The sequence below is a fragment of the Arenibacterium halophilum genome, assembly GCF_005938225.1.
Classification (GTDB): domain Bacteria; phylum Pseudomonadota; class Alphaproteobacteria; order Rhodobacterales; family Rhodobacteraceae; genus Arenibacterium; species Arenibacterium halophilum.
The window spans coordinates 278,826-335,463 of record NZ_VCPC01000004.1 but is presented as its reverse complement, the minus strand read 5'-3'; the positions used below and the strand labels follow the sequence as shown (position 1 = coordinate 335,463).

Genomic DNA, 56,638 nt, shown 5'->3' with positions numbered 1-56,638 from the left:
GCGCGCCGCAAACGAAAACCGCCACCCCGGTCTCCCGAAGCGGCGGCAAAATGCTGTGGGGTGGGCATCACGCGCCCGCCATGGCTCAATACCGGTAATGTTCCGGCTTGAACGGGCCTTCGGGTTTCACGCCGATATAGGCAGCCTGTTCCGGGTTCAGTTCGGTCAGTTTCACGCCGATGCGGTCCAGATGCAGGCGTGCGACTTTTTCATCCAGGTGCTTGGGCAGGATGTAGACCTGGTTTTTATACTCGTCGCCTTTGGTCCACAGTTCGATCTGGGCCAGCACCTGATTGGTAAACGACGCCGACATCACAAAGCTGGGGTGCCCGGTGGCGTTGCCAAGGTTCAGCAAACGACCTTCGCTGAGGAGGATGATCTTGTTGCCGCTGGGCAATTCGATCATGTCCACCTGTTCCTTGATGTTCGTCCACTTGTGGTTCTTCAGCGCGGCAACCTGAATTTCGTTGTCGAAGTGGCCGATGTTGCCGACGATGGCCATGTTCTTCATCTCGCGCATATGCTCGATGCGGATCACGTCCTTGTTGCCGGTGGTGGTGATGAAGATGTCGGCGGTGTCGACCACATCTTCCAGGCGCACAACCTCGAACCCGTCCATCGCGGCCTGAAGCGCGCAGATCGGGTCGACCTCGGTCACTTTGACGCGGGCACCGGCGCCGCGCAGCGACGCGGCCGAACCTTTGCCCACATCGCCATAACCCATCACAACGGCGACCTTGCCGGCCATCATCGTGTCGGTGGCGCGGCGGATGCCATCAACCAGCGATTCCTTGCAGCCGTATTTGTTGTCGAACTTCGACTTGGTGACGCTGTCGTTGACGTTGATCGCGGGGAAGGGCAGCTGGCCGTCGCGGACCAGTTGGTACAGGCGGTTCACGCCGGTTGTGGTTTCCTCGGACACGCCCTTGATCTGGTCGCGCACCTTGGTGAACCAGCCCGGGCTGGCTTCCATGCGCTTCTTGATCTGCGCCTTGATCACCTCTTCCTCTTCCGAGGTGGGGACGGGAATGATGTCTTCGCCCGCTTCGGCGCGCGCGCCCAGCAGAACATACAGCGTGGCATCACCGCCATCGTCCAGGATCATGTTCGGGCCGTCGGCGAACAGGAACGACTTGTCGAGGTAATCCCAGTGTTCCGTCAGCGTCTGGCCCTTGATCGCGAACACCGGTGTGCCCCCTGCGGCAATCGCGGCGGCGGCGTGATCCTGGGTCGAAAAGATGTTGCAAGAGGCCCAGCGCACATCGGCGCCCAGCGCCACCAGCGTTTCGATCAGAACCGCCGTCTGAATCGTCATGTGCAGCGATCCGACAATGCGCGCGCCGCTCAGCGGTTTGCTTTCGCCGTATTCCTCGCGCAGAGCCATCAGCCCCGGCATTTCGGTTTCGGCGATGTCCAGTTCCTTGCGGCCGTAATCGGCCAGGGCGATGTCCTTGACGATATAGTCCTGTGTCACGCGCGTCTCTCCAAATTGGGTTGACGCGCGTCTAGCACCCTGCAGGAGATGGCGCAATGCACAGGCCCCCGCTTGGTGAACGGGCGCAATGCAAGATCAAAGACTACCCCGTCAGCTTTTGGAAGAGGCCGGAGCAGAGCCGATTTGACGGCTGAAGAATTCGGTGCCCGCCGCAACGATGCAACTGGTGCCGTCGGGGTTTGTCAGCAGCACGGTAAAGGTGCCGGTTTCTTCCGAGGCCCAGATCTCGAACACGGTTTCAAACGGTTCGGTGTTCTGCAGGCCGCCCATTGCCAGCTGTTCGGAAAAATCGGATTCAAGGCTGGCAACCACCGTCGCCCTGTCGGCGCAGGCATCCGCCAGGGCAGATGTTGCCATCATCATCGTGGCGCCCAACAGGGCGAAAAACCTAGTCATCAGTTCTGCCTCTTCGTCGTTCGGTTTTTGGTCGTTCGTTCCGTGAAGACACGCCCCGCATAGGTCCTGTCGCGCATCCCCGCACGTGTCGGGGCCAATAGCCGCCAACCCGAACCGAATTTTGCGATGGTTTGACGATCGCGCTGGCAGCCCTTTCCAAATGACCCGCGATTGGGGGGAATTTGTGGCATAAGCGCGACACCTTGCGATGCGGTTACCGGCTGGACGCGGCTGTTGAACTTCGGCATCACCAAGGCCACCCGCCCACAGAAGGACACTCCATGTCGCACCCTCCCCGCGCCTGGCAACGCATGCTATCGGGCCGCCGGCTTGATCTGCTGGACCCGACACCGATGGATATAGAGGTGGAGGACATCGCCCACGGCCTTGCCTTCGTGGCGCGCTGGAACGGGCAGACGCGGGGCGATTTCGCCTATTCCGTCGCTGAACATTCGCTTCTGGTCGAGACTCTGTTCCGCAGGATAGTGCCGAAAGCACCGGTGAAATGGCAGCTGGCCGCGCTGCTGCACGATGCACCCGAATACGTGATCGGAGACATGATTTCGCCGGTCAAGGCCGCCGTTGGCCCGGGCTATGGCACGCTGGACGACCGGTTGACCGCGGCGATCCACATCCGCTTCGGCCTGCCCGCCGCGATCCCGAAAACCGTCAAACAGCAGATCAAGCGCGCCGATCGGTTGAGTGCCTGGATGGAGGCAACTCAGATCGCCGGGTTTTCCGAGGCCGAGGCGAACAAGTTCTTTGGCCGCCCCGATCCGGCGCTGATCGACGGGCTGTCGATCCTGCTGCGCCCGCCGGTGCAGGTGCGCGCCGATTTCGTGGCGCGCCATGCCGAATTGCTGGCCGCCCTGCGCTAACGGGGCGAGCGTTTCGCCAGGATACGCTGCAACGTGCGGCGGTGCATGTTCAGCCGCCGCGCAGTTTCGCTGACATTGCGGTCGCACAGCTCGTACACCCGCTGGATATGTTCCCAGCGCACACGGTCCGCGCTCATCGGGTTTTCCGGCGGGGGCGGCATTTCGTCACCCGTCGCCAGAAGAGCATGGGTGATGTCGGTCGCATCCGCGGGTTTCGACAAGTAGTCCGTCGCCCCGATCTTGACGGCCGCCACAGCGGTGGCAATCGCACCATAACCGGTCAGCACGACGATCCGGCTGTCAGGCCGTTTTTCGCGCAGCACCTCGACCACGTCCAAACCGTTGCCATCTTCCAGCCGCAGGTCGACGACCGCATAGGCAGGTGGCCGCGCTGTTGCGATGGCCCGACCCGCCGCCACGGATCCGGCGGTTTCAATCTCGAAACCGCGTTTTTCCATGGCCTTGGCCAGCCGTTTCAGAAACGGTTCATCGTCATCTACCAGAAGCAGCGATTTGTCTGGCCCAATGTCTGGCTTGTCCGGCATCAGCGCTCTCCGGCGAGTTTGGAATGGTTAAAAAACTATGACCATAGCCACGAGAAAGGTCAAATGCCCTTCGCCTCGGGCGCATTGTCGATAAAGCAGGAAACCGAGTTTGCGATCTGCTCGGGTGTCTGGTCACGACGATAGAAATCGGCAAAGCCGCTGCCCGGAAGCATCAGGTAGGTAAAAGTCGAATGATCGACGAGGTAGTATTCGTCGTCTTCGTCGTCATGCACGCGGTAATAGGTCTTGTAAGCCTTGCTCGCCGCCTTGACCTGCTCTTCCGACCCAGTCAGCCCGATCATGTTCTCATGCAGGTTGGCCGCGAAATCGCCCACAACCTCGGGCGTGTCGCGCTTGGGATCGACCGAGATGAACACCGGCGTCACGTCGTATCCGCGCTCGGTCAGAATATCGACAGCTTCGGCATTGCGCGACGTGTCGACGGGGCAGACATCTGGGCAGAAGGTATAACCGAAATAGACAAGCGATGGCTTGGCCAGAACATCTGCCTCGGTCACCGTTTCGCCCGCACTGTTCACCAGCTCGAACGGGCCGCCGATCTGTGCCGATCCGCCTGCGACCTGACTGGCGCCACACTGGCCCATTGCTTCGGGGCGCAGGTACATCGTGGCCAGCCAAACACCCCCGACAGCAGCCACCAGAACCGCCCCAGCCATGATCGCATATATCCTCAGCATGCCTTGCACCTTTTATTGCATGGTTGATCGACATCGCTGCCGGACCTATCAAGTTTACCAACCGGTGCAATGCAGATAGCCACCCCCATGTCGGAAACCAACACCATCCTTCTGCACGGACGCGGGCGCAGCAACTGGATAAGGCTGCGCACGCTTATCCTGCTACGATGGGTCGCAATCTTGGGCCAGTTGGCCGCGATCACCTTTGCCCAGCGCATGTACAATCTGCAGCTGGAATTCGGGCTGTGCTACCTGGCGATTGGCGTTTCGGTCATCGGCAACCTGATCGCGATCTTCGTGTTCCCCGAGAACAAGCGCCTCACGGAATCCGAAAATTTCCTGATGGTGCTGTTTGACCTGCTGCAGCTGTCGTTCCTCCTGTATCTGACGGGCGGGCTGCACAACCCGTTCGCAATCCTGCTGCTGGCGCCGGTGACGATTTCGGCCAGCGTTCTTGGGTTGCGGTCCACGCTGATCATCGGCGGCGGGGCGATCATGCTGGTGACGCTGCTGGCAACGTTCCACATTCCGCTGCGTACGGGCGAAGGGTTTGTGCTGCGGGTGCCCGACATTTTTATCTTCGGCAACTGGGCTGCGATCACCATCGCGACGCTGTTCATCGGGGCCTATTCCCGCCGAGTGAGCCAGGAGATCCATTCGATGGCCGATGCCGTGGCCGCAACCCAGATGGCCCTGTCACGCGAACAGAAGCTGACCGATCTGGGCGGGGTTGTCGCCGCCGCCGCGCATGAACTGGGCACGCCGCTGGCCACGATCAAACTGGCCAGTTCCGAGCTGATCGAAGAGTTGGAAGATCGCCCCGATCTGGTGGAAGATGCCCGGCTGATCCGCGAACAGGCCGACCGCTGCCGCGATATACTGCGTGGGATGGGCCGGGCCGGAAAAGATGATCTGCATCTGCGGCAGGCACCGCTGAGCGCCGTGGTGGCCGAAGCGGCCGAACCGCATATGGACCGGGGGAAACGAATCCTGACGGAGTCGCTGACCGAGGATGCCACCAGCCAACCCATGATCTTGCGCAAACCCGAAATCATCCACGGCCTGCGCAACCTGGTACAGAACGCGGTGGATTTCGCGCATTCAACCGTCTGGATTGAAACGCAATGGTCCGAAGATCAGGTGATTGTGCGCATTCAGGACGACGGTCAGGGCTATGCCCCCGCGATGATCGGACGCATCGGAGACCCCTTCGTACGGCGCCGGCGGGTCGAACGCCGCGCGCGCCCCGAATACGAAGGCATGGGGTTGGGACTGTTCATCGCCAAGACTCTGCTGGAGCGCACGGGGGCCGAACTGAAGTTCGCGAATGGACCCGACCGACCCAGCGGCGATTCTGCGAATCCCACGCGCAGCGGCGCGTTGGTGCACGTTGTCTGGCCGCGCCTGCGGATCGCAGCGCATATTTCCGGCGATGGAGCGGCTTTGGGCCAAAATCAGCCAATAACCATTTAACGTTCTGTTCGCTTAGACAAATTCCGGTTTGTCTTGCACCTGCGGTACCGGCGCAAGTTTGCGAGACTGCAAAGAAACAGTCTGGACGCGGTAATCTTAACAGTCTGTTAATGTATTACGGCAAACATGCCACCAGCAGATATTCGGCGGATTTCCGACATGCTTGACCTCGACTGGACAGAATGGGCAATGCTTGTGCCCATCTGTATCGCAAGCGCAATTGGCGCCGTGGCGTTTCTCGCGCCAGGGATGCTGGCGTCTCGCCGAGACGGGCGCATCCGCTCTCAGCTAGGTTCCGACGAAGCCGCGTGGATCTATGATGGCAGCCTTATTTCGGATTGGGTGTGCGGCCCAGACAGCGGGATTGATCGCGATAATATCCCAACCGACTGGAACGATCTGACAGATCTGCTTGGGACCCGGTTTCCCGGGTTCCCCTCCAACCCTGCCATGATTAAGGACGCGGGCAAGCTGGTTCTGCGCCCGCCGTCGCCCGCGGATTACGCAACACTCACGATCGAATCTCTGGGCCAGCACGTCCGTATCACGCTTGAAAACGGGGGGTATCAGTCCAACCGGCTGGCGCCTCTGGGCGAAAGCTACGAGAATTACAAGGAAGCAATCGATCACGCCCCAACTCCGATCTGGCGGCTATCGTCCGAAGGGCGCGTGACATGGTCGAACGCATCGTATGACGCATTGCGCAAACGTGTTCCCAAACTGGAGGACCCGGGCGATCCGGTGTTTCCCGTGCTGAACGCCGACCTGAACCGCGAACGCACCCGCCGCCTGCCTGTCGTGACCGAGAATTCCGGCATTAAGAACTGGTATGATGTCTCTCTGGTGCCGCGGCCCGATGGGCCTCTGTGCTATGCGATCGACGTGGCCGCCGTGGTCGAGGCAGAGTCTGCCCAGCGCAATTTTGTCCAGACACTCGCCAAGACATTCGCACAACTGTCAATCGGGTTGGCGATCTTCGACCGCAATCGCCAGCTTGCGCTGTTCAATCCCGCGCTGATCGACCTCACGTCGCTGCCTGCCGATTTCCTGAGCGGGCGCCCGAATTTGCTTACCTTCTTTGACCGCCTGCGCGATCAGCGCATCATGCCCGAGCCCAAGAACTACAACAGTTGGCGACATCAGATGGCCGATCTGGTCGCTGCGGCTTCGGATGGGCGCTATCAGGAAACATGGACGCTGGCATCGGGATCGGTTTATTCGGTCAACGGCCGCCCGCATCCCGATGGCGCGATCGCCTTCCTGTTCGAAGACATCACCGCCGAAATCTCGCTGACGCGGCGGTTTCGAACCGATCTGGAAATGGGCCAGACTGTGCTCGACAATCTTGATCAGGCCATTGCCGTCTTTTCCTCGGACGGCAGCCTGACCATGTCAAACGCAGCCTACTGCAAATTGTGGTCCGTTGATCCCGACAAAAGCTTTGCGCAGGTTTCCATCGTCGATGCCACGCGCAACTGGCAGGACAAGTGCAAGGCGACCCCGGTCTGGGGCGAAATTCGCGATTTCGTCGCTCAGCGCGACGACCGCGGCGAATGGACGTCCGAGGTTCTTTTGCGCGACAATGGCGCCATCAGCTGTCGGGTGCTGCCAATCCACTCCGGCGCCACGATGATCGTGTTTGAACACGCCCGCCCACCGTCCAGCCTGTCGGTAATCTCCGGGCGTAAGGTCTCCTCCAAACCCTGATCCGGCTTGCGGGCGGCGCGCGCCAACGCCATTGTGGCGCTATGACTGCCAGCCCGTTTACCTGCCTCTCGCACAGCGCCGAAGAAACGGCGGAATTCGCCCGCCGCATTGGCGCGCGACTAGAGTCGGGCGACACCATCCTGCTGACCGGCCCGGTTGGCGCAGGAAAATCCCATTTCTGCCGCAGCCTGATCCAATCGCGCCTGTCCGAACCCGAAGATGTGCCCTCGCCGACCTTCACCCTGGTTCAGATGTACGACACGACCAAGGATCAAATCTGGCACGCCGATCTGTATCGGCTGACGGGCACCGATGAGATTGAAGAACTTGGCCTGTTCGATGCGTTCGAGCAGGCCATCTGCCTTGTCGAATGGCCAGACAGGCTGGGCGGTACCGCGCCGCCAGATGCTTTGGCTCTGACGCTAAGCGCGTCGCCCGAGGATGAAAATCACCGCACCCTTGAATTTACGTGGTCCGCACCGAAATGGGCCGCCAAACTTGACGGAGTCGCCCATGGCTGACCGGAACGCCCTGATTGCGGATTTCATTGCGGGCTCGCCTTGGGCCGGGGCCATCCGCGCGGTGCTGGCGGGCGATGCCTCGAACCGGCGCTATGACCGTCTGACAGACCCTGAAACGGGCAAAACCGCCATTCTGATGGATGCCCCGCCAGAGAAAGGCGAAGATGTGCGCCCCTTCGTGCGGATTGCCAAACATCTTTGCGCCGCTGGGCTAAGCGCGCCGCAGATCATCGCTCAGGATGCCGAAAATGGGCTTCTTATCCTCGAAGATCTGGGTGACGACCTGTTTTCGCGCGTATTGCGCGCCCGTCCAGACAACGAACCATTGCTCTATGAAACCGCCACCGATGTTCTGGTGGCACTGCACCAGGTGCCCGCCCCCACGCTGGAAACCTACGATCCTCCGCTGATGACGGACCTGGCCTGCCTCGCCTTCGACAAATACGCCGCCCTTGTGACGGGCGATCCGGCGACCAAGGCGCGCAGCCGGTTCGCCGACCGGTTCCAGGACATTCTGCAGCAAACGACGACAGGCGCCCCCCCTGTTCTGATTCAGCGCGACTATCACGCCGATAACCTGCTGTGGTTGCCCGACCGGGATGGCGTTGCGCGCGTGGGTCTGCTGGATTTCCAGGATGCGATGCTGGGCCACCCGGCCTATGACCTCGTGTCGCTGTTGCAGGACGTGCGCCGTGATGTCTCTCCGGCCGTCGAGACCCGGAACATCACGCATTACATAGAACAAACCGGCTGCGACGATCACGCGTTCCGAACTGCCTATGCGGTGCTTGGCGCCCAGCGCAACCTACGCATTCTGGGTGTGTTCGGGCGGCTGGGGCACGACTATGGCAAGCCGCAGTATGTCGACATGATCCCCAAGGTCTGGGATCTGTTGATGGCCGATCTGGAACATCCCGTGCTGGCCCCGGTGGCCGATCTGCTGCGCGACGCCCTGCCCACCCCGACCCCGGACGCGTTGACCGGGTTGCGCGCGGCATGAGCGACGCGCCCCAATCGGCGATGATCTTTGCCGCAGGGTTCGGCACCCGCATGGGCGAGCTGACCCGCACGCAGCCCAAGCCGCTGATTCCAGTGGCTGGGCGCGCGCTGATCGATCACACGCTCGATCTGATCCGCGACCACGGCGTGCCGCGCGTGGTGGCAAACACGCATTACCTTTCTGACCAGTTAGAGACACATCTTACGCCCCTCGGCGTGACGGTTTCGGCCGAGACGCCCGATATTCTTGATACTGGTGGCGGGCTGAAACAGGCGCTTCCGCTGCTGGGGAACCGGCCGCTGTTCACCACGAATTCCGACGCGATCTGGCAGGGTCCGAACCCGCTGGCCCTGCTGGCCGATGCGTGGGATCCGGCACGTATGGAAGCGCTGTTGATCTGCGTGCCGCTGTCGGGTTGCCTTGGCCGCAAGTCCGCAGGAGATTTCAGGTTGGATATAGAGGGTCGAATTTCCCGTGGTGGCGATTTCGTTTACGGAGGCGTGCAAATCCTGAACCCGGCCCGGGTGGCGGCGCGCCCCGACCGCGTGTTTTCGCTGAACGTCATCTGGGATGACATCGCCCGCGACGGGCGGCTGTTCGGGCTACGCTACCCCGGAAGATGGTGCGACGTCGGGCACCCTGATGGAATCGCATTGGCCGAAACCCTGATAACAGAGCCGCATGTTTGAACCCACCGACACCCCCCGCCTGTTTGCCCTGCCGCCTGGAGTCGATTTCCCGGCCGAGCTGATCCGCGGCCTGACCGATCGCATGGCCGGGCAGTCTCCACTGGCGATGGCGCAGGTGGACCTCGTCGTAAACACCCGACGCATGGCGCGCCGATTGCGCGATCTGTTCGACACTGGCCCGGCGCGCCTGCTGCCACGTATCTCGCTCGTGACGGATGTGGTGGAAACCTGGCTACCGGGCGCCCTGCCCCCTTCAGCTCCGCCTTTGCGGCGGCGGCTGGAACTTGCACAGCTGGTCGCCCAGCTGATCAAGGCACAACCTGACCTGGCCGCGCGCCACTCGGTGTATGACCTGGCCGACAGCCTTGCCGGCCTGCTGGACGAAATGCAGGGCGAAGGTGTGTCTGCCGAGACGATCCGCACGCTGGACGTGACCGATATGTCAGGCCACTGGGCCCGCGCGCAAAGCTTTATCGGCATTGTAGAAACATATCTGGATGAACAATCCGGCCAGCTTGACCCACAGGCACGGCAACGCCGGGCAGTCCAAACGCTGATCGAGCAGTGGGCGACCACACCGCCTGAACATCCCGTGATTTTAGCCGGGTCCACCGGGTCGCGTGGGACAACGCACATGCTGATCGACGCGGTCGCGCGGTTGCCGCAGGGCGCGATCGTGCTGCCCGGGTTCGATTTCGATCAACCGGGTGGCATTTGGGCTGATATGTCCGATGCGCGAGTGTCCGAAGACCACCCGCAGTTTCGGTTTTCCCCGATCCTTCAGGGGCTTGACCTGCAACCGGGCGACGTGCGGCGCTGGACGAACTCGCCGCCCGCGTCCGAACCGCGCAACCGGCTGGTCTCGCTCGCCCTGCGGCCCGCACCGTTCACCGACGCCTGGCTGGCGGAAGGCCCCGCGCTAACCGATCTGGATGCCGCCACGCAGGACATGACGCTGGTCGAAGCCGCCGACCCAAGGGCCGAGGCGATCTGTATCGCGCTGCGTCTGCGGCAGGCGGCCGAGGATGGCGAAACCGCCGCGTTGATCACGCCCGATCGGATGCTCACGCGCCGGGTGGCCGCTGCGCTGGACCGATGGGGCATCGTACCCGACGACAGCGCCGGCCTGCCGCTGCACCTGTCGCCACCGGGGCGGTTCCTGCGCCATGTCGCGCAACTGGCCACCGAACGATTGACGGCGGAACGGCTGGTGACGCTGCTGAAACACCCGCTGACTCACACCGGCGCCGATCGCGGGCCCCACAACCTCTATACCCGCGACACGGAATTGCGCCTGCGCCGACACGGCCCGCCCTTCCCCGACCGTGCGTCGCTGTCGGGTTGGATCGCCGACGACAAGGTCAAGATACCGCCCAGCTGGATTGACTGGGTTTGCGATCATATCTGCGCGCAGCCTGCTTCGGGCACCCGCCCGCTGGCCGAATGGGTCGATTGGCTGCGCCACGCCGCCGAGGCCATCGCGCGTGGCACCGCGCCCGACGGCAGCGGCACCCTGTGGGAGCGCAACGCCGGTCAATCCGCGCTTCAGGTGGTGGAAACCCTCGCCGAACAGGCCGCCCACGGCGGTGACATGACGGCAAGCGAATTCCATGATCTGCTGGAGGCTCTGCTGCGCGGAGAAGAGGTGCGCGACCGCGACGCACCGCATCCGAACATCCTGATCTGGGGCACGCTCGAGGCGCGGGTGCAGGGCGCGGGGCTGCTGATCCTTGGCGGGCTGAACGAAGGCACATGGCCGGAATCGCCCTCGCCCGACCCGTGGTTGAACCGGCGGATGCGCCATGCCGCCGGGTTGCTGCTGCCCGAACGCCAGATCGGCCTGTCGGCGCATGATTTTCAGCAGGCGATTGCCGCGCCGCAGGTCTGGCTGACACGCCCGAAACGGTCGGACGATGCCGAAACCGTGCCTTCGCGCTGGCTGAATCGGCTGAAAAACCTGCTGGGCGGAATACCCGGCGCCGGTCGCGATGCGCTGGCCGCCATGCAGGCACGCGGCGATCACTGGCTGGCGCTGGCCGACGCATCCGAGGCCGTGACCCCGGTGGCCCCCGCCCCGCGCCCTGCCCCGCGCCCGCCGGTGAATGCCCGACCCCGGAAACTTTCGGTGACGGAAATCAAGCGGCTGATCCGCGATCCGTTTGCGATTTACGCAAAGCACGTTCTGGGGCTGAAACCGCTGGATCCGCTGATCCGCGAACCTGACGCCCTGTTGCGTGGCATCGTCATTCACGAGGCATTGGAAGATTTCATCAGGGCCTCGGTTTTGCAGCCCGAAATCCTCACGCGCGAGACATTTCTGAACACCTGCCGCGAGGTGCTGGACACCCATGTGCCCTGGCCGGTGGCGCGGCAGTTGTGGCTGGCCCGATTGGCGCAGGTGGCCGATGATTTCCTGCGCGCCGAACAGGTCCGTCAGCGCCGCGCCCGGCCCGCCCAATTCGAACCCAAGGGCGAACTGGCGCTGACCCCGCTGGATTTCACGATCAACGGCAAGGCCGACCGGATCGACATTGATGAGGTCGGGCAACTGCACATCTTTGACTACAAGACCGGGCGCGCACCTACGGTGAAGCAACAGGCCCTGTTCGACAAACAATTGCTGATCGAAGCCGCCATGGCTGAACAAGGCGGTTTTGCCGCTTTGGGCCACGCCCGGGTTGCCCGCGCAACCTTTCTCGGGCTGGGTGGCCAATATCACGAAGTCGATGCCCCGCTGGAAGACACACCCGCCGCCACCGTTCTGGATGAATTGCGCGGTCTGATCGGTGCGTATCTGACCGCCGAACAGGGGTTCACCGCGCGGCTGATGCTGCAAAGCATTCAAGACATTGGCGATTACGACCATCTGGCCCGTTATGGCGAATGGGATCTGTCGGACCCTGCCGTACCGGAGGATCTGACATGAGCACGCGCGACGACGCCACCGAACGCCAGGTGCAGGCGGCGCGGCCCGATGCCTCGACATGGCTGTCCGCCAACGCGGGGTCGGGAAAAACCCGCGTGCTGACCGACCGGGTGGCGCGGCTTCTGTTGGCCGGGGTCGATCCGCAGAACATCCTGTGCCTGACCTACACCAAGGCGGCAGCCAGCGAGATGCAGAACCGCCTGTTCCGGCGGCTGGGCGAATGGGCCATGCTGGAAGATGGCGCGCTGCACGGCCAGCTTGACCTGCTGGGCGTCGAAGGTGCGATCACGCCTGAAAGGATGCGCCATGCCCGCACCCTGTTCGCCCGCGCGATCGAGGCACCGGGCGGGCTGAAAATTCAGACGATCCACAGCTTTTGTGCGTCTCTGTTGCGGCGTTTTCCGCTCGAGGCCGGGGTCAGCCCCCAGTTTTCCGAGATGGAAACCCGAGCCGCGCGGCTGCTCTGCGCCGAGATTGTCGAACAGATGGCCGAAGGCGAAGATGCGCCACTGATCGAAGGGCTCGCCCGCCATGCCTCGGGCGCAGGGCTGGACGATGTGCTGGCCTCGGTCCTGCAATACCGCGCCGCGCTGACCCCGCCGATGACATTTGACGGGTTGCTGGGCGCTTTCGGCTTGCCGTCCGGTTTCGACGACGCCGCGCTGCTGGCGCAGGTGTTTCTTGGGGGCGAAGCCGAACTGCTGCGTGATCTGCACGCCGCGCTGATGGCCGGCTCGAAAACCGACGTCAAAGCGGGGGAGGCGCTGGCCGCAGTCATCGACAAGCCCGCGCCCGAAGCCGAAACACTGGCCGTTCTGGAACAGATCATGCTGACAGGCGCCAGTGCGAGAGAGCCGTTTACAGCCAAATTAGGGTCTTTCCCGACGAAAAAGACGCAAGAGGCCTGCGCCGCGATCCTGCCTCGCCTCAATGACCTGATGACGCGGGTCGAATCTGCGCGGCCGGCCCGGCTTGGGCTATTGGCTGCGCGGAAATCGGCCGCGCTGCACCGTTTTGCCACGCGATTCCTTCCCGAATATGAACGCCGCAAGCAGCTGCGCGGCTGGCTGGATTTCGATGACCAGATTCAGAAAGCGCGGCAATTGCTGAACAACCCCGCCGTGGCAGCCTGGGTGCTGTACCGGCTGGATGGGGGGATCGACCATATCCTGGTGGATGAAGCGCAAGACACCAGCCCCGAACAATGGGACGTGATCGAAAAGCTGGCGCAGGAATTCACCAGCGGCGCGGGGGCGCGCGAAGGGGTTGAGCGCACGATTTTCGTGGTTGGGGACAAGAAACAGTCGATCTATTCCTTTCAGGGCGCCGACCCGCAAGCGTTCGACAGGATGCAGGCCGAATTTGGCGACCGTCTGCGCGCAAGCGGCGGGAACCTCGAAGATCTTACGCTGGAATTTTCCTTTCGCTCGGCGCAGTCGATCCTTCGGCTGGTCGATCTGGTGTTCGACGGCAAGGCCGCCGCCGGCTTCCACAAGGACAGCCAGCACCGCGCGTTCCAGCGCGATCTGCCCGGCCGGATCGATCTGTGGCCCGTGGTCGACAAAACCTCGGAAGATGATGACCGGCACTGGACTGATCCGGTCGACCGGCCAAGCCCGCGCCGACATACGGTGGAACTGGCCGAGCGGATCGCCGGAGAAATCCGCCGCTTGATCGACGCGGGCGAAACCATTCCGGCGCAGGGGCAGGGCGGGTTGATCCGCCGCCCGGTGCGGGCTGGCGATTTCCTTGTGCTGGTGCAACGTCGATCCGATTTGTTTGCCGAGATCATACGCGCCTGCAAGGCTGCGAACCTGCCGATTGCCGGGGCCGACCGTCTGAAGGTGGGCGCCGAACTGGCGGTAAAGGACTTGGCCGCGTTGCTGCGGTTCCTGGCCACGCCCGAGGACGACCTGTCGCTGGCAATTGCCCTGAAATCGCCGCTGTTCGGCTGGACCGAGCAGGAGTTGTTCAGCCTCGCCCATGATCGCGGACGCACGTATCTGTGGCAAACCCTGCGCGATCAGGGCGCGCGGCATTCCGAAACGGTCGCCACGCTGACCGACCTGATGGCCCAAAGCGATTTCCTGCGCCCTTACGACCTGATCGAACGGGTGTTGACCCGCCATCACGGCCGCAACCGCCTGCTTGCGCGGCTTGGGGTTGAGGCGGAAGACGGCATCAACGCGCTGCTGTCGCAGGCGCTGGCCTACGAGCGCACCGATGTGCCCAGCCTGACCGGTTTCCTGACGTGGATGGAGGCCGATGCCCTTGAGATCAAACGCGAATTGGGCAGCGCGGGCGATATGATACGGGTGATGACGGTGCATGGCGCAAAAGGGCTGGAATCGCCCATCGTGATCCTGCCCGACACCGCGAAACGCGCCTACCAGAACCGTGGCGACATCCTTGCGCTGGACGGCGTTCCAATGTGGCGCCCCGCAGCGGCCCAGATGCCCCCCGCGCTGACCGAGGCCGCGCAGGCGATCCGCGACAAGGACATGAACGAACGCCAACGGCTGCTCTATGTGGCTCTGACACGGGCAGAAAAGTGGCTGATCGTGGCGGCGGCCGGCGATTTGGATAAAGAGGGCGACAGCTGGTATCAGCAGGTCGAAGCAGCGATGCGCGACTCTGGTGCCGTAGATCGCGACCTGCCCGGGGGTATCGGGCTCTCGGTTCAGGGTGACGGATGGGACGACTTGCCAGTGCAGGTGCCCGAAGAGGTTGAAAAGAAAACGGTTGATCTGCCGGATGTCTTCAACCTGCCCGCGCCGATACCTGTACCGCCGCTGGAAACGCTCAGCCCGTCGGATTTGGGTGGCGCCAAGGCCCTGCCCGGTGACATGGGAGAGGAAGAAGACGCCGCCAAGTTGCGCGGCACGCGCATCCACCGCCTGATCGAAGTTCTTGCAGGATCGGACCCCAGTACGCGCGAAAATGTCACCGAACGCCTGCTGCCCGGCACCGATAGTGCAACCCGCGCCGCCTTGCTGGCCGAGGCAAGCGCCGTGATCGACGCACCCGAGCTTGCGCATCTGTTCGGCCCCGACACCCTGGCCGAGGTGCCGGTGACCGCGCAGATCGGCGCGCGCCGCGTGCACGGGGTGATCGACCGTCTGATCGTGACACCAACCACGGTTCTGGCAGTGGATTTCAAGACGAATGCGACGGTGCCCCCAACGCCCGAGGCCACACCCGAAGGACTGCTGCGACAGATGTTCGCCTATGCCCATGCGTTGAAACAAATCTTTCCTGACCACCAGATCGACACCGCGATCCTGTGGACGCGGACCGCCACATTCATGTCACTCCCTCAGGATATTGTGATGAGCGCCGGGAGCCGCACCCCACATCTTGACCTTCCGGATGGGCCTGCCTAGATTCCGGTGCCTGACGCCGCCAAAACCCCAAGCCTTACCCCTGTAGGAGAAACCCCATGGCCACCGTTGCCGTAACCGATGCAACCTTCGACGCCGAAGTCAAGAATTCCGATATCCCCGTCGTGGTGGATTTCTGGGCCGAATGGTGCGGCCCTTGCAAACAGATCGGCCCCGCCTTGGAAGAGCTTGCCGCCGAATACGAAGGCAAGATCAAGGTCGCCAAGGTTGACGTTGACAGCAATCCGAACGCTGCCGCCGCAATGGGCGTACGTGGCATTCCCGCGCTGTTCATCTTCAAGGACGGGCAGGTGGTGTCGAACCGCGCCGGCGCGGCGCCCAAGGCCGCTCTGCAAAGCTGGATCAACGAATCGATCTGATCGCTCGATCTGCGACATGATCCCAAAGGCGCCCCCGCGGGCGCCTTTTTCATTGGTGCGGTGGCCTTGTCTGCCCTGACTCAAGCCGCCATATAGGCGGCCAGCAACCCGGAGGACCCATGAGCAGCACCGACTTTCCCGGCTGGCACGGAACAACGATCATTGGCGTCAAGAAAGGCGGCGAAGTAGTGATCGCGGGCGATGGCCAGGTGTCTCTTGGCCAAACCGTGATCAAAGGCACCGCCCGGAAGGTGCGCCGCCTGTCGCCTGGCGGATACGATATTGTCGCTGGTTTTGCTGGATCGACTGCCGATGCCTTTGCGCTGCTGGAGAGGCTGGAGGCCAAGCTGGAATCTACCCCCGGACAGCTGGCCCGCGCCAGTGTGGAACTGGCCAAGGACTGGCGGACAGACAAGTACCTGCAAAAGCTGGAGGCGATGCTGATCGTGTCGGATGGTGCGGATATCTTCGTGATCACCGGCGCGGGCGACGTGTTGGAGCCCGAGCACGATGTGACGGCGATCGGATCGGGCGGAAATTATGCCTTGGCTGCCGCGCGCGGCATGATGGACAGCGACCGTTCCGCAGAACAGGTCGCCCGCGACGCGATGGCGATTGCCGCGGATATCTGTGTCTACACAAATGGAAACCTGACGGTGGAAACGATCCGCAAGTGAAAATTTCCTGGAAATTTTCGACAAGACTTTCAAAGAAAGTCTTGGGCCACGCCACCGGTACGAAAGACAGAACATGACCGATCTGACCCCCCGCGAAATCGTCAGCGAGTTGGACCGCTACATCATTGGCCAGAAGGATGCCAAACGCGCCGTCGCCGTGGCGCTGCGCAACCGTTGGCGGCGCAAGCAACTGTCCGACGATCTGCGCGACGAGGTGTACCCGAAGAACATTCTGATGATCGGGCCGACCGGCGTTGGCAAAACGGAAATCAGCCGTCGCTTGGCAAAGCTGGCGCGAGCGCCGTTTATCAAGGTCGAAGCGACGAAGTTCACCGAGGTTGGCTATGTTGGCCGCGACGTCGAACAGATCGTCCGCGATCTGGTCGACAGTGCCATTGCCCTGACGCGCGAGTACATGCGCGAGGATGTGAAGGCTCGCGCCCACAGTGCCGCCGAAGAACGCGTTATTTCCGCCATTGCGGGGGAAGACGCGCGCGAAGCCACGCGCGAGATGTTCCGCAGGAAGCTGAAGAATGGCGAGCTGGACGATACGGTGATCGAGCTGGATTTGGCCGACACCTCGAACCCGATGTCGATGTTCGACATTCCGGGCCAGCCCGGTGCCAATATGGGCATGATGAACCTTGGCGACCTGTTCGGAAAGGCCATGGGCGGGCGCACACAACGGCGCAAGCTGACGGTGGCTGACAGCTATGAGATCCTGATCGGGGAAGAGGCTGACAAGCTGCTGGACGACGAAACCGTCACCCGGACCGCGCTTGAAGCGGTGGAACAGAACGGCATCGTGTTCCTGGATGAAATCGACAAGGTTTGCGCCCGATCCGATGCGCGCGGCGGCGATGTCAGCCGCGAAGGCGTGCAGCGCGATCTCTTGCCGCTGATCGAGGGCACGACCGTGTCGACCAAGCATGGCCCGGTCAAGACGGACCACATTCTGTTCATCGCCTCGGGCGCGTTCCACATCGCCAAACCGTCGGACCTGCTGCCCGAACTTCAGGGTCGGCTGCCGATCCGGGTCGAGCTGCGCGCGCTGACCGAGGCGGATTTCGTCCGCATCCTGACCGAAACCGACAACGCATTGACGCGCCAGTATACCGCCTTGATGGGCACTGAGGATGTGACCGTCACCTTCACCGACGACGGCATCGCCGCGCTGGCCAAGATCGCGGCCGAGGTGAACCAGTCGGTCGAGAATATCGGAGCGCGGCGGCTTTATACGGTGATGGAGCGTGTGTTCGAAGAACTGTCCTTCACCGCGCCCGACAAAGGCGGCGAAGCAATCACTGTTGATGCTGATTTCGTGGAAACCAATGTCGGCGAGCTGGCCCGATCGACCGATGTCAGCCGCTATGTGCTGTAGACCCGTTTAACGAAGGCGCCTGAGGTAGACGTAAAAGGCGCCTTCGCCTCCGTGGCGGATATGCGCGGGCGTGTAATCCAGCACCGCCTGCGCAAGTGGTGGTGTGGCCAGCCAATGCGGCACCTGGCGCCGCAGAATGCCCCGAACACGGGGAATAGGGCCCGAATCCTCGCTCTGTTTGCCTTTGCCGGTGATCACAAGGACCAGTCGTTTGCCTCTGTCGTGCGACGACAGGATGAACCGTACCAAGGCCGGGTGGGCCTGATCCAGCGTCATGCCGTGGAGGTCGATCCGGGCCTCGGGCTTCATCTTGCCGCGCGTCATGCGGGCATGGGATTTTGCATCCATCACCGGGCCGCGCGGCGCGGGCATCGTGGTGCGCACGGGTGCGGGCGGGGCCACGCGCGGCCTCGCCTTACGCTCCGGCGTGGGGTTTGCGGGCGGCTTTGGTGGCGTGGGAACAGGCCCGGGGTGCATCCGCTGGGCGCTGGCCGCAACACGGTTCCACAGGTCCAGCTCGTCCGGGGTAGGGCGGCGGCGTTTCATCAGAGTCCGTCCGGCACCATCGCATAGGCGCGCTGAATCGGCATCAGCATCACCATGCGCCCGGGATCGCGCAGCTTGCCCGCGGCCTGACCGGCTGCATCACCCGTGCCAAAGAAGATATCAGCCCGCTGCGCGCCCTTGATCGCCGACCCCGTATCCTGTGCCACCATCAAGCGGCGCAGCGGATCGGCACCGTCTTTTTCCACCCAGACCGGCACGCCCAGCGGGGTGAAGTCAGGGTCCACCGCGACCGAGCGCATCGCCGTGACCGACCGGTTCATCGCGCCAAGCGGGCCATCCTGCGCCGGGATGCTGCGGATTCGGCGGAAAAACACATAAGACGGGTTGTGATACAGCAAAGCTTCGCCAGCCTCGGGATTGCGGCGCACCCAGTTCTTGATCACCTGCGCGCTGACCTGATGCGCGCCATAAATCCCTCGCCGCACCAGTTCAACGCCAATCGAGCGGTAGGGATGTCCGTTGGCCCCGCCGTACCCAACGCGCAGCATTTTGCCATTGGTCAGGCGGATCCGGCCAGAGCCTTGGATTTGCAGGAAAAACAGCTCGACCGGGTCATCAACCCAAGCAATTTCCAGACCGCGCCCTTGCATCACCTCGCTGGTCAGAATCTCTTCGCGGGTCAACCAGGGGTTATTATCGCGCGCCTCGGGCGGCATTTTGTACAGCGGATATCTGAAGCGGTCGGTGCGGGACAGCGATCCATCCAGCTCGGGCTCGAAATATCCGGTGAACAGCGCCGGTTCGCCATTTCCCACCAGCACAGGGCGGAAGAACAGCTCGAAAAAGCCACGTGCCTTGCCCGGTGCGATGGTATCCGCGACGGCGCAAAGTGACAGCCAGTCAGGATCGTTGAAATCCGCGCAGGTGTTGCGAAACGCGGCCAGGGCCGCGTCATGATCGTCATCCGCCCAGCCGTCGAGATCGGAAAACTCAAGAATGTCGTGCGTGACCTCGGCCCGCCCGTCGCCGGCCATCAGGACCGAACCGGCCAGCGCAAGGGCACGCAGCGCGCCAATCATGCGTCCGTGGCGACAAGGATCCAGTTGGGATCGTCGGACCCCATGGTCCGCGCGAAGGTCCAGCTGTCTTTCTGGCGCTTGGCGGTGGTGGCGCTGCCTTCGATGATGTCGCCGCCACGGTCCCGCACAACCGAGGTCAGTTCGCCTACGAAGCGCATCGTGATTTCCGCGCGGTTCGTATCTTTGTCGAACCGAACGTCCTGAACGCGGGTTTCGCGCACACCGATGAATTCCGCCTCGATCTTCAGGCCCTGTTCTTCGCGATGGGCAACCACGTCGGAAAACGCATCGTATACGTCATCGGCCAGGAACGGGCGGATGTCGACGATATCCCCGCGCTCAAAGCTCATCACAATCATTTCATAGGCACCGCGCGCGCCCTGAATGAATTCCGTCACGGAAAAGGCAGGTTCGATCCGCTTCATCGCGGCCAGTTCGCGCGCATCGTCGCTATCGGGCTCGACATTGTCGTCGATGTCCAGGTCGGGACCGCCTTCGATCACTTCGAAATCGCGGCGTCCGGATTTCGACTGCGGCGTCGGCAGGGGTGGTTTTTCGAAACCTTCCCGAGTTCCAAGCACGCTTTTCAGCCGCAGGATCAGGAAAATGGCGATTCCAGCCAGAACAATAAGCTGAATCAGGGGTGAATTCATTGGGGTCGTAACCTCGTTTTCTGGCATCGGCTTTGTAAGCGCGGCGTCGAAGACTTATGTAGGTGACCGATGGGACCGAGTCCACCACTGCACACCGAACAAGAGGTTTTGCCGCATGTATCTGTTTCTGGCCTTTCTGATGGTTCCGATCGTCGAAATCGCGCTGTTCATTCAGGTTGGCGGCGCCATCGGGCTGGTTCCCACCTTGGCCATCGTGATCCTGACGGCAATTGCGGGCACATGGCTGGTGAAAACCCAGGGCCGCATGGCGATTGCGCAACTGGGGCAAAGTTTCAACGAGTTGCGCGACCCGACCGAGCCGTTGGCTCATGGGGCGATGATTTTGGTCGCTGGTGTTCTGTTGCTGACGCCGGGGTTTTTCACCGACGCTGTCGGCTTTGCGCTGTTGATCCCAACGGTGCGCCACGCTGCGTTCCGGTTCCTTGCAAAACGGGTCAAGGTACAGCGGTTCAGCATGGGCCCGGGTCCGCAACCGGGGCCGCAGCACCGGCGCGGGCCGCAGGGCGGTCAAGTGATTGATGGCGAATACGAGGACGTCAGCCCCGAGCCGCGCGTGAACCGCGGGCCTTCGGGGTGGACATCGGACCCGGACCAGCCGTCAAACCGCCATTGAGAAGCGCGGGACAAGCTGGTAATCAGCCGCCCAACAGGTTTGCTTGAGGAGCTTTTACATGTCGGAAAACGGCGCAACACCCGCAGAGGGCCAACAACAGCCACAGGTTCAGATGAACATTCTGGGCCAATTCGTTCGCGATCTTTCATTCGAAAACGTGATGGCGCAGCGCGGCGGCACCGGAGAGGTGAACCCAGACATTTCGGTTCAGGTGAACCTTGACGCGAAAAAGCGCGAAGCCGACCACCAGTTCGAAGTGATGATCAAGCTGAACATCGAATCCAAGGCCAAGGAAAGTGGCGACAAGCTGTTTCTGATGGAAATCGAATATGTCGGCGTGTTCCGCATTCAGGGCGTGCCCGAAGAACAGATGCACCCCTTCCTGCTGATCGAATGCCCGCGGATGCTGTTCCCGTTCCTGCGCCGGATCGTCAGCGACGTGACCCGCGACGGTGGTTATCCGCCGCTGAACCTGGAAAACATTGATTTCGTGCAAATTTATCGCGCCGAAATCGCGCGCCGTCAGGCAGCCCAGACCGGCGCGACCGGCACGGCCTAAGCCACGCAGGCGCGCCCGGTCATCCGGTCAGGCGCGCCGCCACAGGGCTTCGGCCCCCAGTTTCTCCACGAAAGCGTCATGCGCGGCCTTCTCAGCCTGTGAAATCCGCGACGGCAGCGGGGCAGGGCGTGGTTGCGGGCGCCATGTCTCTGTCGCAGCGCTTTGCGTGTCCGTGGTGTCCTGCGACAGCGCAAAATCGGGCTGCCGCCCACCAATCAGCTCCAGATACACATCGGCGAGAATTTCCGAGTCGAGCAACGCGCCGTGCAACGTGCGCGACGAATTGTCGATTCCGAACCGGCGGCACAGCGCATCCAGCGAGGCGGGCGACCCCGGGAAGCGTTTGCGCGCAATCGCCAGCGTGTCCAACGCCTGTTCCCACGGCAGTTGCGGTAGGCCCATCCACTTCAGCTCGGCGTTCAGGAATTTCATGTCAAACGCGGCATTGTGGATCACCAGCTTGGCGTCGCCCACGAAATCAAGGAATTCCTGCCCGATCTTCGCGAACACCGGCTTGTCCTTCAGAAAGTCGATGGACAGCCCGTGCACCTCGAACGCCTCTTGCGGCATGTCGCGTTCGGGGTTGATGTACTGATGATAGGTGCGCCCCGTGGCGACGTGGTTCAGCAGCTCGACTCCGCCGATTTCCACGATCCGATCGCCTTGTTCAGGGTCGAATCCCGTCGTTTCCGTATCAAGTACGATTTCACGCATTGCGCAGCCCCGCCCGGATGGTTGAGACGATGTTTTGCACCTGCGCGCGCGCATGTTCAAGCGTATCGGTCACGATGACATAGTCCGCGCGGGCGCGTTTTTCGGCATCGGGCATCTGTTTTTCACGGATCATCTGAAATTGCTCGGCCGTCATGGTGCCCCGCGCCAGAACGCGGGCTTCCTGCGTCTGTGCATCGACGGAAACGCAGGCCACGGCGTCCATCCCCGCATTTCCGCCGGTCTCGAACAACAGCGGAATATCGTAGACCAATATGTCCGCCGTCGCATTGGCAAGAAAATCCGCGCGGTCCTGTTTCAGCAGTGGGTGCACAATGGTTTCGATGGTTTTCAGCGCGGTCGGGTCGGCGGCGATGATCGTTTTCAAAGCGCCGCGATCGACTGCGCCATCGACAATCGCCTGCGGAAAGGCCGCGCGCATGGGGCCCACCGCGCTGCCGCCGGCGGCATAAACGCGATGCACGGCGGCATCGGCATCCCACACCTCGCACCCTTCGTCCCGGAACATCTGCGCGGTGGTGCTTTTGCCCATGCCGATGGATCCGGTCAGGCCCAGTTTGAACGTCATCCCAGGATCGCCTTGCGCGTGCTGTCGTCAACCTCGGGGCGGTGGCCGAACCAGCGTTCGAAGGCCGGAACCGCCTGATGAATCAGCATTCCCAACCCGTCAACCACGGTGCAGCCTGCAGCCTCTGCCGTTTGCAGAAGCGGGGTTTTCAAAGGCGTATAGACCAGGTCGGTCACCACCTTGTCGGGAGTCAGCCCATCCAGCGGTACGCGCAACTCGGGTTTGCCAACCATGCCAAGCGAGGTGGTGTTCACGATCAACGCGGCCTCGTCGATCACATTGCCGGCCTGCACCCAATCGACAACACGCACCCGCTGGCCAAAATCCTGTTTCAGCTTTTCCGCGCGGACCCGCGTGCGGTTCGACAGGATAATATCCGGCACACCCGCATCCGACAGCGACGCGACAACCGCCCGCGCGGCCCCACCGGCGCCCAGCACCACGGCGGGCCCGGATTTTGCCGTCCAGTTCGGGGCACCGCTGCGCAGATTCTCGATAAACCCGTACCCGTCGGTATTATCCGCGTGAATCTTGCCATCCTTGCGGAAGATCAGCGTATTCGCCGCGCCAATCAACGTGGCCCGGTCGGTGATCAGATCGGCAATCGCCATTACCGCCTCTTTATGCGGGATCGTGACGTTGACGCCGACGAACCCCATGCGGGGAAGGGTGCGAATGACCTGCTCCAGGTCGCCGTGAGCCACATCCATCGGCACGTAAAAGCCCTTGATACCGAAATTGCGCAGCCAATGCTGATGCAACTGCGGCGAACGGGAATGGGCAACCGGCGACCCGATCAAGCCGGCCAGGGGTATCCGTTTTTCCGTCATGTCTCGATATCCCCCCGCAACGCCAGAAAATTCAGTACCTGCAACAGGGGCATACCCAAAACTGTAAAGTAATCGCCGTCAATGGCCGTAAACAGGCGGATCCCTTCGCGTTCCAGTTGATAGGCCCCGACGCTGTGGCGAATATCCTCCCAGTTGCGCGCGACATAGGCCGACAGATAGGCGTCACTGACATCCCGCATCTGCAGCCGGACCTGCCCGACATGACGCCAGATCGGCGCGCCGTCCTGCACGATCACTGCGGCAGAATAGAGGCTGTGGCGTTGGCCCCGCAGTGCGGACAGCTGCTCGATCGCGTGATCCGGGCCGTCTGGTTTCGATAAAAGCTGCCCCTGAAAATCCAGCACCTGATCGGATCCGATTACCATTGCGCCGGGGTGGCGGGCCGAAACCTTACGTGCCTTCATTTCGGCCAGGGCATCGGCAATGTCCCGCGGGCGCGCCTGTTCGGCCAAAAGCCCGGCCTTGGCGGCCTCTTCATCCACGCGCGGACGTTCTATATCAAAGACGAGCCCCGCGTTACGCAGCATTGAGGCGCGCGTTTCGGAACCTGAGGCAAGGACGATGTGGGCAGCCATGTGGATGAACCTCGGGATTTGTCGTTAAGACTTGGGTAAGTTTTTCGGAGAATTTGGCTTTCTGTGCAACCAATCCCGGGGTTCGTGCGTTCACCCACTCGCCCTCCCGGTTTTTACTTCGGTGGATTGGGAAAACCTGAGGCATGTGGATAGGGGATTGGCGATAGGTTTTTCCCGATTTATCCACAAGATGCTACCCTTTATCAAACCCACAACCTTTTGTTATTTAAAAGAAAAGTGTAAATACTTGTGCTGACAACACGTTTTTGTTCACGTCAGCAAATCATGTATAAATCGCGGGACAACCCAGTTATCCACCGGATCCGGGGATCTCTACAAAACCATAATCCTTCTTTCTTTCTTTATATATTATTTGATACGCCGGGCTGAACCACGAGGCCCGACATGACCGATTTCCTCATCTCGCTCTATCCCTGGACGAAGGCACTTCACATCATCTCGGTCATCGCCTGGATGGCAGGGCTGTTCTATTTGCCACGGCTGTTCGTCTATCACGTTGAACAGGCCGACAAGGATCAGTTGCCTTCGATCTTCGAGGTGATGGAACGTCGCCTGCTGAGGGCGATCATGAATCCTGCGATGATTGCAACCTGGGTGTTCGGCCTCTTTCTCGTGTTCACGCCCGGGCTGGTGAATTGGAGCAGCATCTGGCCCTGGACCAAAGCCGCCGGCGTTCTTGGCATGACATGGTTTCATCACTGGCTTGGCCGGCGTCGCAAAGACCTGATGAATGGAACCAACACGGTTTCTGCTCGTCGCTACCGCATGATGAACGAGCTGCCGACGCTTCTGATGGTCGTGATCGTGTTTTCGGTGGTCATACGGTTCTAGGTGTTGTCGGCAGGGGTTTGACTTGGACCCGGCAAATCACTACATAGCGATTTCAGCGTGCCCGTCCGGGTGGCGTTTCTTCCGCAGACCATATTGCCAGCGCCGCATGGCCCGTTACGTGGGTGTTTCCCTATGACCATCGAAAAACTGAACTTGTCCGATCTGAAGGCACAAAGCCCGAAAGACCTTTTGGCAATGGCCGAAGAGCTTGAGATCGAGAACGCCTCGACGATGCGCAAGGGTGAGATGATGTTCCAGATTCTGCGGGAGCGCGCAGACGAGGGCTGGGAAGTTTCGGGCGATGGTGTGCTTGAAGTGCTGCAGGACGGTTTTGGTTTTCTGCGCTCGCCCGAGGCGAACTATCTGCCGGGCCCGGACGATATTTACGTCAGCCCCGACATGATCCGCCAATATTCGCTGCGCACCGGCGATTCGATTGACGGGGTCATCAAGGCGCCTGACGACAACGAACGTTATTTCGCGCTGACCAACGTCACGCAGATCAACTTTGAAGACCCCGAGCGCGCCAAGCACAAGATTGCCTTTGATAACCTGACGCCGCTGTATCCCGACGAGCGCCTGAAGATGGAGATCGAGGATCCCACGATCAAGGACCGTACCGCACGTATCATCGACCTGGTTGCGCCGATCGGGAAGGGCCAGCGGTCGCTGATCGTGGCGCCGCCGCGGACGGGTAAAACCGTGATCCTGCAAAACATCGCCGCCTCGATCGAAAAGAACCACCCCGAGTGCTATCTGATCGTTTTGTTGATCGACGAGCGCCCCGAGGAAGTTACCGACATGCAGCGCAGCGTTAAGGGTGAGGTGGTGTCGTCAACGTTTGATGAACCTGCCACGCGTCACGTTGCCGTCAGCGAAATGGTGATTGAAAAGGCCAAGCGATTGGTCGAGCATAAGCGAGATGTTGTGATTCTCCTCGACTCGATCACAAGACTTGGTAGAGCATTTAACACGGTCGTCCCGTCTTCGGGCAAGGTTCTGACCGGCGGTGTGGATGCGAACGCCCTTCAACGGCCGAAGCGGTTCTTTGGTGCGGCGCGGAACATCGAGGAAGGCGGAAGCCTGACCATCATCGCGACCGCACTGATCGACACTGGCAGTCGGATGGACGAGGTGATCTTTGAAGAGTTCAAAGGCACCGGTAACTCGGAACTGGTTCTGGATCGCAAGATCGCCGACAAACGCGTGTTCCCGGCCATCGACATTCTCAAATCCGGCACCCGGAAAGAGGACCTGCTGGTCGACAAGGTCGATCTTCAGAAAACCTTTGTCTTGCGGCGAATCCTGAACCCAATGGGGACGACAGATGGCATCGAGTTCCTGCTGTCCAAGCTGAAACAAACCAAGTCGAACGCCGAATTCTTCGATTCAATGAACACCTGACCCACCCGGAACAGCGAGGCCGGTGATGAACACGATTTTCGCCCTGGCCAGCGCACCGGGTAAGGCGGGCGTTTCCGTGATCCGGCTGTCGGGTCCCGAGGCCTTTGCCGTAGCAGAGCATTTGTCGGGTTCTGGTTTGCCTTCGGCGGGCCGGTCGCTTCGTGTGTTGCGTGACGCAGAGGGAACAAGACTGGATCAGGTGCTGGTCCTTACGTTTTCTGGTCCTGCAAGTTTCACGGGCGAAGATGTTGTGGAATTCCATGCGCACGGAAGCCCGGCGGGCACGGAAGCAATTTTGCGGTCCATCGGCGAAAGCGGCTTGGCGCGTATCGCAGAGCCGGGTGAATTCACAAGGCGGGCCTTGGAGAACGGCAAACTGGATCTTGCGCAGGTCGAAGGCCTCGCCGATCTGATTGACGCCGAGACCGAAGCGCAAAGGCGTCAGGCTATGCGAGTTTTCTCTGGCGATCTGGGAAAACTGGCCGAGACGTGGCGGGTCAAGCTGATCCGCGCAGCAGCATTGATCGAGGCGACGATCGATTTTGCAGACGAAGACGTGCCCGAGGATGTGACTCCTGAAGTTCTTCAGCTGTTGCACGAGGTGTCGACTGGCCTTTCCCGGCATGGGGACGGGGCAGTGATCGCAGAGCGGATTCGATCCGGGTTCGAAGTGGCGATTATCGGCGCGCCGAACGTGGGAAAATCCACGTTGCTGAATGCACTTGCTGGTCGGCAGGCGGCGATCACCTCGGACGTGGCGGGAACAACGCGCGACGTGATCGAAGTTCGGATGGACCTCGGTGGTATACCCGTAACGCTTTTGGATACGGCCGGCATACGGGAAACAGCGGATTCAGTTGAGCAGATCGGTGTTCATCTTGCCCGGCAGCGTGCAGAAGCTGCGGACTTGAGGGTATTTCTTACCTTGGATGATGTGAGTTTCGACGTCGAGGTGAGGCCCGATGATATTGTCCTCTTGGCGAAGGCGGATGGTGCGGATTGGTCTTTGGGGCACAAGGGCATATCGGGTTTGACCGGCGCCGGCGTGGATTCGCTTGTTTCCTATATTTCCAATGTCTTGTCATCGCGGTCTGCGTCTGCCGGCCTAGCCATTCGTCAACGGCATCGTGATGCAATCAGACAGGCTAGCGCGTCGTTAGAAAAGGCGTCAGCCCTGCTTTTGCTGGGCGCCGGTTCGTATGATATAGCGGCTTACGAGTTGCGGCACGCCGTGCTTGCCCTCGAATCGCTTGTTGGGCGCATTGATGTTGAATCGCTGCTGGACGAAATCTTTGCCAGCTTTTGTCTTGGTAAGTAGGAGTGTTTCACGTGAAACATATGTCCTTTGATGTTGTGGTGATTGGCGGCGGCCACGCCGGGACCGAAGCCGCAAGCGCTGCCGCGCGAGCGGGGAGCAGCACGGCTTTGGTTACGTTGAAACAGGACGGGATTGGTGTAATGTCCTGCAACCCGGCTATCGGCGGCTTGGGTAAAGGTCATTTGGTACGTGAGATCGACGCAATGGATGGCGTCATGGGCCGTGTCGCTGACCGGGCCGGTATTCAGTTCCGACTTTTGAACCGTCGCAAGGGGCCCGCTGTGCAAGGTCCGCGGGCCCAGGCAGACAGAACGATCTATCGCGAAGCTATGCTGCACGAGATGCTCTCTCAAGAAAATCTCGAGATCATCGAGGGCGAAGCTGTTGATTTCATAATGAACGGTGCCAATGTCGCTGGCGTTGAATTGGCGGATGGTAGGCAGCTGGCAGCCAAGGCGGTCGTGTTGACCACCGGCACATTCCTCAGGGGTGTCATTCACATTGGCGATGTGTCTCGTCCGGGTGGGCGAATGGGCGATAAGCCGTCTGTTCGGCTGGCGGAAAGATTGGATTCTTTTGCGCTGCCGCTGGGACGATTGAAAACAGGTACTCCGCCCCGATTGGATGGGCGAAGCATTGATTGGTCTCGACTGGAGATGCAGCCAGGCGATGATGAACCCACGCTGTTTTCCTTCATGTCCAAAGCGCCGAGCGCGCGGCAGGTATCGTGTGGGATCACCCATACCAATGAAGCAACGCACGACATCATAAGGAAAAATCTTGATCGATCAGCTATGTACGGCGGGCACATCAGCGGAGTAGGGCCCCGCTATTGTCCATCCATCGAAGATAAGATCGTTCGGTTTGCGGATAAGTCGTCCCATCAGGTTTTTCTTGAGCCCGAAGGGATGGACGACCACACAATCTATCCAAATGGTATTTCTACGTCATTACCTGAAGACGTTCAGTTGTCTTACGTGCGGTCGATCGCTGGCTTGGAAGCCGTGGAAATTCTTCAGCCGGGATATGCCATCGAATACGATTACGTGGACCCGCGGGCTCTTACACCGACGCTTCAGGTCAAGTCGGCTCTTGGGTTGTATCTTGCGGGGCAGATCAACGGAACGACGGGTTATGAAGAGGCTGCAGCTCAGGGTTTGGTGGCTGGGTTGAATGCGGCACTGGCCGCGCAGGGGCGCGCACCCGTTCAGTTTGGTCGAGCTTCCAGCTACATCGGCGTTATGATCGACGATCTTGTGACTCGGGGTGTTAGCGAACCCTACCGGATGTTCACATCTCGTGCTGAATTCCGGTTGTCTTTGCGGGCGGATAACGCGGATCAAAGGCTGACGCCGTTGGCTTTGGAGCTTGGGATCGTTTCGGAAATCCGTCGCGAAAGTTTCGAGGGAAAGGCTGACAAGATACGGCGCGCGAAATCTGTGATGGAAGCGAAAGAATTTACGCCGAAAGAAATTTCAGCAACAGGGATCCGTATCAATCAGGATGGAACACGCCGGAATGGTATGGCCTTGCTTGCTTTTCCGGATGTTACCTTTGAAGATGTTGCGGTTCTACTGCCTGAGTTGTCACAAGTTGATCCGGAAATTCGCGCGCAAGTTGGCCGCGATGCGATGTACGCTCACTACATCAAGCGGCAGGAACGTGACATTTCGCTGATGAAGCGCGATGAAGCGCAGGAAATTCCCAGTGATTTTGACTACTCTGTTCTGCAAGGCCTATCGAATGAACTGCGGACGAAACTTTCATCTGCCAAGCCGTCGAATATTGCCCAGGCTGGGAAGATTGATGGTATGACTCCGTCGGCGCTGGCTTTGATTTTGTTCCACTTGCGGCGTGGGGCTGATCGTCGTGAAGCGTGAAGGGATTGAGGTTGGACGTCTTGTTGTTTCACGTGAAACATTCGATCGTCTGAAAACCTTTGAATCTTCGATCGTCAAATGGAATCCGAAGATCAATCTGGTATCGAAATCCAGCCTTGCCGATGTCTGGACGCGACACATCGTGGATTCTGTTCAGGTTTGGGATGCGGCACGCGTCGGCACAAATTGGTTTGACCTTGGTAGCGGTGGAGGTTTCCCGGGGCTTGTCATCGCTGCGCTTATGGCAGAGCACTCACCCGGCGGAAAAGTAACGTTGGTGGAAAGCGACAAGCGAAAATCTGCATTCCTTCGTTCGGCGGCCCGAGAGATGTCATTAGACGTTACTGTAATCTCGGAACGCATTGAAAGTATACCGCCAGCGCAAGCAGATGTGCTTTCAGCGCGGGCTTTGGCGGACCTGTCGAAACTGCTCGCGTTTGTAGAACTTCACTTGGCCCCAAGTGGTGTGGCGGTTTTTCCCAAGGGCGAATCCTGGAAAAATGAGGTGGATAGAGCGCGTCAAGAATGGCGTTTCGACCTTGAATCCAGTACAAGCTGGACTGAACCGCGTGCGGCGGTTTTGCGCATTACAGGAGTATCGCGTGTCTGATCCCTCTCGCCCTGACGGACCAAAAATCATTGCAGTCGCAAACCAGAAGGGCGGGGTGGGTAAAACCACGACCGCCATCAATCTTGCCGCCGCGTTGGTCGAAAACGGATTGAAAGTGCTGGTTGTCGATCTTGACCCACAGGGCAACGCATCGACGGGATTCGGGATTGAACGCGAGGATCGCGACTACACGACTTACGATCTGCTGCTTGATGATGCGCCTTTGAACGAAGTGATTCATCCAACCACGATTTCCGGGCTTGGAATTGTCCCGGCGACTGTCGATCTGAGTTCCGCGGACATTGAGCTGATTTCCAATGAAAAACGGAGTTTCCTGCTTCATGACGCTTTGCGGCAGGTCGCGATGGACAGTTATGGATGGGATTTCATTCTGATCGATTGCCCACCATCACTCAACATATTGACGGTCAATGCAATGGTCGCGGCACATTCTGTGCTCGTACCTTTGCAAAGTGAATTCTTTGCGTTGGAAGGGCTATCGCAACTGATGCTGACCCTGCGCGAAGTGCGACAGTCGGCGAACCCAGAGCTTCGGATCGAAGGGATTGTGCTGACGATGTACGACCAGCGCAATAACCTGTCCCAGCAGGTAGAGCAGGACGCGCGCGATAATTTGGGTGACCTGGTGTTTGACACCGTGATTCCCCGAAATGTTCGCATCAGCGAGGCGCCATCCTTTGCAATGCCGGTGCTGGCCTACGATCCCCGGTCAAAAGGGGCCGAGGCCTATCGCGCATTGGCGCAGGAACTTGTGATGAAAAACAATCGGGTTGCAGCCTGAGGCAGAGGGAGAGCAGAACATGGACAAGAAGCAGAAACCGCGCGGTTTGGGGCGTGGGCTTTCGGCGCTGATGGCAGATGTGGGGCCAACTGTTTCGACCGCTCCGGGAGGCCCAAGCCCAGCACCGGCGCGACCGGACATGACCGTTCCAATCGAACAGATCATTGCAAACCCGGATCAGCCGCGCCGTCGGTTCAGCCAAGATGCGTTGGACGATCTGAGTAACTCGATCCGCGAAAAGGGAATCATCCAGCCGCTGATCGTGCGGCGGTTGGACAGTGGTCAGTATGAAATCGTGGCCGGGGAACGGCGCTGGCGTGCGGCGCAGCAAGCACAGTTGCATGATATTCCCGTTCTGGTCCGCGACTTCGACGATACCGAGGTTCTGGAAGTCGCGATTATTGAAAACATCCAGCGGGCCGATCTGAACGCGGTGGAAGAGGCGGCAGGCTATCGGCAGCTGATGGACCGTTTCGGTCACACGCAGGAAAAGATGGCCGAGGCGCTTGGCAAAAGCCGCAGCCATATTGCGAACCTGCTTCGTTTGCTTGCTCTGCCGGAAGAGGTGCAAGACATGCTGCGTGAAGGTACGATCAGCGCTGGCCATGCGCGTGCCTTGATTACCGCAGAAAATCCGGTGGAGCTGGCGCGGATCGTGGTTCGCGACGGGCTTTCGGTACGGGCCACAGAGGCGCTGGTCAAGAAATCCCAGCAGCCCGAGGACGGGCCAAAACCCGCGAAGGTACGCAAATCGGCCGAGAAAGATGCGGATACGCGCGCGCTGGAAGGGGATCTGGGCGCGAATATCGGGATGAAGGTGTCGATCAACCACGAACCCGGCTCTGAGCGGGGGACGATGGTTCTGCAGTATGAATCGCTGGATCAGCTTGACCAGCTTTGTAACCTGCTGAGCGGAAACTGAGCGAACCTAGTCCAGTAGTTTTGCGATGACTTGATTCAATAACGGAAAGCCCTGGTCCGTGACCCTGATCCGGCGGTCAGACTGCCGGATCAGGCCAAGGTCTTCCAGCTGCGCAAGGCCCGAAGCGCTTAGTGGTTTTCCGCAGATTTGGATAAACCGATCGGCAGGAATACCCTCGGCAATCCGCAAACCCATCAGAAGCATTTCCTCGGCCTGTTCTTCCACAGTCAGCTGCGACAACGTTTCCCGCGTATCTGGTTCCTTCAACCACATGTTGGGGTTACTTACGGATTCTGTCGCATATCTTTGGCCGTTTAGCGTCAGGCGCCCGTGGGCACCGGGCCCGACACCGGCGTAATCGCCATAGCGCCAGTAAATCAGATTGTGCCGCGACTCCGATCCGGGGCGGGCGTGGTTTGACACCTCGTAACGCGGCATCCCGGCGGCTTCGCAAATCTCTTGCGTAAGGTCATACATATCGGCCGAGGTATCCTCGGTCGGCAGATCGCGCAGTTTGCCGGCACGGTACCTGTCACCGAATGCGGTGCCGTCTTCGATTGTCAGTTGATACAGTGAGAGATGGTCTATCGACATCGAGAGCGCCTCGGTCAGCTCGGCCTTCCAGTCAGCCAATGTTTGACCTTGACGGGCATAGATTAAATCAAAGCTGACCCGATCAAAACAGTGTCGGGCGATGTCAAACGCGGCGCGGGCCTCGTCAACGGAATGGATCCGGCCCAAGGCACGCAGATCGCGATCATTCAGAGCCTGAATGCCCATGGAGACCCTGTTTACACCCGCATCACGGTAGGCCGCGAACCGGCCTGCTTCGACGGATCCAGGGTTCGCTTCTAGCGTAATTTCGATGTCATTGGCAAAATGCCAGCCGTCGCGGGCGGCGTCGATCACTGCAGCGACGGTTTCGGGTTGCATAAGGCTGGGTGTACCGCCGCCGAAAAAGATTGAATTCAGGACGCGGGGACCGGTGAGCGCGGAGACCCGATTGATCTCATCCCGATAGGAATTCAACCATTGGTTGTGGTCAATTGTTCGCGCGACATGACTGTTGAAATCGCAATAGGGGCATTTCGCGGCACAGAACGGCCAGTGGACATACAGGCCAAAACCGTTCTGGCGCCAATCATCATGCAAGGCAGGCGTCAACCAGCTTGCGCAGGGCATTCGCGCGGTGGCTCATCCCGTTCTTGGTGTCAGCGTCCATCTCGCCAAAGGTGATGTCGTGCCCATCGGGCATGAAGATCGGATCGTACCCGTGGCCCAATTCACCCCGCATCGGCCAGACGACCTGGCCGTTCACCACACCTTCGAACACTTCGTCGTGCCCGTCGGGCCAGGCCAGAACCAGGGTGCAGCAGAACCGTGCCGTCCGCGGATGCGCGGCGTTCTTGGCCTCAAGCTCGGCGTGGGTGCGTTCCATCGCCATCACGAAATCGCGCCCGTTCGGGGTTTCGGCCCAATCGGCGGTATAAACGCCGGGTGCCCCGCCAAGCGCATCAACCTCGATCCCGGAATCGTCCGACAGTGCGGGCAGACCAGTTGCCTGGCTGGCGGCGTGAGCCTTGATCCGGGCGTTTCCGACGAAGTTATCCTCAGTCTCGATCGGTTCGGGCAGGTTTTTCTCGGCGGCGCCGACGACAGTGACGCCAAGCGGCGCAAACAGCGCGCGCATTTCTTCCAGTTTTCCCGCGTTATGCGTGGCAATCAGGATTGTCTTGCCGTCGAACTTGCGGGTCATGCGCAGGCAGCCTGTTGCGCGGCGACCAACTCGCCCGTGCCTTTCACAGCCAGATCGAGCAGGGTGTTCATCTGATCGCGGGTGAAAACAGAGCCTTCGGCGCTCATCTGCACTTCGATCAACTTGCCGGATCCGGTCATGATGAAATTGCCGTCAACGCCGGCTTCGCTGTCTTCGGGATAGTCCAGATCCAGCACGGGCTGGCCAGCGTAGATGCCACAGCTGACAGCGGCGACCGGATCGACCAGCGGATCCGAGGTGATATCGCCCGCTTTCAAAAGCTTGTTCACGGCAAGACGCAGGGCGACCCAGCCGCCTGTGATCGAGGCGCAGCGAGTGCCGCCATCGGCCTGCAACACATCGCAGTCCACGGTGATCTGGCGTTCGCCAAGCGCGACGCGATCCACACCCGCACGAAGGGCGCGACCGATCAGGCGCTGGATTTCAACGGTCCGGCCGCCTTGCTTGCCCGAGGCCGCCTCGCGGCGCATCCGGGTGTTGGTGGCGCGGGGCAACATGCCGTATTCGGCGGTGACCCACCCCAACCCGGTGCCCTTGATGAACGGCGGCACGCGATCTTCGATGGTGGCGGTGCACAGTACATGCGTGTCGCCCGCCTTGATCAGGCACGACCCTTCCGCATGGCGGGTAAACCCGGTTTCGATCGTGATCGGGCGCATCTGGTCAAGCTGTCGTCCTGAGGGTCGCATGGGGCATCCTTTTCTGGCTGACATGGGGATAACGTTGCCATGACCGGGGATGCAAGCCCGATTGACCTTGGCTGCGCAAGTGCCTTTATTACGATGGGCCAGAGGATGATGATGAACGACGCGACCCGACTGCTGAACGAGATGAACGACCGCTCGCGCGAGGTGTTTCGCCGGGTAGTGGAATCCTATCTTGCGACCGGTGACCCAGTGGGCAGCCGAACCTTGACGCGCAGCCTGAACGAAAAGGTCAGCGCGGCCACCATTCGCAACGTGATGCAGGACCTTGAATACCTCGGCCTGCTCGACAGCCCACATGTCAGCGCCGGACGGATTCCGACGCAGATGGGGCTGCGGATGTTCGTTGACGGGCTGCTGGAAGTCGGCGATCTGGACGAAGCGGATCGGTTACAGATCGACTCTAGCCTGACCAACAATTCGGCAAGCGGTGTGGAAAGCGCGCTGGATCGGGTTGGGGCGGTGCTGTCGGGGGTAACACAAGGGGCCTCGCTTGTGCTGACACCCAAGCACGAGGCCGCGATCCGCCATATCGAGTTTGTGTCTTTGAACCAGACAAAATCGCTGGTGGTGTTGGTGTTCGCCGATGGCCATGTTGAAAACCGCCTGTTTACGCCACCGCCCGGGCAAACGCCCAGTTCGATGCGCGAGGCGGCGAATTTTCTGAACGCGCTGATTGACGGGCGTACCCTAAGCGATGTCCGTGACCTGATGAAAACCGAGATCGCGCGCCGCAAGCAAGAGATCGACAGCCTGGCGCAAGCGATGGTCGACAGCGGGTTGGCCGCGTGGGAAAGCGGCGCGGAAGATGGCGAAACGGCCCGGCTGATCGTCCGAGGCCGGGCGAATCTGCTCAGCGGCGGCGACCCCGAAGTCGAACTGGAGCGGATTCGTACGCTGTTCAATGATCTGGAGCGCAAGCGCGATATTGCCGAGTTCCTGCAATTGGCCGAAGACGGCGACGGTGTGCGTATTTTTATTGGCTCCGAGAACAAACTTTTCTCACTTTCGGGTTCCTCTCTGGTTGTCTCTCCTTATATGAACGCAGACCGAAAGATCATTGGCGCGGTGGGCGTGATTGGCCCGACCCGTCTGAATTACGGCCGTATCGTTCCCATCGTGGATTATACGGCCCAGGTGCTGGGCCGACTGGTGTCGGACCGGAGTTAGAGGTGAAGGATGGCAGAGCCAAAGAACAACGATTTCCTTGACGATCTGGCGAACGCCGAGGCCGAGGAATACGCCGACGAGATGAGCGAGATCAGCGGCACCGACGCCGAGCTGGACGCGCTGCGCGCCGAGCGGGACGAGCTGAAAGACCGCTTCATGCGCGCCTTGGCCGACGCCGAGAACGCACGCAAACGGTCTGACAAGGACCGTCGCGAAGCCGAGAACTATGGCGGGTCAAAACTGGCTCGCGACATGCTGCCTGTGTTCGACAACATGAAGCGCGCGGTCGAGTCGGCGACTGAAGAGCAGCGAGAGGTTTCTGCCGCGCTGATCGAAGGTGTCGAGCTGACGATGCGCGAGTTGCAAAACGTGTTTGCCAAGCACGGCATTCAGATCATTGCACCGCAAGTGGGCGACCGGTTCGATCCGCAATTGCACCAGGCCATGTTCGAAGCCCCGGTGCCTGGCACCAAGGCGGGTGACATCATTCAGGTCGCTGCCGACGGGTTCATGCTACACGACCGTCTGCTGCGTCCGGCGCAGGTGGGTGTGTCGTCGATGCCAGCGTCCTAGTCGAACGCGCCCTTGTGGGCGCGTGCCTGCGGCGCGAGTATTTTTGGAATAATGAAGCAGGGGCGTTCACGTGGTGGACGCCTCTTTCAATTTGTAAAGCAGGTCGAGCGCGTCGCGCGGGCTGAGCTCGTCCGGGTGGATGGTGGCAAGCAAGTCATCCACCGGGGATTTTGCGGTGACGACCGGTGGAGGTGGCGGCGGCGCGGCGGCAAAGAGCGGCAGATCGTCGATCAGCGCTTTTTGTCGGTTGCCGCCTTCACGTTCACCTTTTTCGAGCGCCTCAAGAACAACACGGGCGCGGGCCACGACGCTGTCAGGCAGGCCGGCAAGTTGCGCCACTTGAACCCCGTAGGACCGGTCGGCCGCGCCTTTGCGCACTTCATGCAGGAAAATCACTTCACCTTGCCATTCCTTGACGGCGACGGTGGCGTTTTCGACCCCGTCCAGCTTGGTCGCGAGGGTTGTGAGTTCGTGGTAGTGGGTGGCGAAGAGCGCGCGGGTACGGTTGGTTTCATTCAGATGTTCCAGCGTGGCCCAGGCGATAGAGAGGCCATCGTAGGTGGCTGTGCCGCGGCCGATTTCATCGAGGATCACCAGCGCGCGGTCGTCGGCCTGGTTCAAAATCGCGGCGGTTTCGACCATTTCCACCATGAAGGTGGAGCGGCCACGCGCCAAGTCATCCGAAGCGCCGACACGGCTGAACAGTTGGCTGATCATGCCGATATGGGCGTGATCGGCGGGGACGTAGCTGCCGATCTGGGCGAGCACGGCGATCAGCGCGTTCTGCCGCAGGAAGGTGGATTTACCTGCCATGTTCGGCCCGGTCAGCAGCCAGATCGCGGCACCGTCACTGGCATTCAGGGTGCAATCGTTGGCGACAAAGCCCGTGCCGCCATCGCGTTTCAGCGCGCGTTCGACCACCGGATGACGCCCGCCGGTGATCTCGAAGCTGCGCGAGGTATCGACTATGGGGCGGCACCAGTTTTCCGAGATCGACAGATCGGCGAGCGCGGTCGCCAGATCAATTTCTGCCAGGGCACGGGCGGCGGTGTGAATGCGTGGGGCGTGGCCAAGGATTTCAGACCGTAGCCTTTCGTAGAGCCGCTTTTCCAGTTCCAGCGCGCGGTTTCCGGCATTCAGGATCTTGGTTTCCAGCTCGCTCAGTTCCACGGTGGTGAAGCGCACCTGATTGGCAGTGGTCTGGCGGTGTATATAGGTTTCCGACAGCGGCGCAGACAACATCTTCGGCGCGTGAGTCGCTGTGGTTTCGATAAAATAACCCAGCACGTTGTTGTGCTTTATCTTGAGCGAGGAGATCCCGGTTTGCTCGGCATAGCGGCTTTGCATCTGGGCAATCACGCCGCGGCCCTGATCGCGCAGATCGGTGGTTTCGTCCAATTCAGGGTCGAATCCGCGTGCTATGAACCCACCATCGCGCACCATCAGCGGCGGGTCGGCGACTAGGGCGGCATCAAGCAGGGCCAACAGATCTTCGAAGCCGGTAAGATCGGCGGCGGCGCTGGCCAACAGTTCGGGCGGGGCAAGGCTCGACAGTCGCGTGTTCAGATGATCCGCCTGAGTGAGTGCCGCACGAATGGCCGCAAGGTCGCGCGGGCCACCGCGATCCAGCGCGAGGCGCGACAGGGCGCGATCCAGATCGGGGGCTTTGCGTAGCGCCTCGCGCAGGTCTGCCGCTATTCGCGCGTTGTCGCGGGCAAAATCCAGTGCGGCGAGGCGGGATTGCACCGTCTCCAGATCGCGGGTGGGGCTGGAAAGACGTTGATCCAGCATCCGGGCGCCGCCCGGGGTTACCGTGCGGTCGATCACCGACAACAGCGACCCATCGCGCGTGCCCGAAAGCGATCGGGTCAGTTCCAGGTTGCGCCGGGTTGCGGCGTCGATCTGGACAACACGGTTCTGTGCTTCTTTCCGGGGTGGTTGCAGCAGCGGCAGCTTGCCCTTTTGCGTCATGTCGAGGTACTCGACCAAGGCGCCCAAGGCCGAGACCTCGGCGCGGTCGAAACTTCCAAATGACTCCAGTGTCGCGACCTGGAACAGCGCGCAGAGCCGCTTTTCCGCGCCTGTGCTGTCAAAACTCGACCGGCCGATGGGCGTTAGCGCGATGCCCAGATCTTCGGCCAGTTCATACGGTGCTTCGGGCGTATCTGCGACAACCAACTCTGAAGGCGCAAGCCGGGCAAGTTCAGGGCCAAGCCGCACGGCGGGCAGGGCGACGACATGGAAGGCGCCGGTGGAAATATCGGTCCAGGCGAGGGCAAATGTGTCTCTGACATTGGCAAAAGCGGCCAGAAAGTTGTGGCGGCGCGCCTCCAGCAGTGCGTCCTCGGTCAGCGTTCCGGGGGTGACAAGGCGCACAACATCGCGTTTGACCACGGATTTCGACCCGCGCTTCTTGGCCTCGGCCGGGCTTTCCAGCTGTTCGCAGACCGCGACGCGAAAGCCCTTGCGGATCAGCGTCAGCAGATAGCCTTCGGCCGCGTGGACGGGAACGCCGCACATGGGAATATCGTCGCCATCATGCTTGCCGCGTTTCGTCAGCGCGATGTCCAGCGCCTGCGCGGCGGCGACGGCATCGTCAAAGAACATCTCGTAGAAATCGCCCATGCGATAGAACAGCAGCGCGTCGGCATGGGCTGCCTTGATCTCAAGATATTGCGCCATCATCGGCGTCACGTTTGTCACGAAGCCCCCCGGGGTTGCAGTGCTGCGCGCGACCTTACAAATCCACCCGCCGGGGCGAAAGGCGAAAGCGGCGGGCGCGCCATATCCGTTGTGGCGCTGGGCGGCTTGCGATATGACCCGCTTTGCCCACCCGGAGGAAACAGAACATGAGCAAGGTCAAGATTACGCGCGAAGAGGCATTGGCGTTCCATTTGGAACCGTCGCCCGGCAAGTTCGAGGTACGTGCGACTGTACCGATGAATACGCAACGCGACCTGAGCCTTGCCTATTCGCCGGGGGTTGCGGTGCCTTGCGAGGAAATCGCCGAGAATCCTGAGCTGGCTTATGACTATACCAACAAGGGCAACCTTGTGGCCGTTATTTCCAACGGTACCGCTGTGTTGGGGCTTGGCAATCTGGGCGCGCTTGGCTCGAAGCCGGTGATGGAGGGCAAGTCGGTTCTGTTCAAGCGGTTTGCCGATGTAAACAGCATCGATATTGAACTCGACACGGAAGACCCGGACGCCTTCTGCCAGGCCGTGCGTCTGATGGGGCCGACGTTTGGCGGGATCAACCTGGAAGACATCAAGGCGCCCGAATGTTTCATCATCGAACAGCGCCTGAAGGAAGAGATGGACATTCCCGTCTTCCATGACGACCAGCACGGCACCGCGGTGATCTGTGCGGCGGGGTTGATCAACGCGTTGCACATCTCGGGCAAGAAGATCGAAGATGTGAAGATCGTTCTGAACGGCGCGGGCGCGGCGGGGATTGCCTGCCTTGAACTGCTCAAGGCGATGGGCGCGCGGCATGACAACTGTATCATGTGCGACACCAAGGGTGTGATCTACCAGGGTCGCGCCGAGGGCATGAACCAGTGGAAATCGGCCCATGCCATTGCGACAGAGCTGCGCACGCTGGAAGAGGCGATGAAAGGGGCCGATGTGTTCCTTGGCGTGTCGGCCAAGGGTGCTGTGACGCAAGAGATGGTTATCAGCATGGCGGATAACCCGGTGATCTTCGCCATGGCGAATCCCGATCCGGAAATTACGCCTGAAGAGGCGCATGAGGTGCGCGCCGATGCCATCGTTGCCACCGGGCGCAGCGATTATCCGAACCAGGTGAACAACGTTCTAGGCTTTCCCTACCTGTTCCGGGGCGCGCTGGATATCCACGCCCGCGCCATCAACGATGAAATGAAGATCGCCTGCGCCCATGCGTTGGCGCAACTGGCGCGAGAAGACGTGCCGGACGAGGTGGCGCTTGCCTATGGCAAGAACCTCAGCTTTGGCCGTGACTACATCATCCCCACACCGTTCGACCCGCGTCTGATCCACCGGATCCCGCCTGCGGTGGCGCGCGCGGGTATGGACACCGGCGCGGCGCGTCGACCGATTATCGACATGGATGCCTATGAACAGAGCCTGAAAAGCCGGATGGATCCGACGGCGAACATTCTGCGTGGCATGAATGCCCGGGCGCGGGCAAGCCAGGCGCGGATGATCTTTGCAGAGGGCGATGACCCTCGCGTGCTGCGCGCGGCGGTGATGTACCAACGCTCGGGCATGGGCAAAGCGCTGGTGGTTGGCCGTACAGAAGACGTGCGCGCAAAACTGGACGCCGCCGGGATGGGCGATGCCGCGCGCGAGCTCGAGGTGGTGAACGCCGCCAACACCCAGCATCTGCAAACATATAAGGATTTCCTGTACAACCGGCTGAACAGGCGCGGGTTCGATGCGCAGGATGTTCACCGGCTGGCCGCGCGGGATCGGCATGTGTTTTCGGCTCTGATGCTGGCGCATGGGCATGGCGACGGGCTTGTCACCGGGGCCACGCGCAAATCGGCGCATGTGCTGGACCGGATCAACCATGTCTTCGACGCCGATGCCCAGCATGGCGCGGCGGGGATCACGGCGGTTCTGTACAAGGGGCGGATCGTGCTGATTGGCGACACGCTGGTACACGAATGGCCTGATGCCGAAGACCTCGCAAATATCGCCGAACATGGCGCCAATGTCGCGAGGCACATGGGGCTGGAACCGCGTGTCGCCTTTCTCAGCTTTTCGACCTTCGGTTATCCGGTGTCGGAGCGCGCTGAAAAGATGCACCAGGCCCCGCGCGTTCTGGAAAAACGGGGCGCGGATTTCGAATTCGAAGGCGAAATGACTGTGGATGTCGCGCTGAACGTCAAGGCGCAGGCGGCCTATCCGTTTTCGCGTCTGACCGGTCCGGCGAACATCCTGATCGTGCCGGCACGCCATTCGGCCAGCATTTCGGTCAAGCTGATGCAGGAAATGGCGGGCGCCACGGTGATTGGCCCGATCCTGACGGGCGTCGACAAGCCGATCCAGATTTGTTCCACCGTGTCGACGGCGAATGACATTCTGAACATGGCAGTTCTGGCCTCGTGTGAGATCGGCTGATAAATCGCACCAACGCAGGGAACCCCCATGCCCGACAAGATGAGCACCCATCAATCCGAGGATGACGCGCGCAACGAAAATATCCTGATCTATCTGAACGGGAAAATCGTGGCCAAGGATCAGGCTGTGGTCAGCGTGTATGACAGCGGCTTCATGCTGGGCGACGGCGTGTGGGAGGGGCTGCGCCTGTATGACGGGACATGGGCGTTTCTGGACGACCATATGGACCGGCTGTTTCAGGCGATGAAGGCGATCGACCTGAACATGGGCCTGACGCGGGAAGGTGTGATTGGCGCTCTGTTAGAGACGCAAAAAGCCAATGGGTTCACCACCGATGCCCATGCACGCATGATGGTGACGCGCGGGGTGAAGGCACGGCCGTTCCAGCATCCCGGCCTGTCACGCTCGGGCCCGACGTTCACCATTATCATGGAACATTCGCGCCCCAAGCTGCCGCGCCCGATCCGTCTGGCGACGGTGCCGCATATGCGTGGCTTGCCGATGACGCAGGACCCAAAGCTGAATTCGCATTCCAAGCTGAATTGCATCCTGGCCTGTATCGCGGCCGAAAAGGCGGGTGCGGATGAGGCGCTGATGCTGGATGTGAACGGGTTCGTGAATACCACCAACGCCTGCAACTTCTTTATCGTCCGCAAAGGCGAAGTTTGGACCAGCACCGGCGATTACTGCATGAATGGCATCACCCGGCAAAAGGTGATTGACCTGTGCCGCGCCAACAATATCCCTGTGTTCGAGCGCAATTTCAGCCTTGTTGACACCTATGACGCGGATGAGTGTTTCCTGACGGGAACATTCGGCGCGCAAACCCCGGTCAGCCAGATCGACGGGCGGCAGATTGGCGATGGCAAGGCCGGGCCAGTTACGCTGCGGCTGCGCAATCTGTACAAAGAGCTGGTGGCGCGCGAGGCGGTCCAATGAAAATCGCCATGTGGTCGGGCCCGCGCAACCTGAGCACGGCGATGATGTATTCCTTCGCCAGTCGCCGCGATTTCGCAGTTGTCGACGAACCATTTTATGCGATGTACCTGCACCGCACCGGGATCACCCACCCGATGCGGGACGATATCATCGCCTCGCAGCCGACCGAGGCGCAGGTGGTGATTGACGCGCTAACAGGCTCTAATCCAGACGAAAGTCTGCATTTCTATCAAAAGCATATGACCCAGCATATGATCGAAAGCGTTCCGCTGGATTGGCTGTCGCAGGTCAAGAACGTGTTCCTGCTGCGTCACCCGGCGCGCGTGATCGCCAGTTATGCCGCCAAGCGTGAAAGTCCTACGCTCGACGATATCGGCTTCACTCAGCAGGTGCGGCTGTTCGATCATGTTCGCAAGATGGGGCAAACGCCCGTCGTGATCGACAGCCACGATATTCGTGCGGCGCCTGAACCTGCGCTGCGCCAGTTGTGCGACGATCTTGGGCTGGATTGGGATCCCGCGATGCTGCACTGGTCCAAGGGCGGCCACCCAAGCGATGGTGTCTGGGCCTCGCATTGGTATGGCGCGGTGCATGGATCAACCGGGTTTGCCGGGCCCGAAGGCCCGCTGCCCCAGCTATCGGGTGCGCTGGCCGAACTTTGCGACGCGGCGCTTCCTGCCTACGATCGCATGGTTGCGCGCAAGTCCGCCTAAATTCCTAAATTTTTTTTCTGGGCGCTGAAACTTCGCTGTCCCTCCTGCGTGTCTAGCTGTGAATGGCCTGCCGAATGGTCGGCGCCATCGTTTGTGACGACACATGGGAGATTTAGAATGATGAAAATTGCTGGGATTGCTGGCGCACTGTCGATGGTTGCGGGCATGGTCATGGCCGAAGCGCATGGCATGGCGCCCATGGTCGAAGCCGCGGATCAGGATGTCTCGAACGGCGTTGTGTCCGCAAGCAAGGTCATGGCCGGTGAAAATGGCTGGATGGTTGTGCATCGCACCGACGAGTCGGGCAAACCCGGCCCCGTTGTGGGTTACGCTCCGCTGCGGATGGGCGAAAACATGGATGTCGCCGCGATTCTTCAGGAAGACGTGCAGCCCGGTGAAATGCTGATGCTGATGGTGCATGCCGAAACCGGTGGCATGAAAACCGGCGTGTTCGAATACACGCTGGGCGCGACAGAAGATGGACCGATCAAACCCGACGGCAAGCTGGTGATGTCGACCATAACCGCAAAGTAACGGTTTTAGGGTTTCATAGCGTAGTGTGAGTACGAGTACGGCGGCCTTGGTTCCCAACCAAGGCCGCCATTGGTATTACTTCAGGCGGCGATTGCGAGCGGCCAGCAGTTTCAAGCGCAGCGCGTTCAACTGGATGAAACCTGCGGCGTCCTTCTGATCGTAAGCGCCGGCGTCATCTTCAAACGTCACATGCGCTTCGGAATAAAGCGAGCGATCCGACCAGCGGCCAATCACGCTGGCCGAGCCCTTGTAGAGTTTCAGGCGCACCGTGCCGCTGACGTGTTCCTGGCTCTTGTCGATCAGCGCCTGCAGCATGTCACGTTCGGGGCTGAACCAGAAGCCGTTATAGATCAGCTCGGCATAGCGGGGCATGATCGAATCTTTCAGGTGGCCCGCGCCTGAATCCAGCGTGATCTGTTCGATCCCCCGGTGTGCGGCCAGCAGAACGGTGCCGCCCGGCGTTTCGTAAATGCCGCGCGACTTCATGCCGACAAAGCGGTTTTCCACAAAGTCGAGCCGCCCGATCCCGTGCTTGCCGCCCAATTCGTTAAGCTTAGTCAGGATCGTTGCGGGGCTAAGTTCTTGGCCGTTGATCGCAATGGCATCGCCTTTTTCGAAGGTAACCTCGATAATCTCGGGTTCGTTCGGCGCGTCCTCGGGGCTGACAGTGCGTTGGAACACGTAATCGGGTGCCTGTTCGGCCGGATCTTCCAGCACGCGACCTTCGGAAGACGTGTGCAGCAGGTTCGCATCAACCGAAAACGGCGCCTCGCCCCGTTTGTTCTTGGCAATCGGAATCTGGTTCTTTTCCGCAAAGTCGATCAGCTTGGTGCGCGAGCTGAGATCCCACAGCCGCCAGGGGGCAATCACCTTGATGTCGGGGTTCAGCGCATAGGCGGCCAGTTCGAACCGCACCTGATCGTTGCCCTTGCCCGTGGCCCCGTGCGACACTGCATCGGCGCCGGTTTCGGCCGCGATCTCGACCAGCCGCTTGGAAATCAACGGCCGCGCAATCGAGGTGCCCAGCAGGTATTCACCTTCGTAGAGCGCATTGGCGCGGAACATGGGGAACACGAAGTCGCGCACGAATTCCTCGCGCAGATCTTCGATATAAATCTCTTTCACGCCCAACAGCTCGGCCTTGGCGCGTGCCGGCTCCAGCTCTTCGCCCTGTCCCAGGTCGGCGGTAAAGGTCACCACCTCGCAGCCGTATTCCGTTTGCAGCCACTTCAGGATGATCGACGTATCGAGGCCGCCGGAATAGGCCAGAACCACTTTCTTGGGCGCGGACATTGTTTTCCCCTTTTTCAGACCGCTGCGAGTTAGCCTGTTTTACATGCCGGGGCAAGGCTGGCCGGTTGGGGCGCATTTGGGGAATTACGTCGGGCGTCGCTGCTCCAGCCCTGCCATGAACTCGGATTTTGACCTGTTATAGCAGTCGACCACCCGGTCGGCTCTGATGTCGCTGGAGTTGCCCTGTGCGGCCTGACGTTCGCCAAGCTGGCACAGTGCCGCAAATTCGGAAAACCCAAGGTTCAGCGCGCTGCCTTTCAGGAAGTGCAGGGTACGTTCCAGGGCGTTTGCGTCTGTCAGGTCGTACAGTCGATCAAGCTCTCCCTCCACCTCCTCGAGAAACAGCGCAACAACCTCGGCGAAATCGTCGGCACCTATTTCATCCGCCAGTTCGTCAACCCGGGACCACGTAATCATGTCGTAATCCTTCCGTGCTCGGGCCAACCTAAGCGCGAAGCCGTGAAAGAGCGGTAAATATCCGCGGGAAACAGGCACAATTTTAGCATTCACCTCCGGTTAAGCTCGCGTGGCAATAGTGGCCGTGCCACCGGGACAAAGGTTGGGACACGGGCACAGTGCAATCGAACGATCCATCCAGAGCGACTCCTCCATCGGGGTCCGGTTCGATCAGCCGCGTGCTTGTTGTCGATGACAGCCGGTTGCAGCGCCGTATCTTGGCCGGATCGCTGAAAAAATGGGGGTTCGAGGTGATCGAGGCCGATAGCGGCGATGCGGCCTTGCATATCTGTCGCGTTGCTGCGCCCGATCTGGTGTTAAGCGATTGGATGATGCCCGGCATGGATGGCATAGAATTCTGCCGTGAATTCAGGCAGATGGACCGCGCGGATTATGGTTATTTCATCCTGCTCACATCCAAAAGCGACAAGATGGAGATCGCGCAGGGGCTGGATGCGGGGGCCGACGATTTCCTGACCAAGCCGGTGAACCCCGGTGAACTTCGTGCGCGTATTTCGGCGGGCGACCGGATCATCGCGATGCAGCGGGAACTTTCCGACAAGAACCAGATGATCGGCCACACGCTGCAACGGCTTCAGGCCGCGTACGACGCGATCGACCGCGATCTGGTTCAGGCCAAGAAGATTCAGCAATCCATGGTGCCAGAACTCAGCCGCGATTTCGGCGCGTCAAAGGTAAGCCTGCTGTTGAAACCCTGTGGGCATATCGGCGGCGATCTAGTTGGCATGTTCTCGGCGCGGCCGGGGCAGGTGGGTTTTTACTCGATTGATGTGTCGGGGCACGGCATCACCTCTGCGATGATGACGGCGCGGTTGGGTGGATACCTAAGTCCGGTCTATTTCGATCAGAACCTTGCCTTGGTCGCCGGCAATGACGGGCACGATCTGCGCGCCCCGACCGATCTGGCCAAACTTCTGAACGAACGTCAGCTGGCCGACACCGGTATCGACGAATATTTCACGATGATCTATGCAACGGTCAACCTGGCGACGGGCGTGGTGCAGATGGTGCAGGCTGGTCACCCCTATCCCATGATTATCCGGCCTGATGGTGGGGTTGAGTTTGTGGGACAGGGTGGGTTGCCAATCGGGCTGATGGCGGGGGCAGAATTCACGCAGTCCGAATTTCGGATGCATCCCGGTGAACGGTTACTGCTCTATTCCGACGGGTTCACCGAATGCAGCCTGGCAGCGGGCGGAATGCTTGAGGCGGAAGGGCTTGCCGATCTGGTGCGCTGCTGCCAGCCGGGCCAATCGGGGCAGGAATTTCTGGATGATCTCTATTGGAACCTGACCGAAATCATGGCCCCCGGTCAGGGGATGGAGGACGATATTTCCGCAACCCTGTTTGAATTCAACGGTCTCTGATCACGGGAAAAACCACTGCTGCACGAAATGCCTGTCACCCGAGGCGGCAAGTTCAGACAGTGCTGTTTTGACATCCAGCCAGACAGCCGTGTGTCCCGGCTCGGTCGGAGGGCCGATGCGTCTCGCGGGGTGCGCCACGTAGATTGTACAGAGTTTCTCTGCCCATAGTTTGTATTCGGGCATGTAGGTGAACCGCCGAAATGCCCCGATCCGCCGCGGGGCGGCGATGGACCAGCCGGTTTCTTCCATTACTTCACGGTGAAGGGCCACAAGGGGCGATTCGCCCGGGTCCACGCCGCCGCCGGGCAGCTGAAATTCATCATGAGGCGCAGCCTGGAATGTCGCGAGAATACCGTCGTTCATCGGCAAAATCGCGTAAACCCCCGCGCGGCGGGTATATCTTTGCGACGGGTCTGGCGGTGTGCCAAATCTTCGGATCATATTGCACCCCTTTGTAACCCGGTCATGTTGCCTCTATATACGGCCGGTATGCCAATCGTCGGCGTTTAAGGAAACCCCATGACCATCGGACCGAAACTCGCGTGGGACGATACAGTCCTGCCCTTCCAGCTTGACAACGCCAACATCCGGGGCCGTGTTGCGCGGCTTGACGGTGTGTTGGACGGAATCCTGAAACAGCACGATTATCCCCCCCAGGTCGAGGCTTTGGTGGCCGAAATGGCGTTGCTGACTGCGCTGATCGGCCAGACGATCAAGCTGCGCTGGAAATTGTCGCTTCAGGTGCAGTCCAAGGGCGCGGTGCGGATGATTGCGACCGATTACTACGCGCCGCAGGCTGAAGGTGAACCCGCCCGGATCAGAGCCTATGCAAGCTTTGATCGCGAGCGGCTGACCGATGGTGCCCCGATTGATCAGGTTGGCGAAGGGTATTTTGCCATCCTGCTGGATCAGGGCGAAGGCAGCACGCCGTATCAGGGCATCACGCCGCTGACCACGACCAGCCTGCGCGACAGTGCCGAGGCCTATTTTGCCCAGTCGGAACAACTGCCCACGCGGTTTTCGCTGAGCTTTGGCAAATCGTCCGAGCCGGGTGTGGCCGAGCATTGGCGCGCCGGTGGCATTATGCTTCAGCATATGCCCAAAGCCTCTCCCTTTGCCGCCGGTGGCGAAGGTTCGGGCGAGGTGCTGCGCGCCGAGGATCTGGTGGATGGCGAAGAGGGTGAGAACTGGACCCGCGTCAACATCCTGCTCGACACCGTCGAAGAGCTGGAACTGATCGGCCCCGTCGTACCGCCGACCGATCTGCTGGTGCGCCTGTTCCACGAGGAATTGCCGCGCGTCTTCGACGCGCAGGCAGTGCGGTTTGGCTGCACCTGTTCCGAAGATCGCGTCCGGCAAAGCCTGTCAATCTATTCGGCGCAGGACATCGAGAAAATGACAACAGATGACGGCCGCGTTACGGCCGACTGTCAGTTCTGCGGCGCGCATTACGATCTGGACCCGGCAACCGTGGGGTTCGATGCGGAAACCCCGCAAGGTGAGTGATGTTGTTGCCAAACTAGGGGCCGCATTGGCCCGCGAGGGGGCGGAATCGTCGGATTTCGACCTGAATCCCGAAACGGTTCTGCCCCCGAACCGCAAGCTGCGCCCGGCTGGCGTGTTGATTGCCGTGTCGATCAACCGGCCCGAGCCGGTGGTCTGGCTGACGAAACGCGCCTCTGGCTTGAAACACCATCCGGGGCAGATCGCCTTTCCGGGCGGCAAGCAGGATCCGGGAGATGTGGATGTCGTGGCCGCCGCGCTACGCGAGGCGGACGAGGAAATCGGTCTGCCGCGAGACCTTGCCCGCGTGCTGGGACGGATGCCGGCGCATGAAACCGTCACGGGGTTCTGCGTAACCCCGGTTGTCGCCGTGATAGAGACTGATTTCACGCCGATCAGCGAGCCGGGCGAGGTCGAAGAAACCTTTGCCGTGCCCTTGGCGCATCTGGTGAACCCCAACAATTACATGGTTCAGTCGCGGCGCTGGCGTGGGGCGCGACGGTACTATTTTGCAGTTCCTTACGGGCCCTATTACATCTGGGGGGCGACGGCCCGAATGCTGCGGGCGCTTGCAGCCCGTATGCAGCCATGACCACGGTTCACGGCGCCTGGCTGGACCAACCGGCAACGCAAGACGTGTGCCGGATGCTCGAAACCGGCGGGGCGCAGGCGTTGTTCGTGGGCGGCTGTGTACGCAATGCCCTGATCGGCGCGCCGGTCGGCGACATCGACATCGCAACAGATGCAACGCCCGATCGCGTGATCGCACTGGCGAAGGCGGCCGGGTTGCGCGCCATCCCCACGGGAATAGACCACGGCACCGTGACAGTGGTTGCGGGCGGGATCGCCCATGAGATCACGACGTTCCGGCGCGACGTTGAGGCCGATGGGCGTCACGCCATCGTCGCCTTTTCCACCGACGTCGCCGAAGATGCTGCACGGCGCGATTTCACGATGAACGCGTTGTATGCCGATGCGCGCGGGCAGGTTCAGGATCCGCTTGGCGGGATTGACGATCTGCGCGCGCGGCGGGTGCGGTTCATTGGTGATGCCACAGCCCGCATCCGCGAAGATTACCTCCGCGTCCTGCGGTATTTCCGGTTTCACGCGTGGTACGGCGATCAGGACGCCGGGTTAGATGGCGAGGCCTTGGCAGCGATTTCGGAAAATCTTGACGGGTTAGAGACACTTTCGCGCGAACGCGTGGGCGGAGAGATGCTGCGCCTGTTGGGAGCAGCCGATCCGGTACGCGCCGTGGCTGGCTTGGCCGCGACCGGAGCGCTGGCTCGGCTGTTCCCCGGCAGCGATGCAAAGGCTCTTGGGCCCCTCGTACATCTGGAACAGGTTGTCGATGTGCCGCCCGATCCGATCCGGCGACTGGCAAGCCTTAATGTGACCGAGCCGATGCAGGCCCTGCGCCTGAGCCGCCCTCAGGCGGCCCGCCTCGATCGGCTGCGCGAGGCGGTTGGAGCCTGTCAGGCTCCAGCCGAATTGGGATACCGCCTTGGCGCAGAAGAGGCGCGCGATGTGATCTTGCTGCGCGGCGCGATGTTGGAGCAGCACATAGAACCAGCGGATTTGAAATGCATCGAGACCGGGGCCACCGCGCGTTTTCCCATTTCAGCCAAGGACCTGATGCCAGAATTCACCGGCACCGCGCTGGGCGAGGAACTTGCCCGGCTTGAACAGACCTGGATCGCGTCCGGCTTTACCGCAACACGGGACGAGCTTCTGATCCGCTGAACAATATGCATTCGACATATAAATGTGCCCCCAAGGGGTGACAGGCGGGCAAATCTGGTCTATCGGATTTTCACGAAACCCTTGGGCCACCACAGGAGGATGCTGATGTATTACGGGCTTTGGTTCATCTGAGCTGACACCCGTTTGGGTGTGCGGCCACTGTCACACCTTCTGCATTCGCGTCCACCTATTGCCCGCCTGAGGCTTCTGCCATGTTTCGTTTCTTTGAAAATCTCGTAAACCCTTACGTCGTCTACGACGAACAGGATCGCCCGCCCACTCGGCTTTGGCCCTTTCTGCGCAGCTATTGCGGACCGTTCTGGCGGGTTTTTGCCGTCACGGGGGCGCTATCGGTCTTGTCGGCCATCATCGAGGTCTGGCTGATCTGGTACATGGGGCGGCTGGTCGATCTGCTGGGCAAAGATCCGTCGGTGTTCTGGGCCGATCACGGGCCCGAGTTGATTGCCGTGGCGGTGTTCATCTTGATCCTGCGTCCGCTGGTACATGGCATCGACGTGGCCCTGCTGAACAATACAATCTTGCCGAATTTTGGCACGTTGATCCGCTGGCGCGCGCACAGGCAGGTGCTACGGCAGTCGGTCGGCTGGTTCGAAAGCGACTTCGCGGGACGGATCGCCAACCGTATCATGCAGACCCCGCCCGCCGCGGGCGAGGTGGTGTTTCAGGTCTTCGATGCGATTTCCTATTCTCTGGCCTATCTGATCGGCGCCGCGATCTTGCTAAGCGTTACTGATTTGCGCCTGATGGGTCCGCTTGCGATCTGGTTCGCGCTTTGGGCGGCGCTCACGGTTTGGACGGTGCGGCGCGTTGGCCCCGCTTCGCAGGCGGCATCGGATGCGCGCTCGGCCGTGACGGGGCGGGTGGTCGACAGCTATTCCAACATCCACTCGGTCAAGATGTTTGCCCATCACGATCTGGAGCTGGAGCAGGCGCGCGAGGTGATCGAAACCTCGCGGAAGACGTTCCAGCGCGAGATGCGGATTTTCACGGTCATGGATGTGTCGCTGATCGTGGTGAACGGGCTGCTGATTGTCGGCGTGGTCGGGCTGGCGCTGGGATTGTGGATTCAGGGTCTGGCCAGCGTGGGCGTGGTGGCAGCGGCCACGGCGCTGACGCTTCGGCTGAACGCTATGACAGGCTGGATCATGTGGGCGCTAACCTCGTTCTTCCGCGAACTTGGCGTGGTGGCCGAGGGCATGCAGACCATCGCCCAGCCCATCACGCTGACCGACGAACCTGCCGCGCCGGCGCTCTCGCTGGATCGCGGCAAGATCGAAATTGCCGATGTCTCGCACCACTATGGGCGGGATGGCGGCGGGCTGGATCATATAAGGCTGACAGTTCAGCCGGGCGAAAAGATCGGGTTGATCGGGCGCTCCGGCGCGGGGAAATCCACACTTGTCAAGCTACTGTTGCGGTTCTACGACGCGGAACAGGGTCACATTCTGATCGACGGGCAGGATATTTCGACGATCACCCAAGACAGCCTGCGCCGCAATATCGGCATGGTCCAGCAGGACAGTTCGCTGCTGCATCGCTCGGTCCGCGACAACATCCTGTATGGACGTCCCGATGCGTCGGAGAGCGAAGTAATCGCCGCCGCCAAACAGGCGGAGGCGCATGATTTCATTCTTGATCTGGAGGACAATGCGGGGCGCACCGGTTATGACGCCCATGTAGGCGAACGCGGTGTGAAACTGTCGGGCGGGCAGCGACAACGGATCACGCTCGCGCGGGTCATTCTGAAAAACGCGCCGATCCTGCTGCTGGACGAGGCAACAAGTGCCTTGGACAGCGAGGTCGAGGCCGCCATTCAGGATACGCTGTACGGCATGATGGAAGGCAAGACCGTGATTGCCATCGCGCACCGCCTGTCGACCATCGCCCGGATGGATCGCATCCTCGTGATGGACCGGGGCCGTATCGTCGAATCCGGGCCGCATTCTGTGCTTTTGGACCAAGGCGGGCTATATGCCGAGTTCTGGGCCCGGCAATCGGGCGGATTTCTGGATACCGAGGCCGCGGAATGAGGCTTGGCGATTACATCGATGCGTTCAAACCGGCCGAGGGTCCGCCACCCCGGTCGCTGATCGCCTTTATACGCTGGTGCCTGTCGGGCGCGTGGTGGGCGCTGGCCGTTGCTGCGCTGTTCTCGGCCCTCGCCGGCGCGTTAGAGGTTGGCACCGCCTACATCCTTGGCCGTGTAATCGACACCACGGTTGCCAGCGGGCGCGAGGCATTCTTTTCAGGCTCTAACCTTGTGATTCTCGGGTTGGCGGTGGGGTTCTTCCTGATCGCGCGGCCGGTGATGTTTGGCCTGTCGTCGGCGTCGAATTCGATCATCGTGCAGCCCAATGTGAACCCGCTTGTGCTGTCGCGTCTGCACCGCTGGACTCTGGGGCAGGCGGTGCGCTTTTTCGACGACGATTTCGCCGGGCGCATCGCGCAGAAACAGATGCAATGCGCCAGGGCGGTCACCGATGTGGCCTCCGAAGTCATCAACGTGGTGTTTTTCGCGTTGGCGTCGCTGGTGGGCACATTGGCCCTTCTGGCGTCAATCAGCTGGAAGATGACGGCGGTGTTCTGCGTCTGGCTGGTGTTCTATTTCTTGCTGATTGGGTGGTTTCTACCGCGCATTCGCAAGCGGTCCGCCGCGCGGGCCGGGGCGCGCGCGATGGTGTCGGGGCAGGTTGTCGACACGATCACCAACATCAAAACGGTAAAGCTGTTCGCCCATGCCGACCACGAAGACCGCGCTGCGCTGGGCGCGATGGGGCAGTTTCGAGAACGCGCGCTGAGTTTCGGCTATCTGTCCGCTGGGTTCCGGTTCTGCCTGATGACGATGGCAGGGATCCTGCCGGTGGTTCTGATCGGCGGGACGCTTTTGCTGTGGCAGGGCGGAATGGCGACCGAGGGAGATATCGTCGCCGCAGGGTCCGTCGCCGTGCGGATTGCGCAGATGACGGGCTGGGTCAGCTTTACGCTGATGGCGATTTACGCAAATCTGGGCGAGGTGGAAGACGGCATTCGCACGCTTACCCCGCCGGTCCGGATATCCGATGCCGAGGGCGCCCCGGAATTGAAGGTGACAGAGGGCGGGATCGAATTCGACAACGTCAGCTTTGCCTACGGTCGCGAAACTGGCGGATTGCAGGGCATCAACTTGCAGATCGCGCCGGGGGAAAAACTGGGCGTTGTCGGTGCGTCTGGCGCGGGAAAGTCGACGTTGGTGTCGCTGCTGCTACGGCTCTACCAAGGCGAATCTGGCACGATCCGGATTGACGGAGCCGACATCACGCAGGTCGATCAGGAAAGCCTGCGTCGCCAGATTGGCATGGTCACGCAGGAAACCGCGATGTTCAACCGCTCGGCCCGTGACAACATTCTGTGCGGTCGTCCGGGTGCGAGCGATGCCGAGATCGAAGCCGCCGCTCGCCGCGCCGAGGCGCATGATTTCATCCTCGAGTTGGAAGATCACAAAGGCCGCACCGGGTACAATGCGCACTTGGGCGAACGTGGGGTCAAGCTGTCGGGCGGGCAACGCCAGCGGATCGCGCTGGCCCGTGCCATTCTGAAGGACGCGCCGATCCTTGTGCTGGACGAAGCCACAAGCGCGCTGGACAGCGAGGTCGAGGCCGCGATTCAAGAGGCGCTGCACCGCGTGATGGAGGGCAAGACCGTGATAGCCGTTGCGCATCGCCTGTCGACCCTGTCAGAGATGGACCGGATCGCAGTGATGGAGCGTGGCGAGATCGTGGAAATCGGCACCCATGACGAGCTGCTTGAACAGGGGGGGCAATATGCCCGGTTCTGGGAACGGCAGTCCGGCGGGTTCATTTCCGCACAGGCGGCAGAGTAGGACGACATGACGGAAACAGGCTCTGACACGGGGCGGATCGAGGTTTCGATCGGCCGTCTTGGGCATCAGGGCGACGGGATCGCGCCCGGCCCGATCTTTGTGCCGCGCACCTTGCCGGGTGAGGTTGTCAGCGGGATGCCATCGGGCGACCGGCTGGAGGATGTGCGCATCGTCACGCCATCGGATCAGCGGGTCGCGCCGCCGTGCCGTCACTACAAGGCCTGCGGCGGATGCCAGTTGCAACATGCCTCGGACGGGTTTGTTGCCGGTTGGAAGCGTGAATTCGTCGCAGGGGCGCTGGGCGCGCAAGACATCGACACCGAAGTGCGCCCGGTCAGCACCTCGCCCGCGCAATCGCGACGGCGGGCCACGCTGGCGGTGCGGCGCACGAAGAAAGGCGCGCTGGCCGGGTTTCATGGCCGCGCGTCGGATACGATCACTCCGATCCCTGATTGCCTGCTGCTGGATCCGGCTCTGATACGGGCGATTCCGATGGTTGAGGCGCTGGCCCCCGTGGGTGGCAGCCGCAAAGGCACGCTTTCTGTCACGCTGACGCGGGCCGAAAACGGGCTGGATGTGGCGGTGGGTGGCGGCAAACCTCTGGACCGCGCATTGGAACGCGATCTCGGTGCCTTTGCAGAAACGCACCGGCTGGCGCGGCTGACATGGGATGGCGAAACCGTTGCCATGCGTGAGCCGCCTACGCAGCGGTTCGGGCGCGCGGTGGTGGTGCCGCCCCCGGGGGCCTTCCTTCAGGCAACCGATCAGGGCGAAAACGATCTGCTGAAGGGCGTGCGCGACATCATCGGAGGCGCCAAGCGGATCGCCGATCTGTTCGCAGGGTGTGGCACATTCACGTTGCCATTGGCCGAAACCGCAGAAGTGCTGGCGGTGGAAGGCGAGGCCGACATGATCGCCGCGCTGGACCGCGGCTGGCGCGAGGCGCCGGGCCTGAAGAAGGTGACGGCCGTCGCGCGCGACCTGTTCCGCCGCCCGCTGATGCCGGATGAACTGGCCAAGCTGGATGCCGTGGTGATCGACCCGCCCCGCGCCGGGGCCGAGGCGCAGGTTCGCGAAATCGCCGCGTCAGATGTGCCCGTTGTGGCCTATGTCTCCTGCAATCCGGTCACTTTCGCGCGGGATGCCCGCATCTTGTGCGATGCGGGGTTTCGGCTGGACCACGTCAATGTGGTCGATCAATTCCGCTGGTCGGTGCATACTGAACTGGTTGCGTCGTTCCGGCGCGGTTGACCGCCACGGGGTTGACGAAAAATGTGATTTTGCTTTGCTGTGCACGTCGGGTATCGCGTGGCGCAAACAAAAGCACGAGGCACGGGCAGTATGAAACGACGGACATTCGGATTGGGCCTGCTGGCGGGCCTTCTGGCAGCTTGCGGTGGTAGTAAATTCCGCAGCTACAACGGACCCGAGGTGACTTCGGTCGTGGTGAACAAGGGCACCGGACGGATGTACCTTCTGCACCATACCGAGATCCTGAAAGAATACGATATCTATCTTGGATTTGCGCCGGCCGGGCCAAAGCAGTTCGAAGGCGACGGCAAAACGCCCGAAGGCACCTATCTGATCGACCGCCGCAACCCCAACAGCGCCTTCCATCTGTCGCTTGGCATTTCGTATCCCAATGCGCAGGACATGGCCTTTGCCGAGTCGCAGGGCAAGCGCCCGGGGGGTGACATCTTCATCCACGGCCAGCCCAACAACGACAAGAAAGCCGGGAAAAAGGCGAACTGGACGGCGGGGTGTATCGCGGTGAAGGATCGCGAAATCGAAGAAATCTATGCAATGGTGCGCAACGGCACGGTCATTACCATACGGGCGTAACGGGGTCGGGGTAGCGGCTATTCGCTGCCCCCCAACGTCAAGACGAGCCTTAGCCGCCCATCAACATCGTCCACCAGATTTTGCCGTTGCCCTCCTGAAACCAGGCGAATCCCATGTTGGTGGCATTCCGGCTCAGGATCACGTCGCGCGTGCCCTGCTCTTCCATCCATGCGGCAAGGGTTTCCAACTCGGTCTCGTAGGTCTCCGAGATGTTTTCGCCTAGCATCGCGCCCGGATAGCCAACGCGCTGAACCCGGTCGATAGGCGAGGAACCGTCCGAGCCAAAGTGCCAGGGCCGGTTCTGGGCCGACATGTCACGCGAATGGGTTTCGGCTGCGGCGTTCAACTGGGCGTTCAACTGAACCGGCTGCATTCCAGCTGCGCCGCGCAGCGAATTGACTGAATCCAGCATACGATACTGTATCTTGGACGCATCTGCCGGGCGGATTTTATAGGCCTTGGGCAGCGGCTGCCCGTCGGGTCCGTATTGGGTTTCATTCGTCGTACAGCCGGCCAGGGCCAGCATGGCCATCACCAGAAATGAAAACACGCGCGCCATTGTCTTTGTCGTCCTTGTCGATCTCTTGTCGGCCACTCGGCCCTGTTGAAGGCTCTTACCGCAAATCGGTGCCGGTTACAGCGGTTTGATTTGCGGAGGCCGGCGCGGCCTCATAAACTGTTCGTCATCTTGTACGATTTCAGGCAGACGAGGCCCGACATGGGAAAAACCAACCAATCCGCCGCAACCCGGCGCATGTTTCTGGGCGGTGCGGCGTCCTTTCTGGCGGTGCCGGCATTGGCGCAAAGCGGCGTGAACAGCGCCGCCACCACCGAAGTCGAACGTGACCTGACCGAAACGGTGCGGCGCAATATTTCAAGCTTCCGGTCAATGGCGTGGGAGCCGTATTTCGACAATCTGAACAAGG

Annotated in this window: 54 protein-coding genes (1 of these 54 running past the window's edge); 35 read left to right on the top strand and 19 right to left on the bottom strand. The window is 60.9% G+C overall.

What is annotated here, in order from left to right; translation table 11 throughout:
- Positions 1–85 precede the first annotated feature (85 nt).
- The gene (ahcY, locus tag FGK64_RS18560) at positions 86–1,474 is read right to left on the bottom strand and encodes an adenosylhomocysteinase (protein WP_138865341.1); all 1,389 of its coding nucleotides are present in this window, start codon (positions 1,472–1,474) and stop codon (positions 86–88) included.
- A gap of 111 nt (positions 1,475–1,585) precedes the next feature.
- Positions 1,586–1,891: a hypothetical protein gene (locus tag FGK64_RS18555; protein ID WP_138865340.1), complete on the bottom strand. Its 306-nt coding sequence runs from the start codon at positions 1,889–1,891 to the stop codon at positions 1,586–1,588.
- Between the two features lie 281 nt (positions 1,892–2,172).
- Here FGK64_RS18555 and FGK64_RS18550 point away from each other — a divergent pair, with 281 nt between their 5' ends.
- A complete protein-coding gene (locus FGK64_RS18550) occupies positions 2,173–2,769 on the top strand; it encodes an HD domain-containing protein (protein WP_138865339.1) in 597 nt (198 codons plus the stop codon).
- Here FGK64_RS18550 and FGK64_RS18545 read toward each other — a convergent pair.
- Together FGK64_RS18545 and FGK64_RS18540 are read right to left on the bottom strand one after the other, a co-directional pair.
- Positions 2,766–3,314, bottom strand: a complete 549-nt coding sequence (locus tag FGK64_RS18545; protein WP_138865338.1) for an ActR/PrrA/RegA family redox response regulator transcription factor — start codon at positions 3,312–3,314, stop codon at positions 2,766–2,768. The genes FGK64_RS18550 and FGK64_RS18545 overlap by 4 nt on opposite strands.
- A gap of 59 nt (positions 3,315–3,373) precedes the next feature.
- Complete coding sequence (locus FGK64_RS18540) at positions 3,374–4,012, bottom strand: SCO family protein (protein WP_138865337.1); 639 nt, start codon at positions 4,010–4,012, stop codon at positions 3,374–3,376.
- Positions 4,013–4,099: 87 nt separating this feature from the next.
- Between FGK64_RS18540 and regB the strand changes: the two genes are divergently transcribed.
- From regB to hslU, 10 genes are all read left to right on the top strand, one after another.
- The gene (gene regB, locus FGK64_RS18535) at positions 4,100–5,485 is read left to right on the top strand and encodes a sensor histidine kinase RegB (RefSeq protein WP_138865336.1); all 1,386 of its coding nucleotides are present in this window, start codon (positions 4,100–4,102) and stop codon (positions 5,483–5,485) included.
- A 159-nt stretch (positions 5,486–5,644) separates the two neighbouring features.
- Positions 5,645–7,192 (top strand): PAS-domain containing protein, encoded by a 1,548-nt coding sequence (locus FGK64_RS18530; protein WP_138865335.1) that lies wholly within the window; start codon positions 5,645–5,647, stop codon positions 7,190–7,192.
- 41 nt (positions 7,193–7,233) lie between these two features.
- Positions 7,234–7,713 (top strand): tRNA (adenosine(37)-N6)-threonylcarbamoyltransferase complex ATPase subunit type 1 TsaE, encoded by a 480-nt coding sequence (gene tsaE / locus FGK64_RS18525; protein WP_138865334.1) that lies wholly within the window; start codon positions 7,234–7,236, stop codon positions 7,711–7,713.
- On the top strand, positions 7,706–8,713 hold the full coding sequence (locus FGK64_RS18520) for an aminoglycoside phosphotransferase family protein (RefSeq protein WP_138865333.1): 1,008 nt from the start codon (positions 7,706–7,708) through the stop codon (positions 8,711–8,713). The genes tsaE and FGK64_RS18520 overlap by 8 nt, the downstream gene beginning before the upstream one ends.
- The gene (locus FGK64_RS18515; protein WP_246057822.1) at positions 8,710–9,402 is read left to right on the top strand and encodes a nucleotidyltransferase family protein; all 693 of its coding nucleotides are present in this window, start codon (positions 8,710–8,712) and stop codon (positions 9,400–9,402) included. Before FGK64_RS18520 ends, FGK64_RS18515 begins: the two co-directional genes overlap by 4 nt.
- On the top strand, positions 9,395–12,328 hold the full coding sequence (gene addB, locus FGK64_RS18510) for a double-strand break repair protein AddB (protein ID WP_138865332.1): 2,934 nt from the start codon (positions 9,395–9,397) through the stop codon (positions 12,326–12,328). The genes FGK64_RS18515 and addB overlap by 8 nt, the downstream gene beginning before the upstream one ends.
- Positions 12,325–15,711 carry a double-strand break repair helicase AddA gene (gene addA, locus FGK64_RS18505; RefSeq protein ID WP_138865331.1) on the top strand — a complete coding sequence of 1,129 codons (3,387 nt, stop codon included), beginning with the start codon at positions 12,325–12,327 and terminating at the stop codon, positions 15,709–15,711. The genes addB and addA overlap by 4 nt, the downstream gene beginning before the upstream one ends.
- 56 nt (positions 15,712–15,767) lie before the next feature.
- Positions 15,768–16,088, top strand: a complete 321-nt coding sequence (gene trxA / locus FGK64_RS18500) for a thioredoxin (RefSeq protein WP_138865330.1) — start codon at positions 15,768–15,770, stop codon at positions 16,086–16,088.
- 119 nt (positions 16,089–16,207) lie between these two features.
- Positions 16,208–16,765, top strand: coding sequence for an ATP-dependent protease subunit HslV (gene hslV / locus FGK64_RS18495; protein ID WP_138865329.1), 558 nt, complete (start codon positions 16,208–16,210; stop codon positions 16,763–16,765).
- 73 nt (positions 16,766–16,838) lie between these two features.
- Complete coding sequence (gene hslU / locus FGK64_RS18490) at positions 16,839–18,146, top strand: ATP-dependent protease ATPase subunit HslU (protein ID WP_138865328.1); 1,308 nt, start codon at positions 16,839–16,841, stop codon at positions 18,144–18,146.
- Positions 18,147–18,152: 6 nt separating this feature from the next.
- Here hslU and FGK64_RS18485 read toward each other — a convergent pair whose 3' ends face one another.
- From FGK64_RS18485 to FGK64_RS18475, 3 genes are read right to left on the bottom strand one after another with little or no spacing between them, the layout of a single operon-like run.
- A complete protein-coding gene (locus tag FGK64_RS18485) occupies positions 18,153–18,692 on the bottom strand; it encodes a Smr/MutS family protein (protein ID WP_138865327.1) in 540 nt (179 codons plus the stop codon).
- Entirely contained in the window at positions 18,692–19,732 is a 1,041-nt protein-coding gene (gene mltA / locus FGK64_RS18480) for a murein transglycosylase A (RefSeq protein ID WP_138865326.1), read from the bottom strand. Before mltA ends, FGK64_RS18485 begins: the two co-directional genes overlap by 1 nt.
- Positions 19,729–20,385: a Tim44/TimA family putative adaptor protein gene (locus tag FGK64_RS18475; RefSeq protein ID WP_138865325.1), complete on the bottom strand. Its 657-nt coding sequence runs from the start codon at positions 20,383–20,385 to the stop codon at positions 19,729–19,731. Before FGK64_RS18475 ends, mltA begins: the two co-directional genes overlap by 4 nt.
- 115 nt (positions 20,386–20,500) lie before the next feature.
- Between FGK64_RS18475 and FGK64_RS18470 the strand changes: the two genes are divergently transcribed.
- Positions 20,501–21,019 (top strand): FxsA family protein, encoded by a 519-nt coding sequence (locus tag FGK64_RS18470; protein WP_138865324.1) that lies wholly within the window; start codon positions 20,501–20,503, stop codon positions 21,017–21,019.
- 58 nt (positions 21,020–21,077) lie between these two features.
- Positions 21,078–21,578 carry a protein-export chaperone SecB gene (secB, locus tag FGK64_RS18465; RefSeq protein ID WP_138865323.1) on the top strand — a complete coding sequence of 167 codons (501 nt, stop codon included), beginning with the start codon at positions 21,078–21,080 and terminating at the stop codon, positions 21,576–21,578.
- Between the two features lie 27 nt (positions 21,579–21,605).
- On the opposite strand, the gene dnaQ is transcribed toward secB, so the two are convergent.
- The 4 genes from dnaQ to FGK64_RS18445 are packed head-to-tail and all read right to left on the bottom strand — an operon-like array spanning position 21,606 to position 24,304.
- Positions 21,606–22,292: a DNA polymerase III subunit epsilon gene (gene dnaQ, locus FGK64_RS18460; RefSeq protein ID WP_138865322.1), complete on the bottom strand. Its 687-nt coding sequence runs from the start codon at positions 22,290–22,292 to the stop codon at positions 21,606–21,608.
- A complete protein-coding gene (gene coaE / locus FGK64_RS18455) occupies positions 22,285–22,878 on the bottom strand; it encodes a dephospho-CoA kinase (protein ID WP_138865321.1) in 594 nt (197 codons plus the stop codon). Before coaE ends, dnaQ begins: the two co-directional genes overlap by 8 nt.
- Positions 22,875–23,708, bottom strand: a complete 834-nt coding sequence (locus tag FGK64_RS18450; RefSeq protein WP_138865320.1) for a shikimate dehydrogenase — start codon at positions 23,706–23,708, stop codon at positions 22,875–22,877. The genes coaE and FGK64_RS18450 overlap by 4 nt, the downstream gene beginning before the upstream one ends.
- Positions 23,705–24,304, bottom strand: coding sequence for a Maf family protein (locus tag FGK64_RS18445; protein WP_138865319.1), 600 nt, complete (start codon positions 24,302–24,304; stop codon positions 23,705–23,707). Before FGK64_RS18445 ends, FGK64_RS18450 begins: the two co-directional genes overlap by 4 nt.
- A gap of 405 nt (positions 24,305–24,709) precedes the next feature.
- Between FGK64_RS18445 and hemJ the strand changes: the two genes are divergently transcribed.
- The 7 genes from hemJ to FGK64_RS18410 all read left to right on the top strand — a co-directional run bounded on the left by hemJ (position 24,710) and on the right by FGK64_RS18410 (position 32,092).
- Positions 24,710–25,156 carry a protoporphyrinogen oxidase HemJ gene (hemJ, locus tag FGK64_RS18440; protein WP_138865318.1) on the top strand — a complete coding sequence of 149 codons (447 nt, stop codon included), beginning with the start codon at positions 24,710–24,712 and terminating at the stop codon, positions 25,154–25,156.
- Between the two features lie 132 nt (positions 25,157–25,288).
- Positions 25,289–26,560 carry a transcription termination factor Rho gene (gene rho, locus FGK64_RS18435; protein WP_138865317.1) on the top strand — a complete coding sequence of 424 codons (1,272 nt, stop codon included), beginning with the start codon at positions 25,289–25,291 and terminating at the stop codon, positions 26,558–26,560.
- A 25-nt stretch (positions 26,561–26,585) separates the two neighbouring features.
- Positions 26,586–27,878 (top strand): tRNA uridine-5-carboxymethylaminomethyl(34) synthesis GTPase MnmE, encoded by a 1,293-nt coding sequence (gene mnmE / locus FGK64_RS18430; protein WP_138865316.1) that lies wholly within the window; start codon positions 26,586–26,588, stop codon positions 27,876–27,878.
- Positions 27,879–27,889: 11 nt separating this feature from the next.
- Positions 27,890–29,758 (top strand): tRNA uridine-5-carboxymethylaminomethyl(34) synthesis enzyme MnmG, encoded by a 1,869-nt coding sequence (mnmG, locus tag FGK64_RS18425; RefSeq protein WP_138865315.1) that lies wholly within the window; start codon positions 27,890–27,892, stop codon positions 29,756–29,758.
- Complete coding sequence (gene rsmG / locus FGK64_RS18420) at positions 29,748–30,368, top strand: 16S rRNA (guanine(527)-N(7))-methyltransferase RsmG (RefSeq protein WP_246057821.1); 621 nt, start codon at positions 29,748–29,750, stop codon at positions 30,366–30,368. The genes mnmG and rsmG overlap by 11 nt, the downstream gene beginning before the upstream one ends.
- Complete coding sequence (locus FGK64_RS18415; RefSeq protein WP_138865314.1) at positions 30,361–31,170, top strand: ParA family protein; 810 nt, start codon at positions 30,361–30,363, stop codon at positions 31,168–31,170. Before rsmG ends, FGK64_RS18415 begins: the two co-directional genes overlap by 8 nt.
- Before the next feature lie 19 nt (positions 31,171–31,189).
- Positions 31,190–32,092 (top strand): ParB/RepB/Spo0J family partition protein, encoded by a 903-nt coding sequence (locus tag FGK64_RS18410; RefSeq protein WP_138865313.1) that lies wholly within the window; start codon positions 31,190–31,192, stop codon positions 32,090–32,092.
- Positions 32,093–32,098: 6 nt separating this feature from the next.
- Here the strand turns inward: FGK64_RS18410 and hemW are convergent, their stop codons facing one another.
- Genes hemW through rph form a run of 3 tightly spaced genes read right to left on the bottom strand, consistent with a single transcriptional unit; the run spans position 32,099 to position 34,558 of the window.
- Complete coding sequence (hemW, locus tag FGK64_RS18405; protein WP_138865312.1) at positions 32,099–33,274, bottom strand: radical SAM family heme chaperone HemW; 1,176 nt, start codon at positions 33,272–33,274, stop codon at positions 32,099–32,101.
- Positions 33,237–33,848, bottom strand: a complete 612-nt coding sequence (rdgB, locus tag FGK64_RS18400; protein WP_138865311.1) for an RdgB/HAM1 family non-canonical purine NTP pyrophosphatase — start codon at positions 33,846–33,848, stop codon at positions 33,237–33,239. Before rdgB ends, hemW begins: the two co-directional genes overlap by 38 nt.
- Positions 33,845–34,558: a ribonuclease PH gene (gene rph, locus FGK64_RS18395; protein WP_138865310.1), complete on the bottom strand. Its 714-nt coding sequence runs from the start codon at positions 34,556–34,558 to the stop codon at positions 33,845–33,847. Before rph ends, rdgB begins: the two co-directional genes overlap by 4 nt.
- Positions 34,559–34,669: 111 nt before the next feature.
- Here rph and hrcA point away from each other — a divergent pair, with 111 nt between their 5' ends.
- Together hrcA and FGK64_RS18385 are read left to right on the top strand one after the other, a co-directional pair.
- Complete coding sequence (gene hrcA, locus FGK64_RS18390; protein WP_138865488.1) at positions 34,670–35,743, top strand: heat-inducible transcriptional repressor HrcA; 1,074 nt, start codon at positions 34,670–34,672, stop codon at positions 35,741–35,743.
- A 9-nt stretch (positions 35,744–35,752) separates the two neighbouring features.
- Positions 35,753–36,316: a nucleotide exchange factor GrpE gene (locus FGK64_RS18385; RefSeq protein WP_138865309.1), complete on the top strand. Its 564-nt coding sequence runs from the start codon at positions 35,753–35,755 to the stop codon at positions 36,314–36,316.
- Positions 36,317–36,382: 66 nt separating this feature from the next.
- On the opposite strand, the gene mutS is transcribed toward FGK64_RS18385, so the two are convergent.
- A complete protein-coding gene (gene mutS / locus FGK64_RS18380) occupies positions 36,383–39,001 on the bottom strand; it encodes a DNA mismatch repair protein MutS (protein ID WP_138865487.1) in 2,619 nt (872 codons plus the stop codon).
- A gap of 164 nt (positions 39,002–39,165) precedes the next feature.
- On the opposite strand from mutS, the gene FGK64_RS18375 reads away from it, so the two are divergent.
- From FGK64_RS18375 to FGK64_RS18360, 4 genes are all read left to right on the top strand, one after another.
- Positions 39,166–41,421, top strand: coding sequence for an NADP-dependent malic enzyme (locus FGK64_RS18375; RefSeq protein ID WP_138865308.1), 2,256 nt, complete (start codon positions 39,166–39,168; stop codon positions 41,419–41,421).
- A gap of 27 nt (positions 41,422–41,448) precedes the next feature.
- Entirely contained in the window at positions 41,449–42,360 is a 912-nt protein-coding gene (locus tag FGK64_RS18370; protein ID WP_138865307.1) for a D-amino acid aminotransferase, read from the top strand.
- Complete coding sequence (locus FGK64_RS18365) at positions 42,357–43,073, top strand: sulfotransferase-like domain-containing protein (protein ID WP_138865306.1); 717 nt, start codon at positions 42,357–42,359, stop codon at positions 43,071–43,073. Before FGK64_RS18370 ends, FGK64_RS18365 begins: the two co-directional genes overlap by 4 nt.
- A gap of 117 nt (positions 43,074–43,190) precedes the next feature.
- Entirely contained in the window at positions 43,191–43,607 is a 417-nt protein-coding gene (locus tag FGK64_RS18360; RefSeq protein ID WP_138865305.1) for a DUF7282 domain-containing protein, read from the top strand.
- Between the two features lie 75 nt (positions 43,608–43,682).
- Here the strand turns inward: FGK64_RS18360 and FGK64_RS18355 are convergent, their stop codons facing one another.
- Complete coding sequence (locus FGK64_RS18355) at positions 43,683–44,900, bottom strand: argininosuccinate synthase (protein ID WP_138865304.1); 1,218 nt, start codon at positions 44,898–44,900, stop codon at positions 43,683–43,685.
- Between the two features lie 84 nt (positions 44,901–44,984).
- Positions 44,985–45,317: an Hpt domain-containing protein gene (locus FGK64_RS18350; RefSeq protein ID WP_138865303.1), complete on the bottom strand. Its 333-nt coding sequence runs from the start codon at positions 45,315–45,317 to the stop codon at positions 44,985–44,987.
- Between the two features lie 218 nt (positions 45,318–45,535).
- Here FGK64_RS18350 and FGK64_RS18345 point away from each other — a divergent pair, with 218 nt between their 5' ends.
- The gene (locus FGK64_RS18345) at positions 45,536–46,744 is read left to right on the top strand and encodes a PP2C family protein-serine/threonine phosphatase (protein ID WP_342773966.1); all 1,209 of its coding nucleotides are present in this window, start codon (positions 45,536–45,538) and stop codon (positions 46,742–46,744) included.
- On the opposite strand, the gene FGK64_RS18340 is transcribed toward FGK64_RS18345, so the two are convergent.
- Positions 46,745–47,185 (bottom strand): NUDIX hydrolase, encoded by a 441-nt coding sequence (locus tag FGK64_RS18340; RefSeq protein WP_138865301.1) that lies wholly within the window; start codon positions 47,183–47,185, stop codon positions 46,745–46,747.
- Positions 47,186–47,263: 78 nt separating this feature from the next.
- Here FGK64_RS18340 and hslO point away from each other — a divergent pair, with 78 nt between their 5' ends.
- The 7 genes from hslO to FGK64_RS18305 all read left to right on the top strand — a co-directional run bounded on the left by hslO (position 47,264) and on the right by FGK64_RS18305 (position 55,712).
- Positions 47,264–48,250 (top strand): Hsp33 family molecular chaperone HslO, encoded by a 987-nt coding sequence (gene hslO, locus FGK64_RS18335; RefSeq protein WP_138865300.1) that lies wholly within the window; start codon positions 47,264–47,266, stop codon positions 48,248–48,250.
- The gene (locus tag FGK64_RS18330) at positions 48,225–48,839 is read left to right on the top strand and encodes a CoA pyrophosphatase (RefSeq protein WP_138865299.1); all 615 of its coding nucleotides are present in this window, start codon (positions 48,225–48,227) and stop codon (positions 48,837–48,839) included. Before hslO ends, FGK64_RS18330 begins: the two co-directional genes overlap by 26 nt.
- Entirely contained in the window at positions 48,836–49,990 is a 1,155-nt protein-coding gene (locus FGK64_RS18325; protein WP_138865298.1) for a CCA tRNA nucleotidyltransferase, read from the top strand. The genes FGK64_RS18330 and FGK64_RS18325 overlap by 4 nt, the downstream gene beginning before the upstream one ends.
- A 212-nt stretch (positions 49,991–50,202) precedes the next feature.
- Positions 50,203–52,041, top strand: a complete 1,839-nt coding sequence (locus tag FGK64_RS18320; protein WP_138865297.1) for an ABC transporter ATP-binding protein — start codon at positions 50,203–50,205, stop codon at positions 52,039–52,041.
- Positions 52,038–53,870 (top strand): ABC transporter ATP-binding protein, encoded by a 1,833-nt coding sequence (locus FGK64_RS18315; protein ID WP_138865296.1) that lies wholly within the window; start codon positions 52,038–52,040, stop codon positions 53,868–53,870. Before FGK64_RS18320 ends, FGK64_RS18315 begins: the two co-directional genes overlap by 4 nt.
- A gap of 6 nt (positions 53,871–53,876) precedes the next feature.
- Complete coding sequence (locus FGK64_RS18310; RefSeq protein ID WP_138865295.1) at positions 53,877–55,121, top strand: class I SAM-dependent RNA methyltransferase; 1,245 nt, start codon at positions 53,877–53,879, stop codon at positions 55,119–55,121.
- Positions 55,122–55,211: 90 nt separating this feature from the next.
- Positions 55,212–55,712, top strand: a complete 501-nt coding sequence (locus FGK64_RS18305; protein ID WP_138865294.1) for a L,D-transpeptidase family protein — start codon at positions 55,212–55,214, stop codon at positions 55,710–55,712.
- Positions 55,713–55,761: 49 nt separating this feature from the next.
- Here FGK64_RS18305 and dalA read toward each other — a convergent pair whose 3' ends face one another.
- Positions 55,762–56,271 (bottom strand): divisome-associated lipoprotein DalA, encoded by a 510-nt coding sequence (dalA, locus tag FGK64_RS18300; protein WP_138865293.1) that lies wholly within the window; start codon positions 56,269–56,271, stop codon positions 55,762–55,764.
- A 159-nt stretch (positions 56,272–56,430) separates the two neighbouring features.
- On the opposite strand from dalA, the gene FGK64_RS18295 reads away from it, so the two are divergent.
- Positions 56,431–56,638, top strand: partial view of a L,D-transpeptidase gene (locus FGK64_RS18295; protein WP_138865292.1) — the start only. The gene runs 395 nt beyond the window's last position; the window shows 208 of its 603 coding nt (coding positions 1–208); it begins with the start codon at positions 56,431–56,433; its stop codon lies off the right edge, out of view.

Coding starts and splice junctions, on each gene's coding strand:
- hemW (WP_138865312.1), bottom strand. CDS start 33,274: ATGCCCTGCGCAAGCTGGTTGACGCCTGCCTTGCATGATGATTGGCGC.
- FGK64_RS18340 (WP_138865301.1), bottom strand. CDS start 47,185: ATGATCCGAAGATTTGGCACACCGCCAGACCCGTCGCAAAGATATACC.
- FGK64_RS18355 (WP_138865304.1), bottom strand. CDS start 44,900: ATGTCCGCGCCCAAGAAAGTGGTTCTGGCCTATTCCGGCGGCCTCGAT.
- trxA (WP_138865330.1), top strand. CDS start 15,768: ATGGCCACCGTTGCCGTAACCGATGCAACCTTCGACGCCGAAGTCAAG.
- regB (WP_138865336.1), top strand. CDS start 4,100: ATGTCGGAAACCAACACCATCCTTCTGCACGGACGCGGGCGCAGCAAC.
- hemJ (WP_138865318.1), top strand. CDS start 24,710: ATGACCGATTTCCTCATCTCGCTCTATCCCTGGACGAAGGCACTTCAC.
- FGK64_RS18540 (WP_138865337.1), bottom strand. CDS start 4,012: ATGCTGAGGATATATGCGATCATGGCTGGGGCGGTTCTGGTGGCTGCT.
- addB (WP_138865332.1), top strand. CDS start 9,395: ATGTTTGAACCCACCGACACCCCCCGCCTGTTTGCCCTGCCGCCTGGA.
- mltA (WP_138865326.1), bottom strand. CDS start 19,732: ATGATTGGCGCGCTGCGTGCCCTTGCGCTGGCCGGTTCGGTCCTGATG.
- FGK64_RS18320 (WP_138865297.1), top strand. CDS start 50,203: ATGTTTCGTTTCTTTGAAAATCTCGTAAACCCTTACGTCGTCTACGAC.
- tsaE (WP_138865334.1), top strand. CDS start 7,234: ATGACTGCCAGCCCGTTTACCTGCCTCTCGCACAGCGCCGAAGAAACG.
- FGK64_RS18310 (WP_138865295.1), top strand. CDS start 53,877: ATGACGGAAACAGGCTCTGACACGGGGCGGATCGAGGTTTCGATCGGC.
- secB (WP_138865323.1), top strand. CDS start 21,078: ATGTCGGAAAACGGCGCAACACCCGCAGAGGGCCAACAACAGCCACAG.
- FGK64_RS18445 (WP_138865319.1), bottom strand. CDS start 24,304: ATGGCTGCCCACATCGTCCTTGCCTCAGGTTCCGAAACGCGCGCCTCA.
- hslV (WP_138865329.1), top strand. CDS start 16,208: ATGAGCAGCACCGACTTTCCCGGCTGGCACGGAACAACGATCATTGGC.
- rdgB (WP_138865311.1), bottom strand. CDS start 33,848: ATGACCCGCAAGTTCGACGGCAAGACAATCCTGATTGCCACGCATAAC.
- rph (WP_138865310.1), bottom strand. CDS start 34,558: ATGCGACCCTCAGGACGACAGCTTGACCAGATGCGCCCGATCACGATC.
- FGK64_RS18385 (WP_138865309.1), top strand. CDS start 35,753: ATGGCAGAGCCAAAGAACAACGATTTCCTTGACGATCTGGCGAACGCC.
- coaE (WP_138865321.1), bottom strand. CDS start 22,878: ATGACGTTCAAACTGGGCCTGACCGGATCCATCGGCATGGGCAAAAGC.
- hslU (WP_138865328.1), top strand. CDS start 16,839: ATGACCGATCTGACCCCCCGCGAAATCGTCAGCGAGTTGGACCGCTAC.
- FGK64_RS18545 (WP_138865338.1), bottom strand. CDS start 3,314: ATGCCGGACAAGCCAGACATTGGGCCAGACAAATCGCTGCTTCTGGTA.
- addA (WP_138865331.1), top strand. CDS start 12,325: ATGAGCACGCGCGACGACGCCACCGAACGCCAGGTGCAGGCGGCGCGG.
- FGK64_RS18550 (WP_138865339.1), top strand. CDS start 2,173: ATGTCGCACCCTCCCCGCGCCTGGCAACGCATGCTATCGGGCCGCCGG.
- FGK64_RS18375 (WP_138865308.1), top strand. CDS start 39,166: ATGAGCAAGGTCAAGATTACGCGCGAAGAGGCATTGGCGTTCCATTTG.
- FGK64_RS18330 (WP_138865299.1), top strand. CDS start 48,225: ATGCGGAAACCCCGCAAGGTGAGTGATGTTGTTGCCAAACTAGGGGCC.
- FGK64_RS18370 (WP_138865307.1), top strand. CDS start 41,449: ATGCCCGACAAGATGAGCACCCATCAATCCGAGGATGACGCGCGCAAC.
- FGK64_RS18305 (WP_138865294.1), top strand. CDS start 55,212: ATGAAACGACGGACATTCGGATTGGGCCTGCTGGCGGGCCTTCTGGCA.
- FGK64_RS18470 (WP_138865324.1), top strand. CDS start 20,501: ATGTATCTGTTTCTGGCCTTTCTGATGGTTCCGATCGTCGAAATCGCG.
- hslO (WP_138865300.1), top strand. CDS start 47,264: ATGACCATCGGACCGAAACTCGCGTGGGACGATACAGTCCTGCCCTTC.
- dnaQ (WP_138865322.1), bottom strand. CDS start 22,292: ATGCGTGAAATCGTACTTGATACGGAAACGACGGGATTCGACCCTGAA.
- FGK64_RS18450 (WP_138865320.1), bottom strand. CDS start 23,708: ATGACGGAAAAACGGATACCCCTGGCCGGCTTGATCGGGTCGCCGGTT.
- FGK64_RS18365 (WP_138865306.1), top strand. CDS start 42,357: ATGAAAATCGCCATGTGGTCGGGCCCGCGCAACCTGAGCACGGCGATG.
- FGK64_RS18475 (WP_138865325.1), bottom strand. CDS start 20,385: ATGAATTCACCCCTGATTCAGCTTATTGTTCTGGCTGGAATCGCCATT.
- FGK64_RS18350 (WP_138865303.1), bottom strand. CDS start 45,317: ATGATTACGTGGTCCCGGGTTGACGAACTGGCGGATGAAATAGGTGCC.
- FGK64_RS18555 (WP_138865340.1), bottom strand. CDS start 1,891: ATGACTAGGTTTTTCGCCCTGTTGGGCGCCACGATGATGATGGCAACA.
- mutS (WP_138865487.1), bottom strand. CDS start 39,001: ATGATGGCGCAATATCTTGAGATCAAGGCAGCCCATGCCGACGCGCTG.
- FGK64_RS18515 (WP_246057822.1), top strand. CDS start 8,710: ATGAGCGACGCGCCCCAATCGGCGATGATCTTTGCCGCAGGGTTCGGC.
- dalA (WP_138865293.1), bottom strand. CDS start 56,271: ATGGCGCGCGTGTTTTCATTTCTGGTGATGGCCATGCTGGCCCTGGCC.
- hrcA (WP_138865488.1), top strand. CDS start 34,670: ATGAACGACGCGACCCGACTGCTGAACGAGATGAACGACCGCTCGCGC.
- rho (WP_138865317.1), top strand. CDS start 25,289: ATGACCATCGAAAAACTGAACTTGTCCGATCTGAAGGCACAAAGCCCG.
- FGK64_RS18410 (WP_138865313.1), top strand. CDS start 31,190: ATGGACAAGAAGCAGAAACCGCGCGGTTTGGGGCGTGGGCTTTCGGCG.
- FGK64_RS18485 (WP_138865327.1), bottom strand. CDS start 18,692: ATGAAACGCCGCCGCCCTACCCCGGACGAGCTGGACCTGTGGAACCGT.
- FGK64_RS18360 (WP_138865305.1), top strand. CDS start 43,191: ATGATGAAAATTGCTGGGATTGCTGGCGCACTGTCGATGGTTGCGGGC.
- FGK64_RS18325 (WP_138865298.1), top strand. CDS start 48,836: ATGACCACGGTTCACGGCGCCTGGCTGGACCAACCGGCAACGCAAGAC.
- FGK64_RS18530 (WP_138865335.1), top strand. CDS start 5,645: ATGCTTGACCTCGACTGGACAGAATGGGCAATGCTTGTGCCCATCTGT.
- FGK64_RS18315 (WP_138865296.1), top strand. CDS start 52,038: ATGAGGCTTGGCGATTACATCGATGCGTTCAAACCGGCCGAGGGTCCG.
- FGK64_RS18520 (WP_138865333.1), top strand. CDS start 7,706: ATGGCTGACCGGAACGCCCTGATTGCGGATTTCATTGCGGGCTCGCCT.
- mnmE (WP_138865316.1), top strand. CDS start 26,586: ATGAACACGATTTTCGCCCTGGCCAGCGCACCGGGTAAGGCGGGCGTT.